We start from the raw sequence: 49,171 nt of genomic DNA, 5'->3' as shown, positions 1-49,171 counted from the left end.
ATCTCGTCCTTGCGGCCGAGGCCCGGCAGCACGACGTCGAAATTCCCCGACGCGAGCTCCCGCATCGCCTTGCACATCGCGATCATCGGGCGCGAGATGCCGGTGCCGAGCAGGAAGGCGAGGACTGCGCCGAGCAGCGTGCCGCCGACGGCGAGCATCAGCACCAGGTGCTCGGTCTTCCCGATCGTTGCTTCTGACTCGGACTCCAGCCGCTGCTGCTCGGAAACAAGGTCCGCCTTCATCGCGGTGGCGCCCTGAAGGATCGCGCCTGCCGAGCCGCTCATCTCCGTGACGAGATCATCGACCATCTTGGCGTTGGCGATCAGCTTCTCCAGCGCCTCGCGATAGGCCGCGAGCAGCGCCTTGGCATCCTTGAGGCCGGCAACGATCTTGTCGTCCATGGAATAGACCGCGCCGAGGGAGTTATCGACGAATTTCAGCCGGGCCAGCGCGCTTGATGCGATCGCCTGGTCGGACGTCAGCACAAAATTGGTCGCCGCCGCGCCCGCGGTCTGGAACTGGGCATTGACCTGCTTGGTGCCGAACTCGATCGCCTGTGCCTCCGAATCGGAAGCATTGTTGCCGATGTCGTCGAGCTTGTATTTCAGCAGGTTGGCGTTTCGCATGAGCTGGTTCTGCACCAACAGCGCGCTGTCGCGCTTGGCCTGAAGAACCTTGGCAAAGCTCGCAGCGTAATTCGAAAACTCCTTGGCAAGCTTGTTGAGGCCCTCCAGCCGCGCCGGCGTCTTGGCGCCCTTGATCGCCTGGTCGATGGCATTCTTGAGGTTGGCTTCAGAGTCCAGGGCGGCTTTGGCGTCATCTTCCTTGCCGGTGACGACGAAATACCTGACGGCCGAGCGGTAGGCGAGCAGTTCGCGGTCGATATTGCGGGCGAGATCGGCCTCCGACACGCTGGTGCGATAGGACCCGACGCCGGACGAGACCCGCTCGAACCCGAAATAGGCGAAGGCCATGCTGCCGGCCGAAATCACCAGCACCGCGGCAAAGCCGAGGATGATTTTGGCGCGGAACCTGAGGGTCGGAAACATGGTGCGCTTAGATGGTGACGCAATACGCCCGGACATTCCCACCCCCGATTTTCCATTCAATCGCAATCCGGAGGCGCCCCGCCTCCAGACCGGATGCGCAAAACTAAGGCAGAATCAATAAGGGGTGGTAAATTCGGCGCATCTTGTAACTCTGACTGGTCCTGATGCCGGGCAGCCCACTCGGCCGGCGCCCTGCCTAAAACAGCCGACTCCCGACCGGCCAGCCATCGCACCTGCCGACCCCGTGACTTTTCCGTGACGGAGGCGCCCAAAATGCCAGTTGCAAAGTCGGGGGCCGCTGTCTCTAATTGGAAACAATCAAAATCAGTCGGGGAGGTATCACGTGTCTACAGTCAAACTGACGGTGAACGGCAAGGCCGTTGCTGTCGACGTCGAAGACCGCACGCTGCTGGTCCAGCTGCTGCGGGACAACCTCAACCTCACCGGCACCCATGTCGGCTGCGATACCAGCCAGTGCGGCGCCTGCGTCGTGCATATCGACGGCAAGGCCGTGAAATCGTGCACCATGCTGGCGGGCCAGGCCGACGGCGCCAACGTCACCACCATCGAGGGCATCGCCAAGGGTGACGAGCTGCACCCGATGCAGGCCGCCTTCCGCGACAATCACGGCCTCCAGTGCGGCTATTGCACACCGGGCATGATCATGTCGGCGATCGACATCGTGCACCGTTATGGCGGCCAACTCGACGAAGAGACCGTCCGCCACGAGCTCGAAGGCAACATCTGCCGCTGCACCGGCTATCACAACATCGTCAAAGCCGTGCTGGATGCGGCCGGACGCATGAAGGTTGCGCAGGCGGCCGAGTAAAGCGACCGTCTCGAATACATAATCACCACCGCAGCTTTCGATGGAAAGGGCGGTCAAACAGAATTCCGGTCGGGAGGACAGGACATGGGTGTTGAAGGCATCGGCGCAAGCGTCGTGCGCAAGGAAGACAAGCGTTTCATTACCGGCAAGGGCCGCTACGTCGACGACATCAAGTTGCTGGGCATGACGCATGCCCATTTCATCCGCAGTCCGCACGCGCACGCCAAGGTCAAGGGGATCGACTCCTCCGCCGCCCTGAAGATGCCGGGCGTGGTCGCGGTGCTGACGGGCCGAGAGATCGTCGACGACAAGGTCGGCAACCTCATCTGCGGCTGGGCCATCACCTCGAAAGATGGCAGCCCGATGAAGATGGGCGCATGGCCGGCGATGGCGCCGGAGACGGTGCGCTTCGTCGGACAGGCCGTCGCGGTCGTGATCGCCGAAACCAAGAATCTGGCGCGCGACGCGGCGGAAGCGGTCGTCGTCGACTATGAAGAGCTTCCCGCGGTCGCCGACGTGCGTGCCGCCATCAAGGCCGGCGCGCCGCAGCTTCATCCCGAGGCCCCCGGCAACCAGGTCTACGACTGGGTGATTGGCGACGAGGGCGCCACGGACGCCGCCTTCGCCAAGGCGGCCAATGTGGTCAAGCTCGACGTCACCAACAATCGCCTCGCCCCGAACGCGATGGAGCCGCGCGCGGCGATCGCCGATTACGACCAGGCGGAAGAGCATTTCACGCTCTACACGACCTCGCAGAACCCGCACGTCGCCCGCCTCGTGCTGTCGGCGTTCTACAACATCGCCCCCGAGCACAAGCTGCGCGTGATCGCGCCCGACGTCGGCGGCGGCTTCGGCTCGAAGATCTTCATCTATCCCGAGGAGATGGTCGCGCTGTGGGCCTCGAAGAAGGTCGGCCGTCCGGTGAAATGGACCGGCGACCGCACCGAGGCCTTCCTCACCGACGCGCATGGCCGCGACCACGTCACCCATGCCGAGATGGCGTTCGATGCCAACAACAAGATCACCGGCCTGAAGGTGAAGACCTACGCCAATTTCGGCGCCTACATGTCGCTGTTCTCGTCATCGGTGCCGACCTATCTCTACGCGACGCTGCTGTCGGGCCAGTACAACATCCCGGCGATCCATGCCGAGGTGGTCGGCGTCTACACCAACACCACGCCGGTCGACGCCTATCGCGGCGCCGGCCGCCCCGAGGCGAGCTATCTGATCGAACGTCTGATGGAGACGGCGGCGCGGCAGTTGAGCGTCGATCCTGCGGCTCTTCGCCGGACCAACTTCATCACCCAGTTCCCGCACCAGACGCCCGTGATCATGGCCTATGACACCGGCGACTTTAATGCGTCGCTCGATGCCGCGATGAAGGCGATCGACTACGCCGGCTTCGCCGGCCGCAAGGCCAAGGCGAAAGCCGACGGCAAGCTGCGCGGCATCGGCGTGTCCTGCTACATCGAAGCCTGCGGCATCGCGCCGTCGAAGGCGGTCGGCAGTCTCGGCGCCGGCGTCGGCCTGTGGGAATCGGCCGAGGTGCGCGTCAACCCGGTCGGCACCATCGAGATCCTCACCGGATCGCACAGCCACGGCCAGGGCCACGAGACCACGTTCTGCCAGCTTGTGGCGGAGCGTCTCGGCGTTCCCATCAGCCAGGTCTCGATCGTCCATGGCGACACCGACAAGGTGCAGTTCGGCATGGGCACCTATGGCTCGCGCTCCGCGGCCGTGGGTCTCACCGCGATCCTCAAGGCGATGGAGAAGATGGAAGCGAAGGCCAAGAAGATCGCCGCGCATGCGCTGGAGGCGTCCGAGGCCGACATCGTCATCGAGAACGGCGAGTTCAAGGTGACCGGCACCGACAAGGCGATCGCACTGCCGATGGTCGCGCTCGCGGCTTACACCGCGCACAATTTGCCTGACGGGATGGAGCCGGGACTGAAGGAGAGCGCCTTCTACGACCCGACCAACTTCACCTTCCCGGCCGGCACCTACATCTGCGAGCTCGAGGTCGATCCCGGCACCGGAAAGACGTCCTTCGTCAACTTCGTCGCCGCCGACGATTTCGGACGGCTGATCAATCCGATGATCGTCGAGGGACAGGTCCATGGCGGCCTTGCCCAGGGCATTGGCCAGGCACTGCTCGAGCACGCGATCTATGATGCCAACGGCCAGCCGGTCACGGCCTCGTTCATGGACTACTCCATGCCGCGCGCCGACGATCTCCCGTCGTTCAAGCTCTCTCACACCACGACGCTCTGCCCGGGCAATCCGCTCGGCATCAAGGGTTGCGGTGAGGCCGGCGCGATCGGCGCCTCTGCGGCCGTGATCAACGCGATCACGGACGCGATCGGCAAGAACAATCTGGAAATGCCCGCAACCCCGGATCGGGTGTGGCGCACGATCCACGCGGCCTGAGAGGAGAGAAAGATGTACCAGACCACATATCATCGCGCCTCTTCAGTCGATGAGGCCGCCTCTCTCTTCGCGAAGGGCAGCGACGCAAAGTTTCTCGCCGGCGGCCAGACGCTGCTGCCGGTCATGAAGCAGCGCCTCGCGAGCCCCTCGGACGTGATCGATCTCGGCAAGATCAAGGAGCTGATCGGCGTCGAGGCCTCCGGCGACACGGTGACCATCAAGGCTGCCACGCCGCATTATGACGTCGCGACCAGCGATGCCGCGAAGAAGGCGATCCCCGCGCTCGCCTACCTGGCGTCGCTGATCGGCGATCCTGCCGTCCGCTATCGCGGCACGATCGGCGGCTCGATCGCCAACAACGATCCCGCCGCGGACTATCCGGCCGCGCTGCTCGCACTCGGCGCTACCGTGAAGACCAACAAGCGGTCGATCACGGCGGGCGACTTCTTCAAGGGCCTGTTCACGACCGCTCTTGAAGACGGCGAGATCATCACCGCCGTATCGTTCCCGGTTCCGGCGCAGGCAGGCTACGCCAAGATGCGGCATCCGGCCTCTCGCTTCGCGCTGACCGCGGTCTTCGTCGCGCAGACCAAGTCGGGCGAGGTTCGGGTGGCCGCGACCGGCGCTTCCCAGAGCGGCGTGATGCGGGTGCCCGCGATCGAAGCCGCCCTGAAGGCAAACTGGTCGCCGGCCGCGATCGACGGCGTGAGCATTTCGGCGAGCAACCTGCTGGCCGATATCCACGGCACTGCGGAGTACCGCGCCAATCTGGTCAAGGTGATGGCACAGCGCGCGGTCACCGCCGCCGGGTGATAGCGCCTCAACACAAATCTTCCGCGGCGCGCAGCGATGCGCGCCGCTTTTATTTTGGCCGAGCGCCACGAAAACCGCTTGCCTCGCTGGCGTGAAGGCGAGAAAAGTTAATCAGCCAATTAACTCGCCCACAGAGGAACGTCCCGAGCGCTTGCCCGGACCATCGGCAATCCGCCCGCGACCCGAGGAAACAACAAATTGCTCGACAAACCAGCCCAAGAAAAACCAGAAGAAAAACCAGAAGGCTCCTCCGTTCGCAACTCGGGCCCGCTGTCAGGCTTCCGCATCGTCGAATTCGCGGGCATCGGGCCCGGCCCGTTCGCCTGCATGTTGCTGGCCGACATGGGAGCGGAGGTCGTCACGCTTGATCGCGTGGGCGCCAGGAAGAGCATGAAGTCGGTGGCCGGCCGCGGCCGCAAGGTGATCGAGCTCGACCTCAAGGACAAGGCGGCAATCGCGCAAGCGCTCGACCTGCTTGCGAATGCCGATGCACTGGTCGAGGGCTTTCGCCCCGGCGTGATGGAGCGGCTGGGCCTCGGGCCCGATGTCGTGCTCGCGCGCAATCCAAAGCTGGTCTACGGCCGCATGACCGGTTGGGGCCAGGAAGGCCCGCTTGCGAACGCCGCCGGCCACGACATCAACTACATCTCCATCACCGGCGCGCTTGCCGCGATCGGCACCAAAAAGGCGCCGATGCCGCCGCTCAACCTGGTCGGCGATTTCGGCGGCGGCGCGCTCTACCTCGTGGTCGGCGTGCTCGCGGCGCTGCTGGAAGCGTCAAAATCCGGCAAGGGCCAGGTGGTCGACGCGGCGATGTGCGATGGCGCCGCATCGCTGATGTCGTTCTTCTTCGACATGACGGCGATGGGCCGCTGGACCGAAGGCCGCGACCAGAATTTCCTCGACGGCGGCGCGCATTTCTACGGCGTCTATGAATGCGCCTGTGGCCATTTCGTCTCGATCGGCTCCATCGAGCCGCAGTTCTACGCCTTGCTGCGCCAACACGCCGGCCTGACCGATGCCGATTTCGACGCGCAGATGGACCGCAACGCGTGGCCGGCGCTGAAGGAGAAGCTCAAGGCCGTGTTCAAGAGCAAGACGCGCGAGGACTGGTGCAAGATCATGGAAGGCACCGACATCTGCTTCGCACCGGTGCTGACCATGTCGGAAGCAACCGAGCATCCGCACATGGTCGCGAGAAAGGTGTTCGTCGAGCGCCACGGCGTGAAGCAGCCGGCACCCGCGCCGCGATTCTCGCGCACGCGGTCGACCGTGCGCGAGCCGGAAGGGGCGGAGATCGGGGCGGTGACGAAGGCGTGGACAACCGGAAGATAAACTCCCGGTCGCGCCCCAGCCTGCTCTCGTCATCCCGAACAAGCGCAAGCGCAGATCCGGGATCCATAGCCACAGACGGATGTGATTACGAAGACTCGGAGTGGCCGCCTTCGGCTTGCGACTACGTCCTGTGGTTATGGGTCCCGGATCTACGCGCGCTTTAGGGCGCGCTTGTCCGGGACGACAGCTGCGTTTTGACGCGGCAGTGTGCCCGAAAGCTACGCCGCATTCTCCACCTTCAACACCCCGCGCCGGATCTGATCCTCCTCGATCGATTCGAACAGCGCCTTGAAGTTGCCCTCGCCAAAGCCGTCATCGCCCTTGCGCTGGATGAACTCGAAGAAGATCGGGCCGATCGCATTGGCGGAGAAGATCTGGAGCAGCACTTTGGTTTGGCCGCCCTCGACGACGCCTTCGCCGTCGATCAGGATGCCATTCTTCTGCAAGCGCGCAATGTCCTCACCATGCTTCGGCAGTCTTGCGTCGATCCGCTCGAAATAGGTGGCGGGCGGCGCCGGCATGAACGGCAGGCCGGCTTCGCGCAGGCCTTCGATCGTGCTGTAGATGTCGCGGCAGCCGCAGGCGATGTGCTGGATGCCCTCGCCGCGATAGATATTGAGATATTCCTCGATCTGGCCGGAATCGCCGGCGTCCTCGTTGATCGGAATCCGGATCTTGCCGTCGGGGCTGGTCAGCGCCCGCGAGAACAGGCCCGAGGCGCGGCCCTCAATGTCGAAGAAGCGGATCTGGCGGAAGTTGAACAGCTTCTCGTAGAAGCCGGTCCAGACATCCATGCGGCCGCGATGAACGTTATGGGTGAGGTGATCGAGATAGAACAGCCCGGCGCCATCGGGCCGCGGATCGCGCGCGCCCATCCATTCGAACTCGGCATCATAGGCCGAGCCCTTGGCGCCATAGCGATCGACGAAATAGAGCAGGCTGCCGCCGATGCCCTTGATCGCCGGGAGATCGAGCGTCTTCTGCGCGGATGACAGATCCGCAGGCTCGGCACCGAGCGCAATCGCGCGCGCATAAGCGGCCTTCGCATCGACCACGCGGAACGCCATCGAGGGCGCACAGGGACCGTGGGCGGCGACAAAGTCGAAACCGTGCATGCCGGGCTGCTCGTTGACGAGATAGTTGATGTCGCCCTGGCGATACACCGTAATTGCCTTGGTCTTGTGGCGGGCAACGGGCGCATAGCCCATCAGCTTGAACAGCGCGTGCAGCTCTTGCGGCTTGGGATGGGCATATTCGACGAACTCGAACCCGTCGGTGCCCATCGGATTTTCGGCCGTGATCGTGGCCGGCGGTGCATCGTGCGGAAACGGACCCATTGGCTGCTCTCCCAAATTGCCCTGCAAGAACTATCCTTCATGGCGCGCGCAATGGGCGTGCAAACGGGACGCAGTTGAGCTAGCCTATGCATGCTTTGTGCATCAACAGGGCTTTTCGCGCATGATTTCGGTAGATGCCTTCGACCTCAAGATCCTGGGCGCGCTCCAGGATGACGGCCGCCTCACCAACCAGGAGCTCGCCGATCTTGCGGGCCTGTCGGCCTCGCAATGCTCGCGCCGCCGGATGCGGCTGGAGCAGGAGAAGGTGATCTCAGGCTATCACGCCGACCTCTCCAGCGAGGCCCTGGGCTTTGGCGTGGTCGCCTTCATCCAGGTGACACTGGCGACCCATTCACCTGACAACGCCAAGCGCTTCCGCACCCTGGTCAACCGCATCGACGAGATCCAGGAGGCGTATTCGTTGACGGGCGACGCTGACTATGTGCTGAAAGCCGTGCTGCACGATTTGAGGGGACTCTCCAACCTCGTCAACGATGTGTTGATGCCGCACCAGAGCGTAGCGCATGTGCGCTCCTCGATCGTGCTGGACAGGTTGAAGGAAAGCTCGCGACTGCCGCTGAAGAATTTGAACCCTGGCTGAAATCGAGGGAATTGCGGCCTTCGCGCTGCCGGTCTGATTTGCGAAGATCCGAGCCAAACCCGGAGATTCAGCCATGGCGCTCCAGCTTCGCCCGAACTGCGAGTATTGCGACCGCGACCTGCCGCCCCATGCAACGGAGGCGCGGATCTGCTCCTATGAATGCACATTCTGCGCGGACTGCGTCGAGACGAAGCTGTCGAACGTCTGCCCGAACTGCGGCGGCGGCTTTGCGCCACGCCCGATCCGGCCAACGCGGCAATGGCGACCGGGCGTCTGCGTGATGACACACCCGCCGTCGGACAAGCGTGTGCATTTGAAGTTCAGCCTGGAGGACGTCGCCGCGCATTGCGCGGGGATACGCGACGTGCCGCCGGAGAAGCGCTGAGCCGTCTCCAGGTCATTGCGAGGAGCTCGCGACAAAATTGCGAAGCAATTTTGCGCTGATGCGACGAAGCAATCCAGACTGCTTCCGCGGAAAGATTCTGGATTGCTTCGCTGCGCTCGCAATGACGGAGAATGTGGATAGAGCGTCGCATCGCTCCCCCAGCAATCACTCCGCCGGCAAAATCGTCCCCTCGACCTCGCCGAACCCGACGCGGTAGCCGTTGCCCTGGCACCAGCCGCGCATCACGAGGCTGTCGCCGTCTTCCAGGAACGACCGCTTGGCGCCGCCGGCGAGCTCGACCGGCTCGGTGCCATTCCAGCTGATCTCCAGCAGGCTGCCGCGCTGGCTTTTCTCCGGACCGGAGATCGTACCGCTCCCTAAGAGATCGCCGACATTCATCGCGCAGCCGCTGGAGGCGTGGTGCATCAGCTGCTGCACCGACGACCAGTACATGTATTTGAAATTGGTGCGGCTGATGCGCGTTGGCGCATTCGTGCCGCCGGGACGCAAGGAGACATCGAGCTCGACATCGTAGTTCTGCGCCTTCGCCTGCTTGAGATAATCGAGCGGCGCCGGCTGCTGCTCCGGCCCCTTCAACCGGAACGGCTCCAGCGCCTCGCGCGTCACCACCCACGGGCTGATCGAGGTCGCAAACGCTTTGGCGAGGAACGGACCCAGCGGCACATATTCCCATTGCTGGATGTCGCGCGCGCTCCAGTCGTTGAGCAGCACGAAGCCGAAGATCATCTCCTCGGCCTGTTGCTCGGTCAGCATGCCGCCGATCGGCGACGGCTGGCCGACCACGACGCCCATCTCCAGCTCAAAGTCGAGCCGCTTGCACGACGCAAAGCTCGGCACTTCCACATTCGGCGGCTTCAACTGCCCGCGCGGCCGCTTCACCTTTGTGCCGGACACCACGACAGTCGAGGCCCGGCCGTTATAGCCGATCGGCATGTGGAGCCAGTTCGGCTGCAGCGCGTTGTCCTTGCCGCGGAACATCACGCCGACATTGGTGGCGTGCTCCTTCGAGGAATAGAAATCGGTATAGCCGGAGACTGCGAAGGGGAGATGCAGCGTCACATCCGCCATCGGCACCAGCGCCCGCGCGCGCAGTTCCCGGTTGTCGCGCAGCTCCGGATGATCGGCGCGCAAGAGTTCGCTGATCCGTGCCCGCGTCTTTGTCCACAGTTTTGGCCCGAGCGCCACGAAGGGATTGAGCGACGGTGCAGAGAACACGCCCAGCGGCCCGACATCGAGCCGCGAATCCTGCTCGAGCTCCCAGAGATCGAGCACATGGTCGCCGATCGCCACGCCGACGCGCGGCGTCGGGTTGGCCGCGGTCGAGAACACGCCGTAAGGCAGGTTCTGGATCGGGAAGTCGGAGACGGGATCGACGTCGATGAAAGAGCGGAGGCTGGGGTCGTTGGGGTGGGGCATTTTTTTCCCGATACGAATTCTGGTGCCGAACAACCCTCCCCTGGAGGGGGAGGGTCGGTTCGCATGAAGCGACGCGGAATGCGAAACGGGGTGGGGTGATCTCTCAACTCGGGCACCGCCTCAATGGAGAGACTGTCACCCCACCCCGCTCGCTGACGCGAGCGACCCTCCCCCTCCGGGAGGGTAAGCAAGTCACGGCTTGCTGGGATCGAACCTTTTCTCCAGGCCCTTCCAGCAATCCGCGTAATCGTCCTGCAACGTTGCCGCGTTCGCGGCGTGCGCAGTTACGCGCTGCGGATAGCGGGTCTCGAACATGAAGGCCATGGTCCCGGTCAGCTTCACCGGCTTTAACTCGCCGTTGCTGGCGTGCTCGAACGCATCGCGATCCGGGCCATGCGGCAGCATGCAATTGTGCAGGCTCATGCCGCCGGGGACAAAACCTTGCGGCTTGGCGTCGTAGACGCCGTAGATCAGTCCCATGAACTCGCTCATGATGTTCATGTGATACCAGGGCGGACGGAAGGTGTTGTCCGCGACCATCCAGCGTTCCGGAAAGATGACGAAGTCGATATTCGCCGTGCCGGCGGTCTCCGACGGCGAGGTCAGCACGGTGAAGATCGAGGGATCAGGATGGTCGAAGGCGATCGCGCCGACCGGCGAGAACGTGCGCAGATCGTATTTGTAGGGCGCGTAATTGCCGTGCCAGGCGACGACGTCGATCGGCGAATGCGGCAATGTGGTTTTGAACAGCGCGCCGCCCCATTTGACGAACAGCTCGGTCGGCGTGTCCTTGTCCTCGTAATAGGCGACGGGCGTGAGGAAGTCGCGCGCATTGGCGAGGCAATTGGCGCCGATCGGCCCGCGCTCCGGCAAGGTGAAAGCGCCGCCATAATTCTCGCAGACATAGCCGCGCGCCGGCCCGTTGGGAATCTCGACGCGGAACTTGACGCCGCGCGGGATCACCACGATTTCGCCGGGCTCGGCGTCGATGCGGCCGAACTCGGTGACCAGACGCAGATTGCCCTGCTGCAGCACGAACATCAGCTCGCCGTCGGCGTTATAGAAATGCTGGTCCACCATCGACTTGGTGATGAGATAGACATGCGCGGCCATGCCGGCCTGCGTGTTGACATCGCCGGCCGTCGTCATGGTCTGCACGCCCTGGAGGAAGGTCATGTCCTCCTTCGGGATCGGCGTCGGGTCCCAGCGCAATTGCGCGATCGGCAGATCGTTCTCATGGCACGGCGCCGAACGCCACAGCCCGGCATCGGCCTTCTCGAATCGACCGGAGTGTTTCACCGAGGGTCGGATACGATAGAGCCAGGACCGCTCGTTGGTGCCGCGCGGCGCGGTGAAGGGCGAGCCGGAGAGCTGCTCGGCATAGAGACCGTAGGCGCAGCGCTGCGGCGAGTTGCGCCCGATCGGCAGCGCGCCCGGCAGCGCCTCGGTCTCGAAGCTGTTGCCGAAGCCGGACATGTAGCCCGGCGTCACCTGCGCCGAGCTGCGGATGATCTGATTGGGCGAGGTATTGATGTTCATGACTATCCTCCTCCTTGCAGGGCGGCCCACATCTCCTGGTCGCGCTTGTCGGTCCAGATCACGGGATCGTCGATTCCCGAAGCTTCGTCGTAGGCGCGCGATACGTTGAATGGCAGGCAGTGCTCGTAGATGGCGAAGCCTTGGAATTTCGGATCCATCACCTCGCGCGTTGCCGCCATCGTCTCCTTCAGCGTGCGTCCTTTGGCGACCGAGATTTCGGCTGCACCATAAAGCGAGGTGACGAAGTCGCGCGTCATCGCGATCGCTTCGCGCACGGTGGCGACACCTTTCAACGCATCGCCGCGGCCTGGCGCGATCGCCTTGGGATTGAAGTTGCGGATCTCGTTCAGGGTCAGCGGCCATTCACGCAAATGCGCATCGCCGCAATAGCAGGCCGAGTGATATTCGATCAGGTCGCCGGAGAACATGACTTCCGCGTCGGGCACCCAGGCGACGATGTCGCCGGACGTGTGGCCGGCGCCAAGCTGCATCAGCCGCACCTCGCGCTTGCCGAGATAGATCGACATCTCGCCCTCGAAGGTCAACGTCGGCCAGGTCAGGCCGGGAATGCTTGCGGCATCCTGGAACAGGCGCGGGAAGCGGCCATATTCGGAATCCCAGTCCTGCTGGCCGCGCTCCTCGATCAGCCGATAGGTCTCCTGCGACGAAACGATGCCTTGCGCCTTGTACGCGGACGCCCCCAGCACGCGGACGGCGTGATAATGCGACAGCACGACGTATTTGATCGGCTTGTCGGTGACGGTGCGCACGCGATCGATCACCTTGTTGGCCATCGCCGGCGTCGACTGCGCGTCGAACACGAGACAGCAGTCGTCGCCGACAATGACGGCGGTGTTGGGGTCACCTTCGGCGGTGAAGGCGTAGAGGTCGGTGCCGATCTCGGAAAAGGTGATCTTCTTCTCGGAGAGGTCGCCGGTGGATGCGAAATTCTTCGCCATCAGTTCATCCTTGGATTCATGGGTTATTGTTGTTGCTGTTGTTGCTGCTGGCCGTCGATCATGCGGCGCTTCGCCAGCCCGATCGCCTCCCGCAGCACGTCGATGTCGCCGATATGGTTGGCGAGGATCAGAACCAGCGCCGCGTCGAAATCGGCGCTTTGCTCGTCGGTGAGACCGCGATGCGCCTCGACGAGGGCGCGAAAGGCGTCATCGGGCCGCGCGAAGTTGGAGCTGGTGGAGAGCGGCATGTGCTGACCTCAATTCAAGCCTTGTGCCCGCGACAGCGCCGCTGCAACGCTAGCGCGCGTCGGGTGGCGGAAGCGAGCCGCGACATAACCGTCCGGCCTGAGCAGATAGGCTGAGCCGGGCTCGGCATCGTAGCGCTTCGCGACGAAACCCTCTCGATCCGCCAGCCCGCCCTCACCGCCGATGCGGATGTCCTTGATGCCCTCGGGCGCTTTGATGGCCTCGCCGTTGCTGAACGACAGCAATGTGAAATCCGTTCCACCCTTGCGGAATGCATCCGTCAGATAGCCCTGCTCGCCCGCGCGCGTGGCAACGGGCGCATCCAGCATCGAACAGCCGGGAGACGGTCCGCCGCGCCACGCATCCGCATCGGGCGATGACAATGGAGAATCGTAGCTGCAAGGCACCGACAGCCGGCCGCCATTGACCATCCGCTTGCCGAACTCGGTCTCCTTAGCCAGCGACAGCACCGCCTTGCGCAGCCGCGCCTCCTGATGCGAGTTCGGCGCCATGAAGTCGGTCGAACGAGTGGATTCTCGGATATTCTCGTCGGCTGCCATACCGCGCTCGACATGATAGCTCTCGAGCAGGCTCGCAGGCGATGCGCCGCGCAGCACGCGGTCCAGTTTCCAGGAGAGATTTTCGGCATCCTCCAGACCCGAGTTGGCTCCGCGCGCGCCGAAGGGTGAGACCTGATGCGCCGAATCCCCGGCAAAAATCACGCGGCCATGGATGAAGCGGTCCATCCGTCGGCACTGGAATTTGTACAGCGAGATCCATTCGAACTCGAACTTGTCGTGGCCGAGCATGCGCGCGATCCGCGGCCGCACGTTTTCCGGCTTCTTCTCGACGATTGGATCGGCATAACGATTGAGCTGGAGATCGATGCGCCAGACATCGTCGGGCTGCCGGTGCAGCAGCGCGGAGCGCCCGGCATGAAACGGCGGATCGAACCAGAACCAGCGCTCGGTCGGAAATTCCGCGGTCATCCTGACGTCGGCGATCAGGAACTGATCCTCGAACACCTGCCCGGCGAAGTCAGCGCCGACCATCTGCCGCAGCGACGACCGCGCGCCGTCGCAGGCAACGACATATTGGGCGTGCAGGCGATAGGCTCCATCCGGCGTCTCGATCGTCAGCGCGACGCAGTCGTTGCGTTGCTCCAGCGCCGTGACCTTGTTGCGCCAGCGCAGATCGATCCCGGGCAGCTCCTGCACGCGATCGGCCAGGTAAGCCTCGGCGTAATATTGCTGGAGGTTGATGAAGGCTGGTCGCTTGTGGCCGTCCTCCGGCAGCAGGTTGAACTGATAGAGCTGGGACTCGCCGTGAAAGATGCGACCGACGCTCCACACCACGCCCTTCTCGACCATGCGGTCGCCGACGCCGAGCCGGTCCCAATATTCCAGCGAACGCTTCGAGAAGCAGATCGCGCGCGAGCCTTCGCCGATGCGGTCCGCGTCATCGAGAAGAACGACCTGCTGGCCGCGCTGGGCGAGATCGATCGCCAGCGACAGCCCGACCGGGCCCGCGCCGACGACCACGACCGGATGCTCGGCCGGATTCTGGACGGGACGATCCTGATCGGGGTGGCGGCGGTAGCCGAACTGGGTTTTGGCCTGATGGGTATTGGCCTGCGCCATGCACGAACCTCGGCTCTGGTCAGGAGAGGACTAATCTGCTAGATAGTCTCATGTGCAACTATTTTGGACCGGAGCCGGCCGGTCGTCAACTGGAATTCGGAGCGCTGACTTGGCGAGGACATCCGGCGATATCGCGCTGAAGACACCAGAGGCGGACGAGGCGTTGCCGACGGCAAAGTCTCGGCTCGACCTGTTCAAGTTCGTCCCGTTCCGTCTCAACCGGCTCGCGGCAGAAGTCAGTTCCGCGCTCGCCATCGAATATCAGGAACGCCACGGCCTCGACATTCCGGCCTGGCGGGTGCTCGCGACGCTCGGCTTCCGCAACGATGCCTGCAGCGCTCAATACATCTCGCAGTGCACCCGCACCCACAAATCGACCATCAGCCGCGCGGTGACCGCGCTATTGCATCAGGGATTGATCGAGCGGGTCGAGAACGAAGCCGACCGTCGCGAATTCCGCCTGCAGCTGACGAAGAAGGGCCGCGCGCTGTACGAGGAGCTGTTTCCGCAGCTGCTGCGGCGGGAAGATGAAATACTCTCCTGCCTCTCGGTGCAGGAGCGCAAGCAATTGTCGGCCCTGCTCGGCAAGATCGAGCAAAGCCTGGACCTGATCCAAACCAGCGCAGAGGCGGACGCAAAAGAGGCGTATTAGTTAGTCGCCTCGTCATTCCGGGGCGCGCGTAGCGCGAACCCGGAATCCATTGATCCACGCAACCGGTCGCACGATGGATTCCGGGCTCGCCGTGGTGCGGCGCCCCGGAATGACGGCTATGCCGTCACTTCGCAAACGACCTCGACGGCGGCAGATGCAGTGCCCAGGCATCGACCTTGTCGCTGGCCCGCGGATAGATCTCCGTCACGATCGGGTCGTGGCCGGGGATGAACCGGTCGGGATGACCGGCGAGGCGCTCGATCGTCTCCCAGCCCTGCGCCATGTCGCCGACGTTGTAGACGATCGGAAAAGGGCTGCGACGCTGGAGATTGGCGTAGTAATGCGCGGCGTCGGAGGCGAGCACCACCGGACCGCGCACGGTTTCAACCTTGACGACCTGCAAGCCGTCGGAATGACCCCCGACGCGATGCACGGTGACGCCGGGCGCGACTTCGCCATCGCCCGAATAGAAATTGACGCGCTCGCCATAGACATGACGCACCATCTGCGTGACGTGCTCGACCGAGAACGGATGTCGCAGCAGTCCGTTGCACATGCAGCGCCCGGTCGCGTAAGCCATCTCGCGCTCCTGGAGATGAAAGCGCGCGTTCGGGAAACGATCGAGATTGCCGGCATGGTCGTAATGCAGATGTGTCACGATGATGTCGCGAATGCTCGACGCCGCCACGCCGAAGCGCTCCAGCGCATCGACCGGGTTGAGCGTCAGCTTGCGCGCGCGCAAGCTCGCCTCCTCGGCGTTGAAGCCGGTATCGACCAGAATATCGCGGCCGCCGCCGCGGATCAGCCACACGAAATAGTCGAGGTCCTGCGCCGCGCTGTCATGCGGATCCGGAGCCAGAAAATTCATGCCGGGGGTGCGCGGCGACATCGTCGCATAGCGCAGCGCATAGATTTCGTAGGCGTTTCCCATGGTTTTTGCTTTTATCTGAGGAGGACTGCGAAACGATCCCGCGCACCAAGCCATCGTCGGCCGCAAAGGTCAAACATTGCGGGTTGCGGCCGACGCGGGTCCGCAATGTGAGACCAATCACATTTTCGTCGTCAGTGCCGGCCTAGCATGGCCGCCAGACCCCAGCACCCGAATGCATCGAGCAGAGCCGTGACATCCGAATTATTCCCCTCGCAGCTCGCCCGTGCGGCGCGGTCAATTGTCGCGATAATGCCGAATCTCCAAGCAGTTGACGCCCCCTCTCCCCGGTTTGATAATGCCCCTTGCGTAAGTTAAGGTCGCCGCGGCGCAAGCTGGACACGGCGCCTTTTTGGCTGGACCGCGCTCATTATGAAAATTCGCTTCCTTCTTTTTCTGCCATTGCTTGCATCGCTGATCCCGACCGCGCCATCGCTGGCGGCCGGCGACCGCTTTGCGCTGGTCATCGGCAATGCCAAATATCCGGACGCGGACGCCCCGCTGAAGGAACCGATCAACGACGCGCGCGACGTCGCCGACGAGCTCAAGCGCGACGGCTTTTCCGTGGAGGTCGGCGAGAACCTGACCGCCGACGGCATGCGCCGCGCGTTCGACAAGCTCTACAGCAAGATCAAGCCGGGCTCCGTCGCGCTGCTGTTCTACAGCGGCTTCGGCATCCAGTCGGCACGCCAGAGCTTCATGATCCCGGTCGATGCCCAGATCTGGACCGAATCCGACGTCCGCCGCGACGGCTTCAGCATCGAGACCATCCTCGGCGAGCTCAATACCCGCGGCGCCGGGGTCAAGATCGCGCTGATCGATGCCTCCAGGCGCAACCCGTTCGAGCGTCGGTTCCGCAGCTTCTCGGCCGGATTGACACCGGTGATCGCGCCAAACGGCACGCTGGTGATGTATTCGGCCGCGCTGGCCTCGGTGGTCTCGGACGCCGGCGGCGACCACAGCCTGTTCGTCCAGGAGCTGCTGAAGGAAATCCGCGTCCCCGACCTGATGGCAGAGGAAACGCTGAACCGCACCAAAATGGGTGTCACCCGCGCCTCGCGCGGCGAGCAGGTGCCGTGGATATCCTCCTCGCTGGCCGAAGATTTCTCGTTCATTCCCGGCGCCGGCGGATCGCGTCCGACAGCGACGGCGCAGCCACCGGCCCCTCCTGCGCCGCCGGCTCCCGCAGTCGCGAACAACGCGACTCCGCCCGCCCCACCTCCGGCACCGGTCGTTGCAAACAATCCACCGCCGGCGCCTCCCGCGCCGCCAGCACCATCGCCGAAGCCGCAGATCGAGGCCGCTTTGCCGCCGCCGCCCCCGCCGGTCAAACCGGCCGATATAGCAACCGCGCCGACCACGGAGAGCGGTCCGAGTCAGGCCATGCTGGCCGAGGACCCCACCATCAAGAGCCTGACGGCGAAGATCGCCGCCAATCCGGACGACGTGAATGCGCTGTACCGGCGCGGCCAGGTCTATGCCAGCAAGGGCGCTTTCGGCCTCGCCATCAAGGATTTTGACGACACGCTGCGGATCAATTCGAAGGACGTCGAAGCCCTGAACAACCGCTGCTGGACCCGCACCGTGGTCGGAGACCTCCAGGGTGCGCTGAAGGATTGCAACGAGGCGCTGCGGCTGCGGCCCAATTTCGTCGATGCGCTGGACAGCCGCGGGCTCGTCAACCTGAAATCCGGAGCGGCCAAGAACGCCATCGCCGATTTCGACGCCGCGCTGAAGATCAACCCGCGCCTGACCTCCTCGCTCTATGGGCGGGGGATCGCCAAGCAGCGCAACGGCTCGGCCCAGGAAGGGGCGCTCGACATCGCCAATGCCAAGGCGATGGACCCGAACATCGTTCAGGAATTCGCAAGCTACGGAGTGCGTTGATATTTTTTTGATTTGAGGCCGGACGCATCTCGAACCCCCGACGGCCCGGCGAAGACTAATTCAACGGATGCCGCGAGCGGCCTTGCCGGCGGACTGCTACAGGAATTTGGATCGGCGCGGGCTGCGCAGGAGGGACTGGCAATGAGATTGGCTGCAAAGGGACTGACCGCAATCCTGTCCATCATCACCATCGGCGCCGCGCTGTCGCTGCCGGTCTCGCCCGCGCGCGCAGGCGACGACGGCAACAGCAAGAACGTCACCGAGGACGAGATCGTCCGCGCCTTGGCGCCGCCGCCGAAGAAGCCCTTGACCCGCGGCCTCTCGATCGGCCCGCAAACCGATCCGGCGCCGAGCGCGGCAGACGCCAAGCTGCTCCAGACCATCCGCGGCCGTGCAACGCGCTCGCTGTCGTCGACCGAGCGCGAGGAGATCGCGTCGGCCGCCAAGGACAAGCCCAATATCGATCTCGAAATCACCTTCGACTACAACTCGGCCGATATCAGCACCAAGTCGCTGCCCTCCGTGCAGGCGCTCGGCCGCGCGCTGACCAGCCCCGACCTGAAGGGCTCGACCTTCGTGGTCGCCGGCCACACCGACGCCGCCGGCGGCGAGGCCTACAACCAGGAACTGTCCGAGCGTCGCGCGGATTCGATCAAGCGCTATCTCGTCGACAAATACGGCATCGCCGCCCCCGACCTCGTCACCGTGGGCTACGGCAAGAGCAAGCTGAAGGACCCGAGCCAGCCGATGGCGGAGGTGAACCGTCGCGTGCAGGTCGTCAATATGGAAAACAAGACCACCGCATCGAAGTGACCACGACTTAATCCGTTGAAGTGACAAGTCGTGATGTGGTGTAAAGTCTTGCTTCCAAAGCGCGTCCTGCAGCCTTGCGGGACGCCGCTTGGTTTCAGGGAAACGCCCCCAGCAACCACGAGCCAGGCCAGGATGATCCGGCGATGAACGTCACCGAATATCTCAAGCCTGCCGGAACCGTGCTCTTCATCGTCGCGCTCGGAATCGGCTATTACTGGTTCGAGCACCGGCATCGCCCGGAGGCAAAGGACACGCCGGGCGAGGCGCTCGTCATCGTGACGAAATCCACCAATGCCTGCTTTTCCGACCTCGTACGTGTGACCGGCTTCTTCGTGCCGCGGCGCGAGGCGGTGGTCATCGCCGACCAGGAAGGATCGAAGGTCACCGACCTCTTCGTCACCGAAGGCGCGGTCGTCACCGACAATCAGGAGCTGGCGCGGCTGACGGCGCCGCCGCAGATGCCGGGCCAGCCGCAACGGCAAGGTCCGCAAGGACCGATCTCGCTGAAGGCGCCGGCCCCTGGCCTCGTCACCGAGGTCCGGACCATCGTCGGCGCGCCGGCCTCGCCGCAGGCCGGGCCGATGTTCCGCATTGCCGTCAGCGGCGAGATCGAGCTCGACGCACAGGTTCCGGCCGTGCATATGCCGAAGCTCAGCCCCGGCGCGACGGTGCGGATCAGCAGGGATGACGCCGCCGACCTGATCGGCCGGGTCCGCCTGGTTGCACCGGAGATCGACCGCGCCACGCAGCTCGGCCACGTCCGCATCAGCGTCACCAACAATCCGTCGCTGAAGATCGGGACGTTCGCCCGCGCCTCGATCGACGCCAAGCGAAGCTGCGGCGTCGCGGTGCCGAAGACCGCGATCGACCATCTCACGGTTCAGGTCGTCAAGAACAACACGATCGAGACGCGCAAGGTGCGGGTCGGACTGACGTCCGACAGCCAAACGGAAATCCTGGAAGGGCTCGACGTCGGCGAAATCGTCGTGGCCGATGCCGGTTCTTCGCTCCATGACGGCGACCAGATCAAGACCATGTTCGCCGATGAACTCGATCGCACGCGGGTACGCTGATGGCTCTCAATATCTCGGCATGGTCGATCCGCAATCCGCTGCCGTCGGTGGTGTTTTCGATCATCCTGCTGATCCTCGGCTGGGTCTCCTTCACCAAGCTCGCGGTGACGCGGCTGCCCTCGGCCGACATCCCCGTGATTTCGGTCGCGGTGTCGCAATTCGGCGCGGCGCCGACCGAGCTGGAGTCCCAGGTCACCAAGACCGTTGAAGACGCGGTCTCCGGCGTCGAGGGCGTGCGGCACATCACCTCGTCGATCACCGACGGACTATCGGTCACCACCATCCAGTTCGCGCTCGAGACCAACACCGACCGCGCGCTCAACGACGTCAAGGACGCGGTGACGCGCGTGCGCTCCAATCTGCCGCAGAACGTCACCGAACCGCTGATCCAGCGCGTCGACGTGATCGGCCTGCCGATCGTCACCTATGCCGCGATCTCGCCCGGCAAGACGCCGGAGCAGCTCTCCTATTTCGTCGACGACGTGGTCAAGCGCGCGCTGCAGGGCGTGCGCGGCGTCGCCCAGGTCGAGCGCATCGGCGGTGTCGAGCGCGAGATCCTGGTCTCGCTCGATCCCGACCGACTTCAGGCGATGGGACTGACCGCGGTCAATGTCAGCCAGAGCCTGCGCGGCACCAATGTCGACGTCGCCGGCGGCCGCGCCGAAATCGGCAAGAACGACCAGGCGATCCGCACGCTGGCGGGCGCCAAGACGCTGAGCGACCTCGCCGGCACCATGATCCCGCTGTTCGGCGGCGGCGAGGTCCGGCTCGACGATCTCGGCACCGTCACCGACACCATTGCCGACCGCCGCACCTTCGCCCGCTTCAACGGTGAGCCGGTCGTCGCACTCGGCATCAAACGCTCCAAGGGCGCCAGCGACGTGGTGGTCGCCGCCGCCGTGCAGAAGCGCATCGACGCGCTGAAGGCGGCCTATCCCGACGTCGACCTGAAACTGATCGACACCTCGGTCGAATATACCAAGGGCAATTACGAAGCGGCGATCTCGACCTTGTTCGAAGGCGCGATCCTTGCGGTCGTGATCGTGCTGTTGTTCCTGCGCGATCTGCGCGCCACCATCATCGCCGCGATCTCGCTGCCGCTGTCGATCTTCCCGGCGTTCTGGGCGATGGACATCCTCGGCTTCTCGCTCAATCTCGTCAGCTTCCTCGCCATCACGCTCTCGACCGGCATCCTGGTCGACGACGCGATCGTCGAGATCGAGAACATCGTACGGCACATGAACATGGGCAAATCGCCCTACCGCGCCGCACTGGAGGCCGCCGACGAGATCGGCCTCGCCGTCATCGCGATCTCGCTCACGATCATCGCGATCTTCGCGCCGGCGAGCTTCATGTCAGGCATTGCCGGACAGTTCTTCAAGCAATTCGGCATCACCGTGTCGGTGCAGGTGTTTTTCTCGTTGCTGGCGGCGCGCTTCGTCACGCCGATGCTGGCGGCCTACTTTCTCAAGCATGGCAATCACGAGGAGCCGCCGCCGGGCCGGGTGCTGCGCGGCTATCATAAGGTCGTAACCTGGTCGGTGAGGCACTATTTCATCACCGTCCTGATCGGCTTCGGGATTTTCGCCGCCTCGATCTGGAGCATTACGCTGCTGCCGCAGGGCTTCCTGCCCGCGCAGGACAGCGCCCGCTCACTGCTCGCGATCGAGCTGCCGCCGGGCACGCAGCTGTCCTATACCGAGAAGGTCACGGAAGACATCGTTGCTCGCCTGCGCAAGCGCTCCGAAGTGAAGAGCATCTTCGTGGATGGCGGCCGCGTCCCGCCCGGGACGCAGGAAGTTCGCCGCGCCGCCCTGATCATCAACTACACGCCCAAGACCGACCGCGACATCACCCAGCGCGAGCTCGAATTCTCGATCAGCCAGGAGCTGGAGAACATCCCCGACATCCGGTTCTGGTTCCTCGACGAGAACGGCTTGCGCGCGATCTCGCTAGTCGTCACCGGCGTCGACGCCAACATCGTCAACAACGTCGCCAGCGAACTTGCAACGCAGATGAAGCGAATTCCGACCATCTCCGACGTGATCTCGGAAACCTCGCTGGAGCGGCCCGAACTGCGCATCGAGCCGCGCGCCGATCTCGCCGCGCGCCTCGGCGTCTCGACCGAAAGCCTGTCCCAGACCATCCGCGTCGCGACCATCGGCGATGTCGGCCCGGCGCTCGCCAAATTCGACGTCGGCGATCGCCTGGTGCCGATCCGCGTACAGCTCGAAGATGCCGCGCGCGGTAATCTGAAGACGCTGGAGCAGTTGCGCGTGCCGCTCGGCGAGCACGGCGAGAAGGGCGGCGTGCCGCTCTCGGTCATTGCCGACGTCAAGCTCGACCAGGGTCCGACCAGCATCAACCGCTACGATCGCGAACGGCAGGCGACCGTCGCCGCCGATCTCGTCGGTGCCGCGGCGCTCGGCGATGCCACCAAGAAGATCTACGATCTTCCGGTCATGAAGAGCCTGCCGAAGGGCGTGAAGGTCTCCCCCTCCGGCGATGCCGAAAGCCTCAACGAACTGTCCGATGGTTTTGCCACCGCGATCACCGCGGGCCTGATGATGGTCTATGCGGTGCTGGTGCTGCTGTTCGGCACCTTCCTGCAACCGATCACCATCCTGTTCTCGCTGCCGCTCTCGATCGGCGGCGCGATCGCGGCCCTGCTCGTCACCGGCAAGCAGCTCACGACGCCGGTGTGGATCGGCATCCTGATGCTGATGGGCATCGTCACCAAGAACGCGATCATGCTGGTGGAATTCGCGATCGAGGCGATCCATGCCGGCAAGGCGCGCGACGAGGCGATGATCGACGCCGGCATGAAGCGCGCCCGCCCGATCGTGATGACCACGATCGCGATGGCCGCCGGCATGATGCCGAGCGCGCTCGCGGTCGGCGCCGGCGGCGAGTTCCGCTCGCCGATGGCGCTCGCGGTGATCGGCGGCCTGATCTTCTCGACCATCCTGTCGCTGGTGTTCGTGCCCGCGATGTTCATGGTGATGGACGACCTCGGCGCCCTGATCTGGCGCTTCGGCAAGCGCCTGATCGTGCACAGCGAGGACGCGGAGACCGGTGATCATCACGCCGCTGCGCCCACCGGCGCGACGCCTGCGGAAACGGGACCGGTGCCGAAGCGCGTCGTGCACCCGGCCGCGGAGTAGTCGCGGCACCAATGTCAGCGAGGCTTCTGACGAGCTACTCGCTATGAGCGTAGCGAAACAGACGGGCTGCGTCCCCTACTCGTTCCGCGCAATCGCCGTCAGCTTGGTCATGTTCCTGAGCAAAATCCGCCCGCGCTGCAGATCCAGGATCGCCTCCTTGCGCCAGGCCTGAAGCTGGCGGTTGACGCTCTCGCGGGCGGCGCCGACGAAGACGCCGAGCTGCTCCTGCGAGATGTGCACCTCGGAGCCGAAATCGGCGGCGAGCGCGCAGAGCCGCCGCGCCAGCCGCACCGGCAGCGGCTGCAACATAGACTCTTCCATCCGCTCGCTCTGCCAGCGGATGCGCTGGCACAGCAGCCCGATGATCTTGATCGCGACCTTCGGCTCGCGCTCGAGGAAGGCCAGGAAGTCTTCGCGCCGCAGCACGAACAATTCGCTGACCTCGCCTGCGGTCGCATCCGCGGTGCGGCTCTGCCCATCCAGCACCGCGACTTCGCCGAACAGATCGCCCGGACCCATGAAGTTCAGCGTCAGCCGGCTGCCGTCGGAGGCACCGGTCTCGATCCGGACCTGTCCGCGCCGCACGCCAAACAGCGCATCGCCGGGATCGCCCTTCTGGAACAGCACCTCGCCGTTCCCCAGATGCTGGGTGTGGCACAGATTGGACAGCCGCTGGAGCTCGTCGGTGCCGAGATCAGCGAACATCGCATTCATCTTCAGAATGACCGCAAATTCGGCCTGCTTGCTCATTTCAAAGTCCTTGTGAATGTCCTTGGCAAATCGCTTGGAAGCATCAACTTCAGAATCGCGTAAAACCGCGCCGGAGAAGTGTGTCACAAGTCACATAACTTTACAGCTCCCCGGGACTATTTTTGTGCGCTTGGAGCGGCTTCCCGTCCCGGGATAAACTCAGGCGTCAAGGTCGGATACAAGGGACGGGTAGCTGCCGGGTTCGGCATCGCTCGTCCGTCGTTGGAAAATCGACATGAGAGCAGTCAAGTTCGCCGGCGCGGCATTGGCCGCCGTCATCATCGTGATCGCGCTTCTGCTGGTGGTCGGGATCCCCTCGGGCTTCCTGACCGCGACCATTGCCTCGCGCGTCGACAGCGCCACAGGCTATCGCCTGTCGGTCGACGGCACGACGAAAATCAGCCTGTGGCCGACGCTGAACGTCACGCTGAACGACCTCGCGCTTGCCGACCCCAGGGACCGCAGCGGCATCACCCGCCTGACGATCGATCGCGTCCAGGTCGACATGTCGCTGTCCAGCCTGTGGTCGGGCCGCCCGAACATCAGCGAGATCATCGTCAGCCACCCTGTGCTCTACCAGCCGCTGCTGCGCGAGCGCCTGCCGAACGCCGATGCATCGCCGAAGCCGCTCGCGCTCGACATGGATGGCGCGAGCATCGACCGCATCAAGATCACGGACGGCGAAGTCGCATTCGCGCGCGTGCGCGACCGCATCGAAAGCCATGTCAGCGCCATCAATGCCGACGCCGTGCTGGGCCGCGACCGCAAAATCAATGTGACCGGCACGGCGCGGGTCGGCGAGCACCCGACCAAATTCGACATCAAGGCGGCCGCGCCGGCGCCGCCGATCGAGCGGCAGACCATCCCGGTGGATTTCGCCATCGACATGCCCGACGTGCTGACGTCGCGGCTCTCGGGCCATGCCGAGCTGCGCCTCAATAGCGGGGTCGTGATGATCAACGGCGTCAACGGCACGCTCGGCGACGACGCGTTCAACGGCTGGGCTTCGGTCGACATCGCGAGCAAGCCGCTGGTGAAAGTCGATCTCGATTTCCAGCGGCTCGCGATTCCGCTGGCGAAATCGCGCGACGGCGGCTCCGGGCAGCCCTGGAGCGACGCGCCGATCGACGTCTCCGGCCTCAACTATGTCGACGCGCAAATCCGGATCTCGGCGAACGAGGCCGTGATCGGCGAGGCGCGCCTTGCGCCGCTGGCGCTCGATGCAAAACTCGCCGGCGGCATCTTGAAGGCAGGCACTGCCAATCTCGGCGCCTATGGCGGCCAGGTCTCGGGCGAGGTGATCCTGGATGCGACCAGCGGCGCGCCGAGCTTTGCGATGCATTCCGACCTGGTCGGCGTCCGTGCGCTGCCGCTGCTGCAAGGCCTCGCCGAATTCGACCGCATCGACGGCAAGCTGCAGGCCAAGCTCGCGCTGCGCAGCGCCGGCGCCAGTCAGCGCGCGCTGATGGCCAACATGCAAGGCACGGCCTTCGTCAGTTTCCAGGACGGCGCCATCCGCGGCATCAATGTCGCGCAGATGATCCGCTCGCTGACCTCGGGCACGCTGTCCGGCTGGCAGGACAACCAGAACGTCGGCGACGCAGAGAGCACCGACCTGTCGCAGCTCTCCGCCTCCTTCCGCATCGACAAGGGCCAGGCGGTGACCACCGATCTCAACCTGGTCGGACCGCTGGTGCGCGTCACCGGCGCCGGCACCATCGCGCTCGACACCAAGATGATGGGCTTTCGCGTCGAGCCGAAGCTCGTCATGACGACCGAAGGCCAGGGCCGCGCCTCCGAGCCGGTCGGCTTCGGCATCCCCGTGATGATCCAGGGCCCGTGGTCGCAGCCGCGGATCTTTCCGGACATGGCGGGCATGCTGGATAATCCGGATGCCGCCTATGCCAAGCTGCGCGAGATGGGCAAAGGCCTGTTCGGCCCCGATGGCGGCGGGCTCGGCAATCTTCTGGGCAGCCTCGGTAACCTCGGTGGTAACCTCGGTGGTAACCTTGGTGGTAATCCTGGCGGCAATCCTGGGACCGGCGGCGCCGCGCCCAGTGGCGGCAACGCCGCCGGCAGCGCCAATCCGCAGGCCCAGCCGCCGGGGCAGAACAATCTGCTCGGCGGCCAGCTCGGGGAAGCCATCGGCAATCTGATCCAGCAGGGGCTCTCGAACGGTGCCGCGACAGGCACCGGGCGAAGCCGCAGCCTGCCCGCAACGCCGACAACGCCGCAGGCGTCGCCCGCGCCCCCGGACGACCCGCCCCCACCGCAGCAGGACAGCCAGCCGATGAATGACGTGATGCGGCAGCTGTTTAACCGGTAGTTCGCGGACCCTCGCGCGGGTAACCACGCCGGTCGCTCACCGGTCCTGCGCCCGTCGCCTGGCAGTCCCTCGGCCTGAATTGTGATAGAAAGCTCCGAGGGCCCGTGCGGCCCGTAGCGCCGGCATGGCTGGCGGCGCGAGAGGATCCGGATGGCAGGAGCGAAAGACAAAAGCCGGTTTCTGCGCGAGGGCCTCTTCGCCAAATACGTCATCTCCCTCGTCGGCCTCGTCGTGTTCGTGCTCGCCGTCAACGGCGCGATGGAGACGTGGATCTCCTACCGTGCCACCAAGACGTCGCTGACCGACGCCCTCGAGGACAAGGCGCAGGCCGCCGCCCGGCGTATCGAGCAGTCGGTCTCCGAGCTCGAGCGCCAGATCAGCTGGGTGACGACGGCAAGCCGGGACACGATCGAGAAGCGCCGCGCCGACTACGTCCAGCTGCTGCAGCAAGTCGCTGTCGTCTCGCAATTGTATCAACTCAACGGCGACGGCCGCGAGGTGCTGCGCGTCTCGCGCCAGTCGACCACGACAGGCGGCAATGCCGACCTCTCGCGCGACATGCGCTTCACCGATACGGTCGCGCGCGGCGTGAGCTACTCGCCGGTCAGCTTCGTCGACCAAAAGCCGGGGATGTCGATCTCGGTGGCGCATTCCGGCTTCAAGGCCGGCGTCACCGTGGCCGAGATCGATCTCGATTTCCTCGCCGACTACCTCACCGATGCCCAGGTCGGGAAGGTGGCCTTCGCCTATGTCGTCGATGCGCGCGGCCGCGTGATCGCCACGTCGTCGAAGGGGCCCGATGTCGGGAAGGACTTGTCGAAGCTGCCGCAGGTCGCGGCTGCGATTGCACCCGGCCGCGAGCCCGACACCACAGGCACCGACTTCAACGGCCATGCGGTGCTGTCAGCCGCGAGCACCGTGCCAAAGCTCGGCTGGAGCGTGCTGTTCGAGCAGCCGACCCTGCAGGCGCTGACGCCGATCCGCGACCAGCTCGTGCGCGTCGCACTGCTGATCGGCATCGGCCTGATGGTCGCGATCCTCGCCGGCACGCTGCTGGCGCGCCGCATGATCATCCCGATCACGGCGCTGCGCGACGGTGCGCACAAGCTCGGCGCGGGCGATTTCAGCCATCGCATCGACGTGCACACCGCCGACGAGCTGGAAGAGCTCGCCGACCAGTTCAACCGCATGGCCGGCCAGCTGCAGGAAACCTATTCGGACCTGGAGAGCAAGGTCGAGGAACGCACCCGCGATCTCGCGCAGTCGATCAACGAGCTCAAGGTGCTCGAAGAGGTCGGCCGCGCGGTCGCCGCTTCGCTCGATCTCAATGCGGTGCTGCCGACGATTGCCGCCCGCGCGCTCGAGATCAGCCATGCCGACGCGGTGCTGATCTACGGCTATGACGCCGAGACGCGCCGCTTCAACCTGGTCCAGGCCGACGGCATCGACAAATCGGCCGAGGGCGCGCATGTCACGATCGGCGAGGGCGACAGCATCCTGAGCGATGCCGCAATGAGCGGCGAGCCGATCGCGATCGCCGATCTCGATCATGCCACCGAGCAGCCGCTGCGCGAGGTCGCGGTCAATGCCGGCTTCCACTCGGTGCTGGTGGTGCCGCTGCTCGACCAGCAGGGCACGCTCGGCTCGCTGGTGGTGCTGCGCCGCGCCAGCGGCGCGTTCGCCGGCAGTCTCACCGGGCTGATGCGCACCTTTGCCAACCAGGCGGTGCTGGCGATGCGCAATGCGCGGCTGTTCACCGAAGTCGACCACAAGGGCCGCGAGCTCGCCGCCGCGCACACCACCGTGCAGCAGCAGGCGGCCAAGCTCCAGGAGCAGACCGAGCAGCTGCGCAACTGGAATCGCTCGCTGGAAGAGCGCGTCGAAAAGCAGCTCGGCGAGATCGGCCGTATCAAGCGGCTCGAACGTTTCCTCGCGCCGCAGGTAGCGCAGCTGATCGCATCCTCCGACGGCCACGACGCGCTGCTCGACAGCCATCGCCGCGAGGTCACGGTGGTGTTCTGCGATTTGCGCGGCTTCACCTCGTTCACGGAGGCGACCGAGCCGGAAGAGGCGATGAACGTGCTGCGCGAATATCACGCGGCGCTCGGCGAGCTGATCCATCGCTATGAAGGCACGCTCGACCGCTTCGCCGGCGACGGCGTCATGATCCTGTTCAACGCGCCGATCCAATTCGCCGACCATACCAAGCGTGCGGTGAAGATGGCGGTGGAGATGCGCGACGTCATCGGCGCGCTGACGGAGAAGTGGAAGAACCGCGGCCATTCGCTCGGCTTCGGCGTCGGCGTCGCCATGGGCTATGCCACGCTCGGCCAGATCGGCTTCGAGCAGCGGCTGGAATATGCCGCGATCGGCAGCGTCACCAACCTCTCCTCGCGGCTGTGCGACGAAGCCAAGGCCGGCCAGGTCGTGGTCAGCCGCCGCGTCTACGGCATGGTCGAGGCTTTCGTCGAAGCCCGCGCACTCGACGACCTCGTGCTCAAGGGCTTCAACCATCCCGTGCTGGCGATGGAGATTTTGAGCTGGCGCGAGCAGGTGGAGAACGTGGTGGACGCGTCGGCGGCACGGCGGAGAGGGTAGCGCAGCCGAGCGCTAATCGCTCCGCCGTCATGCCCCGGCTTGACCAGGGCATCCAGTACGTCGCGGCCTCTCGATTAGACCCGACCGCCTCTGGAATACTGGATTGCCCCCTTTCGCGGGCAATGACGGCCATCGACAACAAAAAAATCGAAAACAACCCCATGCACAGTAGGCGGGGGCTGTTGGATCAATGGGTTACGAGGATGACAACCGCCCGACGTGCAAAGGCCCTTTGACACGTCGGGCAAAACACTGGCAGGATGGCATGATCGGGCGGTCAGGCTTGGCGAGCACCGTAAGATCATCATCCTCGCTCACGCCACTGCGCTGTCGTTGATCTCGCGTATCGTGCTGACGAGACGGACGACCTTGGCTTCATCAAAGAGGTGCTCGGGTCCTGTCGGCGCAATGCCGGTAAAGGGCGGCTCATACAGCAACGACGGGTCCATGATGCCTTGATCGGTCAAATGCTCGATCACCATGTTGATGAACTCGATCTGTGCCGCGGTCGCTGTGCTCGCGGCGATGAAGCCGCCGAATGCCTCGCTCACGGATGCGCGATCAAGCCCGACGAGTGAGCGCACGAACCGGCCGAAGCCGTGGCTCGTCTCGCGCGCACGCGCGATGTCGCCGGCTTCGCCAATGCCGGCGTCGACCAGCATCTTCTCAAGTTCGCCGAGATCGGACGGGGTCAGCGGCTTTCCCTGTCGCAATTTGTGCAGGACGATATTGTCCTGATGCGCCCGCAGGAAATGCCGGGCCTTGGTTTTAAAGCGGGCAAAGTCGGCCTCGCCAACTTGCGGCAATTGCAGCTCGATACCCTCGCCGATCTCGTCGGCAAAATTCGAATAGACAATCGCCTTCTTGCCCTTCTCGATGTGCTGGATGAGATCGCGGAGGCGCAATCGCACGAGTTCAAGGAGTGACACGGTGACGCCCTCCCACCACTGATCGGTCTGAATGTCCTCGATCAGTTCGGCATGCTGCGCGATCGCTGGAATGGCGGTCTGCTCCTCCAGAGCGGATGCGATTTCCAGAAGCTGCTTGCGCAGCGTGTCGAAGCGCTTTGAACCCTTGAGCAGCGCCAGCTCGAGCTGGAACATCAGGAGGTCGAAGCGCTTGGCGTCCTCGGTGCCGAGCATGTGACTTGAAGGCAGCGGGGCGACCTCGTCGACCAGCTCTTTTCGCTTCTCCTCGTCGATCGCCTCCCAAGCCGCTGGCGCGCGGAACTTCTCCACGGAGCGGCGGTGCTGACGCACGATGAAGTTTTCCTCATTCATTCCGCCGACGATGTCTTGCAGCGTCTTGGCGGCGGACGCGCGAATGTCCGGCTCGCTCGGCGGCGCCTCGTCGCCCGAGTCGTAGGCGGTCTGTTCGCCCGCGGAGAAACCGCCCGCCTTGGCGTGCTTCTCGTCCAGCGCCCGCACCAGATCAACCCGTCCGGCGAACAGCCGCTCGGACAGCGAGCGCGCTGCGCTCGCTTCCTTCAATTCGGGATTGGCTCCGAAGAACTCGATGTTCTGGCAGTAGTCGAACACCCGGAAGAACTCCTTGTCCTGTCCGGGACCAAACAGATCGGGACACAGCCGCGTGCCGCGGCCGATCATCTGCCAGAACTTTGTCTTCGAGCGCACCGGCTTGAAGAAGAGGAGATTGACGACTTCCGGCACATCAATGCCGGTATCGAGCATGTCGACGGAGATGGCGATGTGCGGCGCCTTGGCCTTGGCCGAGAAATCGTCGATCAAGGTTTGGGCATAAGCGCCCGTCTGGTGGGTGATCACTCGGGCGAAATGGCCTGCCAGAGACGGATAGGCGGAATTGAAGCGCTTCTCGATGAACTTTGCGTGCGCCTCGTTCTTGGCGAAGATGATGGTCTTGCCGAGCCGGTCCCCGCCCTCAACCTTCAAACCGTTCTGCATGAGGTGGGCGATGACGAGGTCGACCGTCTCCTCATTGAACAGACGCTTGTTGACTTCGGCAGCTTCGATGGTGTCGGGAACGTCATCCTCGCCCCATTCCAGCATGTCCCACTGGTCTTTTTCTTCAGGACTGAGATCGTCGTAGCGGAGCCCCGAGCGGACGATCTTCAATGGGACGGAGATAGTCTTGGGCGGCACCAAATGGCCTTCGGCCACCGCCTCCTCCAGCGAATAGGCGTCGGTCGGAATGCCGTCTTCGAGATCGAACAGCGAGTAGGTGTTGCGATCGATCTCGTCCTTCGGCGTCGCTGTGAGGCCGACGAGAAAGGAGTCGAAATACTCGAAGATGGCGCGGTAGCGCTGGTAGACCGAGCGATGGGCCTCATCGATGACGATGAGATCGAAATGGCCAGGACCGAACTTGGCCTTGCCCTCCTGCTTGCCGTCGATCAGGCCCATCATGGTCGGATAGGTCGAGATGAAAACCCGGCCTTCGCTGGTCCGCTCGGTGACGAGATTCACAGGCGCGGAATCAGGCAGATGCGCCTTGAAGGCGCCGGCTGCCTGGTTCACCAGTGCGACACGATCGGCAAGGAACAGCACACGCTTGACCCAGCCGGCGCGCATCAGGAGATCGACCAGTGCGATCACGGTGCGTGTCTTGCCGGAGCCGGTCGCCATGACGAGAAGTGCCTTGCGCTCCCCGTCCTCCTCGAAATGTTTTGCGATGGAGCGGATGGCCCGGTGCTGGTAGGGCCGCTCGACGATCTTCCCGTTGATCGCCTCTGCACCAAGCGATTTGCGGTTCGCCCGGCGCTGGATCAGAAGCTCCAGCTCGTCCTGCTTGTAGAAGCCGCCGATCTGGCGCGGCGGTGAGCTGCTGTCGTCCCAGATCCAGTGCTCGTAGCCGTTGGAATAGAAGATCACAGGCCGCTGGCCATAACGCGCTTCCAAACAGTCGGCATAGAGCTTGGCCTGCTGCTGGCCCGCGCGGGCATCCTTGCGGGTGCGCTTGGCTTCGACCAGGCCGAGCGGCTTGCCGTCCGCGCCCCAAAGCACGTAGTCGACGAAGCCGATACCCTCGTTGTTCGGCATGCCCTCGACGCGAAATTCGGTGTCGTCAGGCTTGTCGAGCGCCCAGCCCGCCTCGCGCAGCAACAGGTCGATATAGCGATCCCGTGTCTCGGCCTCGTTGTAGTCGTGCTGGTCCGGTTTTGCTTCCGCCGCCTTACGGGCCGCGGCCACCTCGGCGCGAACCTTCTTCAGTTCCTCATCGAGGTTCTGCTTGTCGAGCAGCAGCTTCGTCAGCTCGCCGTTCTTGGCATCGAGCTCCGCCTGCTGCGTCTTGAGCTGGACGAACGCCTTCTTCAGGACGTCGTCGCGGCGCGAGAGCGCAGAGGAATCGAAGACGAGGCTATCCGCCGGCTTGACCTTGGCGTAGGTGCGCGCAAACCAGAAGCAGACGTGGAACAGCTCCTTCACCGCGCCCGTGGCGTCGCCGGAACTGATGCGGCGCTCTTCATGGACGGCACGGTTGCGGAGCGTATTGATGTACTTCGCCTTGGCGAACACCGCCTCGCCCGCCGCGCGGCGGAAGCTCGGCTCATGCAGCAGTGCGGAAATATTGTCCTGATAGGGCAGCTTGAGATTGGGATCGGATCGGAACGCCCATTTCACGGCGACCTCGACCGTCTTGCCTGCGAAGAACGCCGCCGCGGTCGGCGATACCGCCGCCTGGCGCTCGGCTTCCACCGCCGCCTCATGCACGGCCGGGAATTCGGTGGCGAGGAATGTGAAATTCGACATCGATCGGCTCAGGCAGCTTTCGCCGCCGCACGGGCCGGACCGACCTGATCAACAATCTGAGGCAATTTGGCTCCCCCTGCACCCGCCGGTCTGTCCGACAGGACTCAATAGCGGGAGATATCGTCCCATCCGTGCGAGTGGGATGCAACCCCTACGGGATCGCTGGCTGGCCGCGCGCGCCCGGACATACCACCAAAATTGCTACTTGGCAGCGTCAATCCGCTCGATGTCCTCCTTCAGGAGGGTGTTCACGAGGTCGTTCAGCGAGGTTCCCTGGGTGACGGCGAGGTCGGACAGATAGGCCAGAACGTCGGGCTCCAGATGGACGGGCGGCACGAGGCGCGCGCCTTTCCGGAACAATTTGCCGCGCTCGGCGGTCGAGAAATCGTATTCGTCCTTCATCGGATCAGCTTTCTATATAGGACCGGATTGGCGGCAAGTCTGGTCGCGCGGCGAGATGGCCGCGATGCATCGTCAGAGCTGCCCCGAGAAGGCACGGTGTCGGAGGGAGAAGAATAGTGCGGCTGCTCTTGCGTCATCTTCAGCCATCAACGTCGAGATCACCTCGATCTTCTTCATGCAACTAAGAAATTTTTGCTGTCGCTCCATTTTAACCAATGGAATACGTAAGCACTTCACGTCGCCTTGATTAATACTCGATTGGTTCACAGCATTCTTCGCTTTGCTCAGTACTTGCTCTCTTACTTCTATTGTCTGCAGCAACGCGATGCACGCCTCTGGCAAAAGTGTTGATGAATCAACCGAAAATCTCATCATGTTCGATTCGAACACTGTCGGCTCGAAGAGGCGCTGAACTATCGCGCTCTTACCCAAATATTCTAAGCTGTTCACCCTATTAACAACGATGTCTCTCAGATGGAGTTGAAATCGTTCTAGCTCCGCTGCAGTTAGCCGGAGGCGCTTGAGCGATTCAATTCCGATAATTCTGCCATCATAAAAACTATCGATCCGCAAGATGGGGACGCCCTCACCGTAGTCTTTTGAAGGCTTGTAGAGTCCGTTTGTTGGGCCGTCCGAAATGACGTCGCCAAGTGCAACATAACGTCCAGCGTCCCTGACGAGACAACTCTGAGTTAGTGCAGAAATCAATTCGTTAAGTAGGCTATCAGCGCGCTTGCGCTTGACGCGAAGCGCATAAGCCTTGTCGAGAATCGAAGCGATCCGCCGCTGTTCCGGCAAGGCAGGCAAAAAAACCCGATGCGACTTCACATCCGACGGTCGAATAAATGGCTGAGCCAATCCGCGACGGGGCCACCGCTTTTCGTCATTCAATTGATACCACAAGAACTTGGTGTCAGCTTTTTTGGAATCTGGAAAAATAAGCTGGGTATTGGCCAGACTTGACCAGCGCCCTTCCGCCAAGAAGCACTTCCCACAGCGGGCGCCGATTGCGGAAAGCACAATACCATCCCGGTCAAATTCGGGGTCGGGTAAGAGCCCGTTCATACCCCCCGCGCCGTAGGCAGGAAACCCATCGGGTGTGAAATTTTTGCCTGATCGACCATGTCTACCGCCTTGGACGAAAGTTGCAATCTCTTCAAGGTACACTTCGTTCACAGCAGCCGCTCCAACGCAACTAGATCATCTGCAATTTCCCTCTCCAAGGATTTCAGCTCCGCAATAACCTCGTTTGGCAAACGATGTTCGGATTCCGTTCGTACAATCCCTTTGTAGCGGTTGATAGAAAGATCGTATCCCGCCGTGACTATCTCAGCCTTGGGAACACAAAAGCTCTGCGCGGTGCGCGGCCGATCGCGCTCCGTCCCAGCACGCTGCTTCCACCGCACAATGATGTCAGGGAGATTGTTCCTCCCGTACTCTTTGCCATCAAGCGCCGCCCTCGGGCCGATCTTCTCCGGCGGCAACAGCGCATTTCGCTTGTCATCGAGCGAGAAGCCATCAGCCTGACAATCATAGAACCAGACGTGATCGGTGCCGCCGGAGTTGGTCTTGGTGAACAGCACGATCGCCGTGGAGACACCGGCATACGGCCGGAATACGCCCGATGGCAATTTCACGATGCCGTCGAGCTTGTGGTCCTCAACCACCATTTTGCGGATCGCCTTGTGCGCATTCGAAGAGCCAAACAGTACACCGTCCGGCACGATCACCGCCGCGCGTCCGCCGGGCTTCAACAGCTTGAGGAACAGCGCCATGAACAGAAGCTCGGTCTTCTTTGTCTTGACGATCGCGAGCAGGTCCTTCGCCGTGGTCTCATAATCGAGCGAGCCAGCAAACGGCGGGTTGGCGAGCAGGAGGCTGTAGCGATCTTCGTCGCCGGCATGCTCTTGCGACAGCGAATCCTTGTAGCGGACGTCGGGGTCGTCGACGCCGTGCAGCGTCATGTTCATTGAGCCGATGCGCAACATGGTGCCGTCGAAATCGAAGCCGTGGAACATCTCCTCGTTGAAATGGTCCCGGCTTGCCTTGTCGTGAAACAGCTTGGGGTGATTGTCGCGGAGATATTCTCCGGCCGCGACCAGAAAGCCGCAGGTGCCGCAGGCGGGATCGCAGATCACATCTTTCGGGGTCGGTGCGGTCATCTCGACCATCAGCGCGATGATGTGGCGGGGGGTGCGGAACTGGCCGTTCTGCCCGGCGCTCGCGATCTTGCCGAGCATGTATTCGTAGAGGTCGCCCTTGGTGTCGCGGTCCTCCATCGGGATATCGGCGAGGAGATCGACCACCTTGGCGAGCAGCGCCGGGGTCGGAATGGTGAAGCGCGCGCCCTTCATGTGAGTGGCGTGGGCGGTGCCCTCTTCCGCCATGCTGCGCAGGAACGGGAAGACGTGCTCGGAGACGATGGCGAACATCGTCGCGGGATCCTTGTTCTTCAGCCGCGACCAGCGCATCTCCTCATAGGCGATGCCGCCGCCCTTACCGATGCCGTCCTTGCCCTTGGGGAAGATGTTTCGTTCGATCGGCCGGTTCATGCGCGTCGCCTTGCGCTCTTCGAGCGTATGCACGTCGTCGAGGCCGCGAATGAAGAGGAGATAAGTGATCTGCTCGATCACCTCGATCGGGTTGGCGATACCGCCGGCCCAGAAAGCGTTCCAGACGTTGTCGATCTTGGAACGGAGTTCACCCGTGAGCATTCCCTGCCTCGATTTGTGCTTGCCGGAGGCTGCAATAGCAAATGCGGAGGGGGAAGCGAAGAGTAGCTTTGGCGGGAGCGCGGCGCTGTGGAGGACTCGTGGAAGCGGCTTGGCGCTCCGGCCTCACGGCGTCGTGGCCAGGTTTGTCCGGCCACCCACGCCTAACCACTCGGTACCAAGAACGTGGATGCCCGGGACAAGCCCGGGCAGGACGAGCCAGCTGTGCTTAGGGCGATTGCGCGGGAAGAAGAAGCGCTGCGTGCTCTAAAACTCACGCCCCCCGCTTCGGCCCAATTGCCTCAAACCCCGCCTTCTGCTCGTCGCTGAGGCCGAACTCGAAATCGTCGAGCGCGTCGGCGACGCCGGCGACCGCTTGCAGCATCGTCTCGAGCCGCGCCTTCACTGCCGTGAGGCGGGCTTGCGGGGTTGGCTCGGGCTTGGACGGGCAGGGGCTGAGCGACTGCATGGTGCGCAGCGTGGTGTCCTGGAGCACGTCGAGACGGGCGCGGCCGGTGTCGTCGAGGCGTAGCGTGGTAGCGATATCGTCGGCGGGCCATTGCTGCTGCACCAGCTGCTGGTATTGGCGCTGCGCCTGCTCGTCATAGCGAGGGTCTTTGTCCGGGTGGCAGGCCGCGGCCGCCTGCGCGTCCTTGCGCTGGATTGAGGCGAGCGCGGCATGACGTTCGTTCGCCAGCGAATCGAGCTTCGCCTTTTGGCCGTCATCGAGGAGACCTGTGAATTTCGTCAGCGGCGGGGCGAGCGCGTCCGTGGCCTTGATCATCGCGTCCAAGCGCGCCTGCATCACGACGAGGCGCTCCGAGGCTGTTGCCGGCGCCTCTCTCGGGCAGGAGGCGCGAATGGTATCGCGCGCAGCGAGCCAGGCGCTTGCGAGCTCATCCAGCGCAGTGCGCTGCATTTCGTTCGGCTGCACGGCGGCGGCGATGCGCTCGACGGGCAGGCCGCCGGTGTCGGTGGCTTCGCAGACATTTTCGGCCGACGGAATTCGTCGCGCGCGGCGGCCGTGCGGCGCGGTGTAGGCGGCGAGCTCCGCCGCCGCATACGGCGCGAAGATCGCGGCATAGATATCGCCATAGCCGTAAAGCGAGAGGCTGGTCGCATCACCGTAGATGATGGCATTGGTGAGATCGTCATCCGCGAACGGCCAGAACACCGGCCCGACCCAGCCATAGCTGCCGTCGGGATGCCGCCACCAGCCCTGCGGACGACGGCCGCCATGCCAGCCCGACAGCGCCGCTCCCGCCGTCAGCGCCGCACGCAAGACATAGGGATTGGCGAGCTGGGCGCGCTCGGTGTCGCGGGGATCGTTACGAGGATCTTGCGACCGCAGTGCAGCCGAGCGGCTGCGGCCGCCCCGCACAGCCATGCGGGCATGGCGCAGGCGCGCTAGGCCGAGGACATGGCCGACGGCGAAGCGCGCAACACCCAGCGGGCCGCCGCGGAAACCAAACTGGGCCTCGGCCGGGTTCGGCAGCAGCAGAGACATCATGAGCACGGCGCCGGCCAGTGCCGGTCCCAGGCGGGATCTCGACATCAGCATCGAACTGACCACTGAACTGGCCAATTCCTGGCCCTCCTCCAGCGCCACGCGCGCATTGCCTCGCAGGGACAAGACGCGCGAGGGAACCAAAGGTTCCCTCGGCGTGGGGTCAAACCCCGGTCGTCATTCCGGGGCGTCGCGAAGCGAGGAACCCGGAATCCATCGCACCACAGTCGCTGTGGCCTGATGGATTCTCAGATGCGCAATTGCGCATCATGGTTCGCGCCAAGAGGCGCGCCCCGGAATGACGAGCGATTGCGAGATAATGAGCGTGAGCACAAAGCGCAGTGCTCGAACCTCACTGCGCCTTGTGCGGCAGCACCAGGGTCTGACCGGGATAGATCAGATTGGGGTTGTGGATCTTGCCGCGGTTGGCGTTGAAGATCACCGCGTAGCGGGCGCCGTCGCCATAGGCGAGCCGGCTGAGAGTCCACAGGCTGTCGCCGCGGGAGATGACCTTGCTGCCGCCCTGCTCTGCCGGCGCAGGCGTAGCGCCGAACACTTCGGTGGGCGACGCCGATGCGACCGTCGCGCCGGCGGTCTCGCCTTGCGCCCTGGCCAAAGCCGTCGGTCGTGTCGGCTTCGCTGGTCCCATCATTCTGGGCCGCGCCCTGTCCGGCACCGAGGCGAGGTGCGATACGGCTGAAGGCAAGGATGCCACGATGTCCGATTTGTCGTCCGGCTTGTCGGCCTGTTTCGTTTCCGGTTTGGCGATCGACGCAACACGCGCGGGCGGCGGCGCGGCTTCAGCGATCGTCACCGGCATGGTGCGGCCCGATTGCAGGACGGTGCCGTCCGGCGCCTTGGCGCGCAGGCTCAGCTCATAGCTGCCGGCGGGAAGCTTTGGCGGTGTCATCACGAACTGGCCCGAGGCATCGGCCACCACGGTGTCGAGCGGCTGGCCGTCGCGCAGCAGCTCGACCTTCGCGCCCGGCGCGGCCTGTCCCGCGATCACCGCGGCCTCGCCGTGATCGTCGACGCGCGCGACGTCGAAACGCGGGCCGGAATCGGTTACAGCCGGCGGTGCCTTGACCGGGGCGAGATCGGCGAGCGCGGCCGTGACTTGCTTCTGGGTCTCGGCCAGCGCGGTTGGCGCCGGGGATGCAGGCGGCGCGGGCGGTGCAACAGCAGCGAGCTTCGGCTCTTCAGTCTTCAGTTCCGCTTTGGTCTCGGCTTTGGCCTCGGGTTTGATTGCAGGTCTGGCGGCGACGGCGATCTCGGTGTTCGCCCCGCCGGGCAGCAGGCGGCGCAGCTCGGTGGGGCCGATCACCAGCACGGTGCCGGCCAATGCGAGCACACAGAATGCAACGAAGGCCTTGGACGCGGTGATCATCAGACTTCAGCCCCGGTCGTAGAAAAACTTGGATCACAAATCAGCCCCGGCAAACTGCGCCGATTTGGCTGCCGCAGCAAGACCGATGCGCTGTTCGCGCCCCTGTTCCCGGATGCCGCGGATGAACCGGCGCGGCCCCATCGGCGTCAAATCACCGAGGCCGCATCGCGGCACATTTTTAAGGAATTTTTTCCGTGAACGCATTTTGCCGCGCTGCGCCATGGCTGGCGCTTGCCCTGACGCTGGCCTCTCCAGCGCTCGCCGCCTCCGGCCCGCCGCCGGGCTACATCCTCTCCGAGAATTCCGGTCTCGCCTTCACCTCGCCCGACGGCGCCACCAAGCTCGAGCAGTACATGAAGGATGGCGGCGATTGGGACGTCAAATGGCAGGTTTGGGCGCGGCACGGCGCGCAAATGACCGAGCTGAAGCCGGAGCAGGGCTACGGCGCTGGGTTCCGCTTCACGCCGGACTCGCAATGGCTGGTGCGGATGCAGAAGACCGGCTCGGGCGAGCAGGACCTCTATCTCTACCATGTCGAGAAGGGCGCCTTCGTGAACGCGACCAAGCGATCGCTCAGCGATCTCGCCTGGGCTTATTTCTACGGCCGGCCGGAGACCAAGCGGTTCGCCAAGCTCGACTTCCACATCTCGGCCAATCTCGTCGAAGGCACGGAAGAGGCCTATCGTCAGCTCGGCGCGGAATGGCCCAACAACCGCTATCTCGTGATCTCGCTCGCCGGCGAATATGACAAGCATCCGAAGAACGTCGCCATCAAGGGACTGGGCGGCTGGACATGCCGCTATGATCTCGCGACCGGAAAGTTCGACGTGCCGGCGATGTTCGCCAAGCATAATGCGGAAGCGCTGACATGGGAGGTGAAGCGGCAGTGATGGGCTTCTCGCACCTGGAAGGTGCGAGCTTCCGGGACGCGCCCGGCCTGCATGGTTCGAGACGCCCGCTTTGGCGGGCTCCTCACCATGAGGGTCTGATAGCTCGCCGCAAAACGCGACCTCATCCTGAGGGCCCGCCGCAGGCGGGCGTCTCGAAGGATGGCCGCGAGCGAGCACAACTCCACCGTGCGGACCAAAGTTGTGCACGCCAACCCTCTGATTTTGTTCCCATTCATACTTCCCTAACCTTTGCTGGTAACCCGGTCTTGTCAGTTTTGCTGCATCTTGCATTCCACGGGAGGGTTGGATGGGTGCATCAATTCGATGGACCGCGCGGATGCGCGCGGTGCTCCGGCGTTGGCAAAGTGCGCCGCTGACGTGGCTGATCGTCGGCGGCTTCGTGCTGATGGCCGCGACCGCGATCGGCACTGCGCTCACCGTCGACCGCTTCCGCCAGAACGCCATCGAGAGCGGCCGCGACAGCCTCGAGAGCGCGGTCCGGCTGCTCGCCCGCCATTTCGACCGCGAGTTCGCGGATTTCGCGGTGCTCCAGAAGAGCATCATCGCCGAGCTCGAAAGTCATGGCATCGATTCCGCCGATGTCTTCCGCAGCGAGATGGGCACGCTCGCCGTGCATGAAGTGCTGCGCGCGAAGGCGAGCGGCTGGTCCGACGTCGCCGGCGCCAATCTGTTCGATTACAGCGGCGTGCTGATCAATTCGTCGCGGCGCTGGCCGGTCGCAGACATCTCCGTCGCCGACCGCGGTTATTTCAACCGGCTCAAGAACGACCCTGCCTCGCAGGAAGAGATCGAGGTCGTGCCGGGCCGGTTCGGCGACGGTCAGGCGATCGTGTTCGCTCGCCGCGTGTCCGGACCGCATGGCGAATTCCTCGGCATCGTCACGCGCGCGATCGCGCCCGAGCAGCTCGAATCGTTCTTCGCCTCGTCAGGGCTCGGCGAGGACTCCTCGATCGCGATGCACCATCAGAACGGCCAGTTGCTCGGGCGCATTCCGCGGGTCGACGGCATGATCGGGAAGAATTACCGCACCGGCTCTCCGGAGCAAATGGCGGTGTTCGAGCGCACCTTCGTCACGACGGAGCTCGCCAGCCCGATCGACGGCAAGCAGCGCATCGTCGCCGCGCGCCTGCTGACCGTCGTGCCGCTGGTCATTGTCGCGACCAAGTCGCTGGACGCGACGCTCGCCACCTGGCGCACGCAGACGAAATTCTTCGTCACCGTGGCCGTGCTGTCGATCGGCCTGCTCGTGCTGACCTTGGTCCTGATCTTCCGGCAGATGACGCGACGGCTCTCGGTGGAGAAGCAGCGGCTCGACACCGCGCTCAACACCATGACGCAGGGCCTGCTGATGTTCGACGAGGACCAGCGGCTGATCGTCTGCAATCGCCGCTACACGGACATGTACCGGCTGTCTACCACGGTGGTGAAACCCGGCGTCCATTTCCGCGACGTGATCCAGCACCGGCACGAGACCGGCTCGTTCGAAGGCGACGTCGATGCCTATTGCGAATCCGTCCTCGACGGCGTCGGCCGGATCCAGAGCAACATCGTGGAGACCGCCGACGGCCGCCTCATTGAAATCAAGAACCAGCCCGGGGCCGGCGGCGGCTGGCTCGCAACGCACGACGACGTCACCGAGCGCATTCGCTCCGACGAGCGCATCGCGCATATGGCGCATTACGACGCGCTCACCGATCTGCCCAACCGCGTGCTGATGCGCGGGCACCTGGAGCGCCGCGTGGCGGAGCTTACCCAGGGCAAGCCGTTCGCGATCCTCTATATCGATGTCGACGAGTTCAAGGGAGTCAACGATTCGCTCGGCCACGAGGTCGGCGACGAGCTGTTGCGCCAGGTCGCGAACCGGCTGCGCGCCTGCGTCAGCGGCAACGATCTGGTGGCGCGGCTCGGCGGCGACGAATTCGCCATCGTCAAGGCCGGTACCTGCGACCAGGCCGAGCTGACCGCGCTCGCCGAGCAGATCCTCACGATGCTGCGCAGGCCGGTGGACTGCAAGGGCCAGGAGATCGCGACCGATGCCAGCATCGGCATCGCAATCGCGCCCGACCACGGCGACAATCTGGACGATTTGCTCAAGCGCGCCGATCTCGCAATGTATGCGGCGAAATCCGAAGGGCGCGGCACCTTCCGCATCTTCGTGCCCGAATACGACGCCAAGGCCCGGCTGCGCCGTCAGCTCGAGATCGACCTGAGGCTGGCGCTCGGCCGCGGCGAGTTCGAGGTGCACTACCAGCCGCTGGTCGACCTGGCGGCCAATGTCGTCACCGGCTGCGAGGCGCTGCTGCGCTGGCGCCATCCCGCGCGCGGCATGGTCTCGCCTGTGGACTTCATTCCGGTTGCGGAAGACACCGGCCTGATCAGCGAGATCGGCGAATGGGTCTTGAGGCAGGCCTGCACCGAGGCGGCCTCCTGGCCCGGCGATATCCACATCGCGGTCAACGTCTCGCCGGTGCAGTTCCGCTCCAGGACGCTGGCGCTGAAGGTCGCCGCCGCACTTGCGGAATCAGGCCTCGCGCCGGGACGGCTGGAGCTCGAGATCACCGAAACCGTCCTGATCCGCGACGACGAGGAGGCGCTCACGGTGCTGCAGCAGCTGCGCGAGCTCGGCGTGCGCATCGCGCTCGACGATTTCGGCACCGGCTATTCGTCGCTGAGCTATCTGCACAGATTTCCGTTCGACAAGATCAAGATCGATCGTAGCTTCATCAGTGACATCGGCGAGCCCGAAGATTCCTCCCCCATCGTCCAGGCCGTGGTGCACATGGCCGCCGCCCGCCACATGGCGACGACGGCGGAAGGCGTCGAGACCGAAGCCCAGCGCGAGGTGCTGCGGAAGCTCGGATGCAGCCAGATGCAGGGCTGGCTGTTCAGCCCGGCCGTGCCGGCGGCAAAACTGAAGCTATTGCTGTCGGCGCAGGCGGCGGCGGCCTGAAATCGGCTCCCCCGCCTGCAATGATCTGTCCGCAGCCTCCCCGAAAATAGGATCAAACGCCCCGGCCCGCGGTTATGGCCCTGCTGAGACGGCTGGAACCCGGCCGGCCGGCGGTAGGCCAATCGCATCACGCGCATCGCGGACGCTTGCGTCTCGCGCGTTGCGCGCATGCGCAGATCGAGCGAGGCGGCATGGCAATGTTGTGTTTGCGAATGATTCTTGTTGCTGCGGCGATAGCCCTGATCGGCGCGCCCGCGGACGCACGCGATGACGGGCGCTTCGCGAACTCTCCCCTCAAGGGCTGGTTCGAGAGCCTGCACAGCAAGGGCGGCGGGCCCTGTTGCGCGGACGCCGATGGCACGGCGCTGGACGATGTCGATTGGGACACGAGCGACGGGCATTACCGGGTGCGGCTCCAGGGTGAGTGGATCCAGGTGCCCGACGACACCGTGATCACCGAGCCGAACCGCGTCGGCCGCACCATTGTCTGGCCTTACTACGTCAACGGTCGCGCCCTGATCCGCTGCTTCATGCCGGGCAGCATGACGTGAGGTCACGAGCCGACCTTGCATTCGCGCAGCCGTTCCATATCTCATCGGCATGATGAAGCTCACACTTGTTCAGGACCAGGCGATACAGGCGCTGATGGCAGGCGTCGTCGGCGCCGAGACGTTCGACCGGCTGTTCGCCGGCATCCGCTTCGATAGGGTCGACGGCACCATGCTCTATGCGTTCGCCAAAGACGAGGCGATCGCGTCCGACATCGAGGACAGCTATTCGCCTTACATCGCCGCTGTCGCGTCGCAGATCCTGGACAAGCAGGTCGATATCGTCGTCGTGATGCCGAAGGTGCTGCAATAGGACGACGCGCGGGAATCGCCGCGACGAAGATTTCGTAGGGTGGGCAAAGGCGCGCTCTTCGCGCACCGTGCCCACCATCAGTCAGCGTTCGTGGTGAGAATGGTGGGCACGCTGCGCTTTGCCCACCCTACGGAACTACGGACTCGACTCACGCCGCCCTGAGATCACCGACGAAGCGGTCGACGTCGCGCTTGAGATCGTCCGACAGGCGCGCCAGCATCTTGGCCGAATCCAGCACTTCGCCGGCGGCCGCACCGGTCTGCCCGGCGGCTTCCGACACGCCCGAGATGTGGCGCGAGACTTCGTTGGTGCCTTGCGAGGCCTGCTGCACGTTGCGGGCGATCTCGCGTGTCGCGGCGCCCTGCTCCTCGACGGCGGCCGCGATCGCAGCCGCAATCTCGTTGACCCGCTGGATGGTGGTGCCGATCGACTGGATCGCGGTCACCGACAGCCGCGTCGCGCCCTGGATCGCCGCGACCTGGCCGGTGATCTCCTCGGTCGCCTTGGCGGTCTGCGTGGCGAGGTTCTTCACCTCGGAAGCGACCACCGCGAAGCCGCGGCCGGCGTCGCCGGCGCGCGCGGCCTCGATGGTGGCGTTGAGCGCGAGCAGATTGGTCTGCTCGGCAATCCCTGTGATCAGCGCGACGACGTCGCCGATGCGCTGCGCGGCATCGGCGAGCGCCTGCACCTCGGCATTGGTGCGATCGGCTTCGCTGGCCGCCGCACCGGCAATGCTGGAGGATTCCGCGACCTGGCGGCTGATCTCGCTGATCGAGGCCGAGAGCTCTTCCGTCGCCGCCGCAACCGTCTGCACGTTGGACGAGGCATCGCCCGACAGGCTCGCGACCGAAGCCGCCTTGGACGAGCCCTGCTCCGCAGTCGACGACATCGATTGCGCAGTGGCGTTCAGCTCACCGGAGGCCGAGGCGAGCGTATGCAGCGATTCCGTGACCGTCTTCTCGAACTGCTGGATCAGTCCGTCGACGGCGAGCTGGCGGCGTTCCTTGCGCCCCTGCTCCGCCGCCTGTTCCTGGGCAAGGCGATCGCCGGTGATCATGTTCTCCCTGAACACGGACACCGCGCGCGACATTTCCCCGATCTCGTCGCCGCGCTCGATGCCTGCGAGCTCGATCGCATAATCGTTCTCGGCAAGCGAACGCATCGCCTGCGTCAGCTTGCGGATCGGTGCGCTGACGCGGCGATGCACCAGGATGAATCCGAAGATGGTGATGGCGAGCGCGACGAGCATCATCACGCCGTTGAGCGCCAGGCTCCATTTCGCCGAAACCATCTGCTGCCCGGCGCGCGCAACCATTTCGGCCAGCGCGGCCTGGCCGGCCTCGACGCTGGAGTTGAGGATGGCGGTGTTGAGCTTGGAGAGATCCTCGACCTTGATGTCGATGGTCTGGTTGTTGCTCAGCGCCTTGATGAAGCCCTGCTGGCGCTCGGTCATGGCGGCGGCCTCGCCCTGCTTCGAGCGCGCGACCACGTCGGTGAGGCTGGCGGGCGCATCAGCGCGGCCGGCGGCGTCCAGCACCTGGCTCCAGGCCTGCTTGGCGCGGCCGGTATCCTCGGCGGCACCGACGATGTCGGCGGCGCTCCAGGGCTTGACGCTGGCGGCTGCTGCTTCGAGGCGGATGGCGACCAGGCCGCCGAAACTGCGCGCGGCCCAGGCCGACTGCTTGATGCCGAGGAGATGATCGACCACGGGGTCGCTGAGCTTCAGTGCGTTCTCGATCTCGGCGGTCAGCGCCAGGATCGCATCGAGATAGTCCTGCGCGGCTTTGCGGAACTCGTCGGCGACCTTGGCGTCACGCCCGGCTTTGGCCTGATGGATCAGGGCTTCCGCCTTGGTCCGCAGCGGCATCAGCGCATCATGGATTGCGACGAGCTTGCTTGACGCGGCGGCAACACCCGAATTCGACACGCCGTCGAGCTGCTCGAGCACATTCTTGTAGGCCGCCTCCGACAATTGCCGGTTGGTGGCGATGCGGGTGTCGGCATTGGCGTTGGCGGGCCCCTCCGCGACCAGCGCCGACAAGAAGGTGCCGCGCTCCAGCCGGAAGCCGAGCAGGGTCGCGAACAGCTGCTGGTCGGTGCTGGCGAAGCGCTCGAGCTTCTGCGCGGCGCCGTTGCGCGCGACCGCACCCAGAAGTCCGGTTGCGAGCTGCCCGATCAGGAACAGGCCCAGGACACCGATGATGGCGCCGAGAACCGAGCGGATCGAGGGATTGCCGAATAATGCCATGGGGGAGCGCCGGATCAGTGAAAAGATGCCGAAAACTACCGGCCGGCTCCTAAGATTCGGTTCACCAAACGCGTCTGCGCCCGCAGCTTGTGCGGGCCGGACTCAGTTGAACTACGGAGGTGGAGGGCTCAGGTGCCGTGGACGTTCATTTCGGCTGCCGCGCCGCCTGGATCTCGGCGAACTCGGCGTCGGGATGCGTGACGATGGTGGTGAACATGATTCCGCTGATGATGAGCGACCAGGCGGTGTCCCAATAAATCCAAAACACGTGCCAGCCTCCGTTTTGCCGTCCTCGGCCCGCGAGACCGGGATAACGGCGGGACGTGACTGCCGTTCCAGAACGGTCGTTCCGCCGGGGCCACCGCCTGGAGAATGAGCCAGCGAATCGCAGCGCTACTTGGCGTTGGTCGGCCGGACCTTGCGATCGGTTTGACCGGTGTGGCGCTTTGCCACGACATCTTCATCCTGCGCCCCGCCTTTATCCTGCGGGCGCGGGCGCGGCGGCAGCTTGGGTTGGCCGGCCTGGCCACCGTGCTTGCCGCCCATGTCGGGCTTACCTTCAAGATCGTTTTCACGCGGCATGCCGGGTCAATGCATTCACCCGGCAATGGTTCGCAATTGGCTTACGCGTCGTTCGCCTGTGAGGGAGTTCATAGGAACGCCGCCTTTTGCAGTGCACGATGGGTCGCGTGCGCTCCGGCGCATCGAACTTTCGACGGACGATTTGGCTGATGCGCAAACGACTAGTCGCCTGGACCATCCTGACCTCGGCGCTGCTGGCAGTCGCGGTGTGGACCGTGCTTGGGCCGCCCGAACATCAGGCCGGCCCGCACCTGCCCTCCCGCGACCTGACCGCGGCGGCGCGGTAGATTCCTGTTTTGACGCGTTTTCTTGACGCGAAGCGGCATCCGCTTCGCTCGAAAACGCTTCGGACGTCCAACGATGCGATTTCAGCATCGATCGATCCCAATTGGATTTTGGTGTGAGGCGGAGCCTGCCGCTATCCTCTGCGGCAAAACGACAATGCCGCACCGGCTCGAGGAGGACGTCCATGCCCAGACCGACACGACGCATCGCATCCAGCGCGATCGCGACCACTCTTTTCACCTTCCTTGCTCTCATCGCTGGAGACCGTGCCGGCATGGCCGAAACCTTCGCCTATGTCGGCAATGCCGACAGCAACGACATCAGCGTTTTCAAGATCGCCGAGAGCGGCGAGATGACACCGGTGCAGACCGCCGCCTTCACGGGCGCCGGGAAGCCGGGATCCTCGACGCCGCTCGCGATCACGCCCGACCACCGCGTGCTGATCGCCGGCGTTCGTTCGCAGCCGTTCGTCGCGGTGAGCTTTGCGATCGATCCCAAAACCGGCCGGCTGAGCCATATCGGCAACGGACCGCTCGCCGACAGCATGGCCAACATCGCAATCGACCGCAGCGGCAAATTCCTGTTCAGCGCGTCATACGGCGGCAACAAGGTCGCGCTGAATCCGCTGCTCGCCAACGGTGTCGTTGGCGAGCCGAAGCAGGTGATCCCGACCGGGCTGAACGCGCACGCCTTCCTGCCCTCGCCCGACAACCGGTTCGCGTTCGCAACCAATCTCGGCTCCGACCAGGTGCTGAGCTTTGCATTCGATGCCAGCACCGGCGAGCTGACGCCGAGCGATCCGCCGATCCACAAGGTGCCGGAAAAATCAGGACCGCGGCACTTCGTGTTTCATCCGAACGGCAAGTTCGTCTATCTCATCCACGAGCTGAACGCCGACGTCGCGGTGTTTGCCTATGAAGCCAAGAGCGGCGCGTGGGACGAGATCCAGCGGACCACTGCGCTGCCGGAAGGATTTACAGGTAAGGACTCTGACAAGAAGCCCTGGGCCGCCGACATCCACATCACCCCGGACGGCCGCTTCCTCTACGCCTCCGAGCGCACCACCAACACCCTCATCGCCTACAAGGTCGATGCGACCAGCGGCAAGCTGACCACGATCGGCAGCGTGCCGACCGAGAAGCAGCCGCGCGGCTTCAACATCGATCCATCCGGCCGCTTCCTTGCCGCCGTCGGCGAACTGTCCGACGGCATCAGCGTCTATGCGATCGACCAGAGCAGCGGCGCGCTCGCCAAGCTGAAATCCTATGCCACCGGCAAGAAGCCGAACTGGGTGGAGTTCGTTAGCCTGCCGTGAAGCGGGTCTCCCCTGGAAGACCATCGCAGTTGAACATTCACCAGAGGTCGTCATGCCCGGGCTTATCCCGGGCATCTACGTTCTCTCGGCTGCCAAGAAAGGCCGTGGATGGCCGGGACAGGCCCGGCCATGACGCTGTGGACGCTTCAAAGCCCTCGAAGCACTCACGTCACATGCTGGGCAAGGGACCGCGAACCTCCGCTCCATTTCCGCGACTAATTCACCAGGCGGCATCGCGCAGCCTGCGCTGCTGCCGCGTCTGCGGCCCCTCGCGCCCATGGCCGGCCGCTGCGGCTTCTGCTATCGATGAGGCCGTCACGGCCCAACCGGAATGACCGATGCGTCCATCGCCTGCGCGTTTCCTGTCCCAGAGTCTCGTTGCGTTAGCCGGACTGGTGCTGCTGGCGGCGCAGCCGGCGCTTGCTGCCGACGACGACGCGCCCAAGGGCCCGGCGGTCACAGTGCTGAAGGCGGCAAAGTCGTGCTTCTCCGACATCGTCGAGGCCACCGGCTCGATCATCGCGCGCGAGGAGACCTCGGTGCGGCCCGAGCGTCCGGGGCTGAAGATCACGGAGGTGCTGGCGGAAGCCGGCGAGACCACCACGGCCGGCCAGGTTCTGGCGCGGCTGGCGCTGCCCGAAGGCGGTACGCTCCAGGTCACGGCACCCGTGGCTGGCGTGATCGCGACGTCGACGGCGCAGATCGGCGCGCCGGCCTCGGCCAAGGGCGAGGCGCTGTTCACGATCGTGGCGCGCAGCGAATACGATCTCGTCGGCCTGGTGGCGACAAACGACGTGAGGAAGCTCGCGGTCAACCAGCCGGCCACCGTGCGCATCGCCGGCATCGGCGATATCGACGGCAAGGTGCGCCGCATCGGCCCGACGGTCGAGCCCAACATCCAGCAGGGCATGGTCTATATCGGCATCTCGTCGCAGCGCAGGCTGCTGCTCAATGCGAGCGGGCGCGCGCTGATCAAGACCGGCCAGAGCTGCAACGTCGCGGTGCCGCTGACCGCCGTGCAATATTCGTCCGCCGGCACCGTGGTGCAGGTGATCCGCCGCAACCGCGTCGAGACCAAGCGCGTCGAGATCGGGTTGATGTCGGGCGGCAATATCGAGGTCCGTGACGGACTCAACGAAGGCGACATCGTCGTCGCCCGCGCCGGCGCATTGTTGCGCGAAGGCGATCCCGTGCGCCCGGCCATGGCCGCGGAGGCGGCGAAGTAGGATGGGCCCTATCGTCATTGCGAGGAGCGAAGCGACGAAGCAATCCAGAATCTTTCCACGGAGGGAGTCTGGACTGCAATGACGATGTGGGTGTGCAGGTGTGCGCCAAGCACGCGATATCGTAGGGTGGGCAAAGCGCAGCGTGCCCACGTCTTTCTTTTCTATGCCTGAAAAGACGGTGGGCACGGCGCTTTGCGCCTTTGCCCACCCTTGTATTAGCGCGCCGGATTATAATGGCCTCGTTCCGTGAGGAATGGCCCAGCCCGGGCG

The 49,171-nt window shown here is 64.3% G+C and carries 39 protein-coding genes; 20 read left to right on the top strand and 19 right to left on the bottom strand.

Annotated elements, in window-relative coordinates; genetic code table 11:
- Positions 1–1,085, bottom strand: a 1,085-nt coding sequence (locus AC0L2O_RS33385) for a methyl-accepting chemotaxis protein (RefSeq protein WP_473372739.1), incomplete at its 3' end; no start/stop codon positions are given.
- 307 nt (positions 1,086–1,392) lie between these two features.
- On the opposite strand from AC0L2O_RS33385, the gene AC0L2O_RS33380 reads away from it, so the two are divergent.
- The 4 genes from AC0L2O_RS33380 (at position 1,393) to AC0L2O_RS33365 (ending at position 6,453) form a co-directional block, all read left to right on the top strand.
- Positions 1,393–1,878, top strand: coding sequence for a (2Fe-2S)-binding protein (locus tag AC0L2O_RS33380; protein ID WP_369719868.1), 486 nt, complete (start codon positions 1,393–1,395; stop codon positions 1,876–1,878).
- 84 nt (positions 1,879–1,962) lie between these two features.
- Positions 1,963–4,305, top strand: coding sequence for a xanthine dehydrogenase family protein molybdopterin-binding subunit (locus AC0L2O_RS33375; protein ID WP_409191096.1), 2,343 nt, complete (start codon positions 1,963–1,965; stop codon positions 4,303–4,305).
- A 12-nt stretch (positions 4,306–4,317) separates the two neighbouring features.
- On the top strand, positions 4,318–5,118 hold the full coding sequence (locus tag AC0L2O_RS33370) for an FAD binding domain-containing protein (RefSeq protein WP_473372738.1): 801 nt from the start codon (positions 4,318–4,320) through the stop codon (positions 5,116–5,118).
- A 198-nt stretch (positions 5,119–5,316) separates the two neighbouring features.
- Positions 5,317–6,453: a CaiB/BaiF CoA transferase family protein gene (locus AC0L2O_RS33365; protein WP_473372737.1), complete on the top strand. Its 1,137-nt coding sequence runs from the start codon at positions 5,317–5,319 to the stop codon at positions 6,451–6,453.
- A gap of 218 nt (positions 6,454–6,671) precedes the next feature.
- On the opposite strand, the gene hppD is transcribed toward AC0L2O_RS33365, so the two are convergent.
- Complete coding sequence (gene hppD, locus AC0L2O_RS33360; RefSeq protein WP_473372736.1) at positions 6,672–7,790, bottom strand: 4-hydroxyphenylpyruvate dioxygenase; 1,119 nt, start codon at positions 7,788–7,790, stop codon at positions 6,672–6,674.
- Positions 7,791–7,911: 121 nt separating this feature from the next.
- Between hppD and AC0L2O_RS33355 the strand changes: the two genes are divergently transcribed.
- Positions 7,912–8,391, top strand: a complete 480-nt coding sequence (locus tag AC0L2O_RS33355) for an Lrp/AsnC family transcriptional regulator (RefSeq protein ID WP_473372735.1) — start codon at positions 7,912–7,914, stop codon at positions 8,389–8,391.
- A gap of 73 nt (positions 8,392–8,464) precedes the next feature.
- A complete protein-coding gene (locus AC0L2O_RS33350) occupies positions 8,465–8,776 on the top strand; it encodes a DUF1272 domain-containing protein (RefSeq protein WP_473372734.1) in 312 nt (103 codons plus the stop codon).
- A gap of 165 nt (positions 8,777–8,941) precedes the next feature.
- On the opposite strand, the gene fahA is transcribed toward AC0L2O_RS33350, so the two are convergent.
- The 5 genes from fahA to AC0L2O_RS33325 all read right to left on the bottom strand — a co-directional run bounded on the left by fahA (position 8,942) and on the right by AC0L2O_RS33325 (position 14,597).
- Positions 8,942–10,213 (bottom strand): fumarylacetoacetase, encoded by a 1,272-nt coding sequence (gene fahA / locus AC0L2O_RS33345; protein WP_473372733.1) that lies wholly within the window; start codon positions 10,211–10,213, stop codon positions 8,942–8,944.
- Between the two features lie 192 nt (positions 10,214–10,405).
- Complete coding sequence (gene hmgA, locus AC0L2O_RS33340; protein WP_473372732.1) at positions 10,406–11,752, bottom strand: homogentisate 1,2-dioxygenase; 1,347 nt, start codon at positions 11,750–11,752, stop codon at positions 10,406–10,408.
- A 2-nt stretch (positions 11,753–11,754) separates the two neighbouring features.
- The gene (locus AC0L2O_RS33335) at positions 11,755–12,711 is read right to left on the bottom strand and encodes an MBL fold metallo-hydrolase (RefSeq protein WP_473372731.1); all 957 of its coding nucleotides are present in this window, start codon (positions 12,709–12,711) and stop codon (positions 11,755–11,757) included.
- 23 nt (positions 12,712–12,734) lie between these two features.
- Entirely contained in the window at positions 12,735–12,959 is a 225-nt protein-coding gene (locus AC0L2O_RS33330; RefSeq protein WP_369719875.1) for a DUF2783 domain-containing protein, read from the bottom strand.
- A gap of 9 nt (positions 12,960–12,968) precedes the next feature.
- Positions 12,969–14,597, bottom strand: coding sequence for an FAD-dependent oxidoreductase (locus AC0L2O_RS33325; RefSeq protein WP_473372730.1), 1,629 nt, complete (start codon positions 14,595–14,597; stop codon positions 12,969–12,971).
- 109 nt (positions 14,598–14,706) lie between these two features.
- Here AC0L2O_RS33325 and AC0L2O_RS33320 point away from each other — a divergent pair, with 109 nt between their 5' ends.
- Entirely contained in the window at positions 14,707–15,249 is a 543-nt protein-coding gene (locus AC0L2O_RS33320) for a MarR family winged helix-turn-helix transcriptional regulator (RefSeq protein WP_473372729.1), read from the top strand.
- Between the two features lie 124 nt (positions 15,250–15,373).
- Here AC0L2O_RS33320 and AC0L2O_RS33315 read toward each other — a convergent pair whose 3' ends face one another.
- Entirely contained in the window at positions 15,374–16,180 is an 807-nt protein-coding gene (locus AC0L2O_RS33315; RefSeq protein WP_473372728.1) for an N-acyl homoserine lactonase family protein, read from the bottom strand.
- Positions 16,181–16,549: 369 nt separating this feature from the next.
- On the opposite strand from AC0L2O_RS33315, the gene AC0L2O_RS33310 reads away from it, so the two are divergent.
- The 4 genes from AC0L2O_RS33310 (at position 16,550) to AC0L2O_RS33295 (ending at position 23,114) form a co-directional block, all read left to right on the top strand.
- Positions 16,550–18,064 (top strand): caspase family protein, encoded by a 1,515-nt coding sequence (locus tag AC0L2O_RS33310; RefSeq protein ID WP_473372727.1) that lies wholly within the window; start codon positions 16,550–16,552, stop codon positions 18,062–18,064.
- 141 nt (positions 18,065–18,205) lie between these two features.
- Positions 18,206–18,877 (top strand): OmpA family protein, encoded by a 672-nt coding sequence (locus tag AC0L2O_RS33305; protein WP_473372726.1) that lies wholly within the window; start codon positions 18,206–18,208, stop codon positions 18,875–18,877.
- A gap of 143 nt (positions 18,878–19,020) precedes the next feature.
- On the top strand, positions 19,021–19,950 hold the full coding sequence (locus tag AC0L2O_RS33300) for an efflux RND transporter periplasmic adaptor subunit (RefSeq protein WP_409191109.1): 930 nt from the start codon (positions 19,021–19,023) through the stop codon (positions 19,948–19,950).
- On the top strand, positions 19,950–23,114 hold the full coding sequence (locus AC0L2O_RS33295) for an efflux RND transporter permease subunit (protein WP_473372725.1): 3,165 nt from the start codon (positions 19,950–19,952) through the stop codon (positions 23,112–23,114). Before AC0L2O_RS33300 ends, AC0L2O_RS33295 begins: the two co-directional genes overlap by 1 nt.
- Before the next feature lie 75 nt (positions 23,115–23,189).
- Here the strand turns inward: AC0L2O_RS33295 and AC0L2O_RS33290 are convergent, their stop codons facing one another.
- Positions 23,190–23,864, bottom strand: a complete 675-nt coding sequence (locus tag AC0L2O_RS33290; protein ID WP_369719882.1) for a Crp/Fnr family transcriptional regulator — start codon at positions 23,862–23,864, stop codon at positions 23,190–23,192.
- A 235-nt stretch (positions 23,865–24,099) separates the two neighbouring features.
- Between AC0L2O_RS33290 and AC0L2O_RS33285 the strand changes: the two genes are divergently transcribed.
- Positions 24,100–26,190, top strand: a complete 2,091-nt coding sequence (locus AC0L2O_RS33285; protein WP_473372724.1) for an AsmA family protein — start codon at positions 24,100–24,102, stop codon at positions 26,188–26,190.
- Positions 26,191–26,340: 150 nt separating this feature from the next.
- Positions 26,341–28,788 carry an adenylate/guanylate cyclase domain-containing protein gene (locus tag AC0L2O_RS33280; RefSeq protein WP_473372723.1) on the top strand — a complete coding sequence of 816 codons (2,448 nt, stop codon included), beginning with the start codon at positions 26,341–26,343 and terminating at the stop codon, positions 28,786–28,788.
- Positions 28,789–29,102: 314 nt separating this feature from the next.
- On the opposite strand, the gene AC0L2O_RS33275 is transcribed toward AC0L2O_RS33280, so the two are convergent.
- The 7 genes from AC0L2O_RS33275 to AC0L2O_RS33245 form a co-directional block, all read right to left on the bottom strand.
- Positions 29,103–32,516: a DEAD/DEAH box helicase family protein gene (locus AC0L2O_RS33275; RefSeq protein ID WP_473372722.1), complete on the bottom strand. Its 3,414-nt coding sequence runs from the start codon at positions 32,514–32,516 to the stop codon at positions 29,103–29,105.
- A 201-nt stretch (positions 32,517–32,717) separates the two neighbouring features.
- Positions 32,718–32,918, bottom strand: coding sequence for a hypothetical protein (locus tag AC0L2O_RS33270; protein WP_473372721.1), 201 nt, complete (start codon positions 32,916–32,918; stop codon positions 32,718–32,720).
- A gap of 72 nt (positions 32,919–32,990) precedes the next feature.
- Positions 32,991–34,094 carry a restriction endonuclease subunit S gene (locus tag AC0L2O_RS33265; protein ID WP_473372720.1) on the bottom strand — a complete coding sequence of 368 codons (1,104 nt, stop codon included), beginning with the start codon at positions 34,092–34,094 and terminating at the stop codon, positions 32,991–32,993.
- The gene (locus AC0L2O_RS33260) at positions 34,091–35,632 is read right to left on the bottom strand and encodes a type I restriction-modification system subunit M (protein ID WP_473372719.1); all 1,542 of its coding nucleotides are present in this window, start codon (positions 35,630–35,632) and stop codon (positions 34,091–34,093) included. Before AC0L2O_RS33260 ends, AC0L2O_RS33265 begins: the two co-directional genes overlap by 4 nt.
- A gap of 271 nt (positions 35,633–35,903) precedes the next feature.
- Positions 35,904–37,184 (bottom strand): Spy/CpxP family protein refolding chaperone, encoded by a 1,281-nt coding sequence (locus AC0L2O_RS33255; protein WP_473372718.1) that lies wholly within the window; start codon positions 37,182–37,184, stop codon positions 35,904–35,906.
- Between the two features lie 304 nt (positions 37,185–37,488).
- Positions 37,489–38,523 (bottom strand): LysM peptidoglycan-binding domain-containing protein, encoded by a 1,035-nt coding sequence (locus AC0L2O_RS33250; protein WP_473372717.1) that lies wholly within the window; start codon positions 38,521–38,523, stop codon positions 37,489–37,491.
- Positions 38,524–38,556: 33 nt separating this feature from the next.
- Positions 38,557–38,745: a hypothetical protein gene (locus AC0L2O_RS33245; protein ID WP_409191114.1), complete on the bottom strand. Its 189-nt coding sequence runs from the start codon at positions 38,743–38,745 to the stop codon at positions 38,557–38,559.
- Here AC0L2O_RS33245 and AC0L2O_RS33240 point away from each other — a divergent pair.
- The 4 genes from AC0L2O_RS33240 (at position 38,718) to AC0L2O_RS33225 (ending at position 43,245) form a co-directional block, all read left to right on the top strand.
- Positions 38,718–39,413: a TolB-like translocation protein gene (locus tag AC0L2O_RS33240; RefSeq protein ID WP_473372716.1), complete on the top strand. Its 696-nt coding sequence runs from the start codon at positions 38,718–38,720 to the stop codon at positions 39,411–39,413. The genes AC0L2O_RS33245 and AC0L2O_RS33240 overlap by 28 nt on opposite strands.
- A gap of 307 nt (positions 39,414–39,720) precedes the next feature.
- Complete coding sequence (locus AC0L2O_RS33235; RefSeq protein WP_473372715.1) at positions 39,721–42,384, top strand: bifunctional diguanylate cyclase/phosphodiesterase; 2,664 nt, start codon at positions 39,721–39,723, stop codon at positions 42,382–42,384.
- A 191-nt stretch (positions 42,385–42,575) separates the two neighbouring features.
- Positions 42,576–42,935 (top strand): hypothetical protein, encoded by a 360-nt coding sequence (locus AC0L2O_RS33230; RefSeq protein ID WP_473372714.1) that lies wholly within the window; start codon positions 42,576–42,578, stop codon positions 42,933–42,935.
- Positions 42,936–42,984: 49 nt separating this feature from the next.
- A complete protein-coding gene (locus AC0L2O_RS33225; protein ID WP_369719891.1) occupies positions 42,985–43,245 on the top strand; it encodes a hypothetical protein in 261 nt (86 codons plus the stop codon).
- 148 nt (positions 43,246–43,393) lie between these two features.
- On the opposite strand, the gene AC0L2O_RS33220 is transcribed toward AC0L2O_RS33225, so the two are convergent.
- The 3 genes from AC0L2O_RS33220 to AC0L2O_RS33210 all read right to left on the bottom strand — a co-directional run bounded on the left by AC0L2O_RS33220 (position 43,394) and on the right by AC0L2O_RS33210 (position 46,075).
- Positions 43,394–45,493 (bottom strand): methyl-accepting chemotaxis protein, encoded by a 2,100-nt coding sequence (locus AC0L2O_RS33220; protein ID WP_473372713.1) that lies wholly within the window; start codon positions 45,491–45,493, stop codon positions 43,394–43,396.
- A gap of 145 nt (positions 45,494–45,638) precedes the next feature.
- Complete coding sequence (locus AC0L2O_RS33215) at positions 45,639–45,761, bottom strand: hypothetical protein (protein WP_369719893.1); 123 nt, start codon at positions 45,759–45,761, stop codon at positions 45,639–45,641.
- A gap of 125 nt (positions 45,762–45,886) precedes the next feature.
- A complete protein-coding gene (locus AC0L2O_RS33210) occupies positions 45,887–46,075 on the bottom strand; it encodes a hypothetical protein (protein ID WP_473372712.1) in 189 nt (62 codons plus the stop codon).
- 149 nt (positions 46,076–46,224) lie between these two features.
- Here AC0L2O_RS33210 and AC0L2O_RS33205 point away from each other — a divergent pair, with 149 nt between their 5' ends.
- The 3 genes from AC0L2O_RS33205 (at position 46,225) to AC0L2O_RS33195 (ending at position 48,901) form a co-directional block, all read left to right on the top strand.
- Positions 46,225–46,362: a hypothetical protein gene (locus tag AC0L2O_RS33205; protein WP_369719895.1), complete on the top strand. Its 138-nt coding sequence runs from the start codon at positions 46,225–46,227 to the stop codon at positions 46,360–46,362.
- Between the two features lie 182 nt (positions 46,363–46,544).
- The gene (locus AC0L2O_RS33200; protein ID WP_473372711.1) at positions 46,545–47,675 is read left to right on the top strand and encodes a lactonase family protein; all 1,131 of its coding nucleotides are present in this window, start codon (positions 46,545–46,547) and stop codon (positions 47,673–47,675) included.
- 338 nt (positions 47,676–48,013) lie between these two features.
- A complete protein-coding gene (locus AC0L2O_RS33195) occupies positions 48,014–48,901 on the top strand; it encodes an efflux RND transporter periplasmic adaptor subunit (RefSeq protein ID WP_409191121.1) in 888 nt (295 codons plus the stop codon).
- Positions 48,902–49,171 lie beyond the last annotated feature (270 nt).

Source organism: Bradyrhizobium sp. Kon10 (assembly GCF_055807395.1).
The sequence above is the reverse complement of the archived record's forward strand: the minus strand, read 5'-3'. Positions and strand labels throughout refer to the sequence as shown.

Excerpts from the sequence above, each read along its gene's own strand:
- AC0L2O_RS33255 (WP_473372718.1), bottom strand. The coding sequence starts at position 37,184 with ATGTCGAGATCCCGCCTGGGACCGGCACTGGCCGGCGCCGTGCTCATG.
- fahA (WP_473372733.1), bottom strand. The coding sequence starts at position 10,213 with ATGCCCCACCCCAACGACCCCAGCCTCCGCTCTTTCATCGACGTCGAT.
- hmgA (WP_473372732.1), bottom strand. The coding sequence starts at position 11,752 with ATGAACATCAATACCTCGCCCAATCAGATCATCCGCAGCTCGGCGCAG.
- AC0L2O_RS33330 (WP_369719875.1), bottom strand. The coding sequence starts at position 12,959 with ATGCCGCTCTCCACCAGCTCCAACTTCGCGCGGCCCGATGACGCCTTT.
- AC0L2O_RS33220 (WP_473372713.1), bottom strand. The coding sequence starts at position 45,493 with ATGGCATTATTCGGCAATCCCTCGATCCGCTCGGTTCTCGGCGCCATC.
- AC0L2O_RS33260 (WP_473372719.1), bottom strand. The coding sequence starts at position 35,632 with ATGCTCACGGGTGAACTCCGTTCCAAGATCGACAACGTCTGGAACGCT.
- AC0L2O_RS33235 (WP_473372715.1), top strand. The coding sequence starts at position 39,721 with ATGGGTGCATCAATTCGATGGACCGCGCGGATGCGCGCGGTGCTCCGG.
- AC0L2O_RS33285 (WP_473372724.1), top strand. The coding sequence starts at position 24,100 with ATGAGAGCAGTCAAGTTCGCCGGCGCGGCATTGGCCGCCGTCATCATC.
- AC0L2O_RS33245 (WP_409191114.1), bottom strand. The coding sequence starts at position 38,745 with ATGGCGCAGCGCGGCAAAATGCGTTCACGGAAAAAATTCCTTAAAAAT.
- AC0L2O_RS33250 (WP_473372717.1), bottom strand. The coding sequence starts at position 38,523 with ATGATCACCGCGTCCAAGGCCTTCGTTGCATTCTGTGTGCTCGCATTG.
- AC0L2O_RS33205 (WP_369719895.1), top strand. The coding sequence starts at position 46,225 with ATGCGCAAACGACTAGTCGCCTGGACCATCCTGACCTCGGCGCTGCTG.
- AC0L2O_RS33290 (WP_369719882.1), bottom strand. The coding sequence starts at position 23,864 with ATGAGCAAGCAGGCCGAATTTGCGGTCATTCTGAAGATGAATGCGATG.
- AC0L2O_RS33335 (WP_473372731.1), bottom strand. The coding sequence starts at position 12,711 with ATGGCGAAGAATTTCGCATCCACCGGCGACCTCTCCGAGAAGAAGATC.
- AC0L2O_RS33200 (WP_473372711.1), top strand. The coding sequence starts at position 46,545 with ATGCCCAGACCGACACGACGCATCGCATCCAGCGCGATCGCGACCACT.
- AC0L2O_RS33195 (WP_409191121.1), top strand. The coding sequence starts at position 48,014 with ATGCGTCCATCGCCTGCGCGTTTCCTGTCCCAGAGTCTCGTTGCGTTA.
- AC0L2O_RS33315 (WP_473372728.1), bottom strand. The coding sequence starts at position 16,180 with ATGGGAAACGCCTACGAAATCTATGCGCTGCGCTATGCGACGATGTCG.
- AC0L2O_RS33350 (WP_473372734.1), top strand. The coding sequence starts at position 8,465 with ATGGCGCTCCAGCTTCGCCCGAACTGCGAGTATTGCGACCGCGACCTG.
- AC0L2O_RS33300 (WP_409191109.1), top strand. The coding sequence starts at position 19,021 with ATGAACGTCACCGAATATCTCAAGCCTGCCGGAACCGTGCTCTTCATC.
- AC0L2O_RS33275 (WP_473372722.1), bottom strand. The coding sequence starts at position 32,516 with ATGTCGAATTTCACATTCCTCGCCACCGAATTCCCGGCCGTGCATGAG.
- AC0L2O_RS33295 (WP_473372725.1), top strand. The coding sequence starts at position 19,950 with ATGGCTCTCAATATCTCGGCATGGTCGATCCGCAATCCGCTGCCGTCG.
- AC0L2O_RS33355 (WP_473372735.1), top strand. The coding sequence starts at position 7,912 with ATGATTTCGGTAGATGCCTTCGACCTCAAGATCCTGGGCGCGCTCCAG.
- hppD (WP_473372736.1), bottom strand. The coding sequence starts at position 7,790 with ATGGGTCCGTTTCCGCACGATGCACCGCCGGCCACGATCACGGCCGAA.
- AC0L2O_RS33210 (WP_473372712.1), bottom strand. The coding sequence starts at position 46,075 with ATGCCGCGTGAAAACGATCTTGAAGGTAAGCCCGACATGGGCGGCAAG.
- AC0L2O_RS33230 (WP_473372714.1), top strand. The coding sequence starts at position 42,576 with ATGGCAATGTTGTGTTTGCGAATGATTCTTGTTGCTGCGGCGATAGCC.
- AC0L2O_RS33310 (WP_473372727.1), top strand. The coding sequence starts at position 16,550 with ATGAAAATTCGCTTCCTTCTTTTTCTGCCATTGCTTGCATCGCTGATC.
- AC0L2O_RS33325 (WP_473372730.1), bottom strand. The coding sequence starts at position 14,597 with ATGGCGCAGGCCAATACCCATCAGGCCAAAACCCAGTTCGGCTACCGC.
- AC0L2O_RS33305 (WP_473372726.1), top strand. The coding sequence starts at position 18,206 with ATGAGATTGGCTGCAAAGGGACTGACCGCAATCCTGTCCATCATCACC.
- AC0L2O_RS33270 (WP_473372721.1), bottom strand. The coding sequence starts at position 32,918 with ATGAAGGACGAATACGATTTCTCGACCGCCGAGCGCGGCAAATTGTTC.
- AC0L2O_RS33370 (WP_473372738.1), top strand. The coding sequence starts at position 4,318 with ATGTACCAGACCACATATCATCGCGCCTCTTCAGTCGATGAGGCCGCC.
- AC0L2O_RS33375 (WP_409191096.1), top strand. The coding sequence starts at position 1,963 with ATGGGTGTTGAAGGCATCGGCGCAAGCGTCGTGCGCAAGGAAGACAAG.
- AC0L2O_RS33280 (WP_473372723.1), top strand. The coding sequence starts at position 26,341 with ATGGCAGGAGCGAAAGACAAAAGCCGGTTTCTGCGCGAGGGCCTCTTC.
- AC0L2O_RS33225 (WP_369719891.1), top strand. The coding sequence starts at position 42,985 with ATGATGAAGCTCACACTTGTTCAGGACCAGGCGATACAGGCGCTGATG.